39 protein-coding genes and 2 pseudogenes are annotated in these 50,643 nt (G+C 70.0%); 22 read left to right on the top strand and 19 right to left on the bottom strand.

Going from position 1 to position 50,643, the window contains the following annotated elements; translation table 11 throughout:
* The 3 genes from FL311_RS07130 to FL311_RS07120 all read left to right on the top strand — a co-directional run.
* The coding region (locus FL311_RS07130; RefSeq protein WP_368668544.1) for a prolyl oligopeptidase family serine peptidase at window positions 1–1,949 on the top strand (1,949 nt) is incomplete at its 5' end.
* A gap of 105 nt (window positions 1,950–2,054) precedes the next feature.
* Complete coding sequence (locus FL311_RS07125; protein ID WP_141324181.1) at window positions 2,055–2,600, top strand: hypothetical protein; 546 nt, start codon at window positions 2,055–2,057, stop codon at window positions 2,598–2,600.
* Between the two features lie 168 nt (window positions 2,601–2,768).
* The gene (locus tag FL311_RS07120) at window positions 2,769–3,314 is read left to right on the top strand and encodes a hypothetical protein (RefSeq protein WP_141324180.1); all 546 of its coding nucleotides are present in this window, start codon (window positions 2,769–2,771) and stop codon (window positions 3,312–3,314) included.
* 9 nt (window positions 3,315–3,323) lie between these two features.
* Here FL311_RS07120 and FL311_RS07115 read toward each other — a convergent pair whose 3' ends face one another.
* Window positions 3,324–6,032 (bottom strand): GAF domain-containing protein, encoded by a 2,709-nt coding sequence (locus FL311_RS07115; protein WP_228556719.1) that lies wholly within the window; start codon window positions 6,030–6,032, stop codon window positions 3,324–3,326.
* A gap of 265 nt (window positions 6,033–6,297) precedes the next feature.
* Between FL311_RS07115 and FL311_RS07110 the strand changes: the two genes are divergently transcribed.
* Both FL311_RS07110 and FL311_RS07105 read left to right on the top strand, forming a co-directional pair.
* Window positions 6,298–8,220: a potassium transporter Kup gene (locus FL311_RS07110; protein WP_141324178.1), complete on the top strand. Its 1,923-nt coding sequence runs from the start codon at window positions 6,298–6,300 to the stop codon at window positions 8,218–8,220.
* Between the two features lie 600 nt (window positions 8,221–8,820).
* Window positions 8,821–9,843, top strand: coding sequence for a hypothetical protein (locus FL311_RS07105; RefSeq protein ID WP_141324177.1), 1,023 nt, complete (start codon window positions 8,821–8,823; stop codon window positions 9,841–9,843).
* Here FL311_RS07105 and FL311_RS07100 read toward each other — a convergent pair whose 3' ends face one another.
* Window positions 9,844–10,425, bottom strand: a complete 582-nt coding sequence (locus FL311_RS07100; RefSeq protein ID WP_141324176.1) for a TIGR02265 family protein — start codon at window positions 10,423–10,425, stop codon at window positions 9,844–9,846.
* Window positions 10,426–10,488: 63 nt separating this feature from the next.
* Window positions 10,489–11,226, bottom strand: a complete 738-nt coding sequence (locus FL311_RS07095) for a metallophosphoesterase (RefSeq protein ID WP_141324175.1) — start codon at window positions 11,224–11,226, stop codon at window positions 10,489–10,491.
* 440 nt (window positions 11,227–11,666) lie between these two features.
* On the opposite strand from FL311_RS07095, the gene FL311_RS07090 reads away from it, so the two are divergent.
* Together FL311_RS07090 and FL311_RS44940 are read left to right on the top strand one after the other, a co-directional pair.
* Entirely contained in the window at window positions 11,667–13,295 is a 1,629-nt protein-coding gene (locus FL311_RS07090) for an N-acetylmuramoyl-L-alanine amidase (RefSeq protein ID WP_194869095.1), read from the top strand.
* A 25-nt stretch (window positions 13,296–13,320) separates the two neighbouring features.
* Entirely contained in the window at window positions 13,321–14,292 is a 972-nt protein-coding gene (locus tag FL311_RS44940; RefSeq protein ID WP_228556718.1) for an LpqB family beta-propeller domain-containing protein, read from the top strand.
* On the opposite strand, the pseudogene FL311_RS44935 reads toward FL311_RS44940, so the two are convergent.
* From FL311_RS44935 to FL311_RS07070, 3 genes and pseudogenes are all read right to left on the bottom strand, one after another.
* Window positions 14,253–15,683: pseudogene (locus FL311_RS44935) on the bottom strand (PAS domain S-box protein); the annotation flags it as partial. The gene FL311_RS44940 and the pseudogene FL311_RS44935 sit on opposite strands and share 40 nt — an antisense overlap.
* Before the next feature lie 1,036 nt (window positions 15,684–16,719).
* Window positions 16,720–17,475 carry a carboxypeptidase regulatory-like domain-containing protein gene (locus FL311_RS07075; RefSeq protein WP_228556717.1) on the bottom strand — a complete coding sequence of 252 codons (756 nt, stop codon included), beginning with the start codon at window positions 17,473–17,475 and terminating at the stop codon, window positions 16,720–16,722.
* A 796-nt stretch (window positions 17,476–18,271) separates the two neighbouring features.
* The gene (locus tag FL311_RS07070) at window positions 18,272–19,516 is read right to left on the bottom strand and encodes a hypothetical protein (RefSeq protein WP_141324171.1); all 1,245 of its coding nucleotides are present in this window, start codon (window positions 19,514–19,516) and stop codon (window positions 18,272–18,274) included.
* Window positions 19,517–19,757: 241 nt separating this feature from the next.
* On the opposite strand from FL311_RS07070, the gene FL311_RS07065 reads away from it, so the two are divergent.
* On the top strand, window positions 19,758–20,750 hold the full coding sequence (locus tag FL311_RS07065; RefSeq protein WP_141324170.1) for a hypothetical protein: 993 nt from the start codon (window positions 19,758–19,760) through the stop codon (window positions 20,748–20,750).
* Window positions 20,751–20,815: 65 nt separating this feature from the next.
* Here the strand turns inward: FL311_RS07065 and FL311_RS07060 are convergent, their stop codons facing one another.
* Together FL311_RS07060 and FL311_RS07055 are read right to left on the bottom strand one after the other, a co-directional pair.
* Window positions 20,816–21,487, bottom strand: coding sequence for a DsbA family protein (locus FL311_RS07060; protein WP_141324169.1), 672 nt, complete (start codon window positions 21,485–21,487; stop codon window positions 20,816–20,818).
* A gap of 161 nt (window positions 21,488–21,648) precedes the next feature.
* Window positions 21,649–22,650, bottom strand: a complete 1,002-nt coding sequence (locus FL311_RS07055) for a RimK family alpha-L-glutamate ligase (protein ID WP_141324168.1) — start codon at window positions 22,648–22,650, stop codon at window positions 21,649–21,651.
* 79 nt (window positions 22,651–22,729) lie between these two features.
* Here FL311_RS07055 and FL311_RS07050 point away from each other — a divergent pair, with 79 nt between their 5' ends.
* From FL311_RS07050 to ileS, 7 genes are all read left to right on the top strand, one after another.
* Window positions 22,730–24,163, top strand: a complete 1,434-nt coding sequence (locus tag FL311_RS07050) for a sigma 54-interacting transcriptional regulator (protein WP_194869094.1) — start codon at window positions 22,730–22,732, stop codon at window positions 24,161–24,163.
* 153 nt (window positions 24,164–24,316) lie between these two features.
* Entirely contained in the window at window positions 24,317–25,099 is a 783-nt protein-coding gene (locus FL311_RS07045; RefSeq protein WP_141324167.1) for a TadE/TadG family type IV pilus assembly protein, read from the top strand.
* Window positions 25,096–26,751 (top strand): TadE/TadG family type IV pilus assembly protein, encoded by a 1,656-nt coding sequence (locus tag FL311_RS07040; protein ID WP_141324166.1) that lies wholly within the window; start codon window positions 25,096–25,098, stop codon window positions 26,749–26,751. The genes FL311_RS07045 and FL311_RS07040 overlap by 4 nt, the downstream gene beginning before the upstream one ends.
* A complete protein-coding gene (locus FL311_RS07035; RefSeq protein WP_141324165.1) occupies window positions 26,748–27,779 on the top strand; it encodes a pilus assembly protein in 1,032 nt (343 codons plus the stop codon). Before FL311_RS07040 ends, FL311_RS07035 begins: the two co-directional genes overlap by 4 nt.
* Window position 27,780: 1 nt before the next feature.
* Window positions 27,781–28,092, top strand: coding sequence for a hypothetical protein (locus FL311_RS07030; RefSeq protein WP_141324164.1), 312 nt, complete (start codon window positions 27,781–27,783; stop codon window positions 28,090–28,092).
* Between the two features lie 11 nt (window positions 28,093–28,103).
* Window positions 28,104–28,799: a hypothetical protein gene (locus FL311_RS07025; RefSeq protein ID WP_141324163.1), complete on the top strand. Its 696-nt coding sequence runs from the start codon at window positions 28,104–28,106 to the stop codon at window positions 28,797–28,799.
* Window positions 28,800–28,835: 36 nt separating this feature from the next.
* Window positions 28,836–31,736, top strand: coding sequence for an isoleucine--tRNA ligase (gene ileS / locus FL311_RS07020; RefSeq protein WP_141324162.1), 2,901 nt, complete (start codon window positions 28,836–28,838; stop codon window positions 31,734–31,736).
* 132 nt (window positions 31,737–31,868) lie between these two features.
* Here the strand turns inward: ileS and FL311_RS07015 are convergent, their stop codons facing one another.
* The 7 genes and pseudogenes from FL311_RS07015 to FL311_RS06985 all read right to left on the bottom strand — a co-directional run bounded on the left by FL311_RS07015 (window position 31,869) and on the right by FL311_RS06985 (window position 40,652).
* On the bottom strand, window positions 31,869–32,531 hold the full coding sequence (locus FL311_RS07015) for a Tfp pilus assembly protein FimT/FimU (RefSeq protein WP_141324161.1): 663 nt from the start codon (window positions 32,529–32,531) through the stop codon (window positions 31,869–31,871).
* A gap of 2 nt (window positions 32,532–32,533) precedes the next feature.
* Window positions 32,534–33,745, bottom strand: a complete 1,212-nt coding sequence (locus FL311_RS07010) for a prepilin-type N-terminal cleavage/methylation domain-containing protein (protein ID WP_141324160.1) — start codon at window positions 33,743–33,745, stop codon at window positions 32,534–32,536.
* Window positions 33,742–34,269, bottom strand: a complete 528-nt coding sequence (locus tag FL311_RS07005) for a prepilin-type N-terminal cleavage/methylation domain-containing protein (protein ID WP_141324159.1) — start codon at window positions 34,267–34,269, stop codon at window positions 33,742–33,744. The genes FL311_RS07010 and FL311_RS07005 overlap by 4 nt, the downstream gene beginning before the upstream one ends.
* A gap of 93 nt (window positions 34,270–34,362) precedes the next feature.
* Window positions 34,363–38,517: a DUF4114 domain-containing protein gene (locus FL311_RS07000; protein ID WP_228556716.1), complete on the bottom strand. Its 4,155-nt coding sequence runs from the start codon at window positions 38,515–38,517 to the stop codon at window positions 34,363–34,365.
* Window positions 38,514–38,990, bottom strand: coding sequence for a cytochrome c family protein (locus FL311_RS06995; RefSeq protein ID WP_141324158.1), 477 nt, complete (start codon window positions 38,988–38,990; stop codon window positions 38,514–38,516). The genes FL311_RS07000 and FL311_RS06995 overlap by 4 nt, the downstream gene beginning before the upstream one ends.
* 29 nt (window positions 38,991–39,019) lie before the next feature.
* Window positions 39,020–39,751: a hypothetical protein gene (locus FL311_RS06990; RefSeq protein ID WP_141324157.1), complete on the bottom strand. Its 732-nt coding sequence runs from the start codon at window positions 39,749–39,751 to the stop codon at window positions 39,020–39,022.
* A gap of 191 nt (window positions 39,752–39,942) precedes the next feature.
* Window positions 39,943–40,652 (bottom strand): annotated as a pseudogene (locus FL311_RS06985) (Mut7-C RNAse domain-containing protein).
* A 211-nt stretch (window positions 40,653–40,863) separates the two neighbouring features.
* Between FL311_RS06985 and FL311_RS06980 the strand changes: the two are divergent.
* On the top strand, window positions 40,864–42,486 hold the full coding sequence (locus FL311_RS06980; RefSeq protein WP_141324156.1) for an endonuclease/exonuclease/phosphatase family protein: 1,623 nt from the start codon (window positions 40,864–40,866) through the stop codon (window positions 42,484–42,486).
* Window positions 42,487–42,538: 52 nt separating this feature from the next.
* On the opposite strand, the gene FL311_RS06975 is transcribed toward FL311_RS06980, so the two are convergent.
* Complete coding sequence (locus FL311_RS06975; protein WP_141324155.1) at window positions 42,539–42,895, bottom strand: hypothetical protein; 357 nt, start codon at window positions 42,893–42,895, stop codon at window positions 42,539–42,541.
* A 141-nt stretch (window positions 42,896–43,036) separates the two neighbouring features.
* Here FL311_RS06975 and lspA (FL311_RS06970) point away from each other — a divergent pair, with 141 nt between their 5' ends.
* From lspA (FL311_RS06970) to FL311_RS06945, 6 genes are all read left to right on the top strand, one after another.
* The gene (gene lspA / locus FL311_RS06970) at window positions 43,037–43,663 is read left to right on the top strand and encodes a signal peptidase II (protein WP_141324154.1); all 627 of its coding nucleotides are present in this window, start codon (window positions 43,037–43,039) and stop codon (window positions 43,661–43,663) included.
* Between the two features lie 33 nt (window positions 43,664–43,696).
* Window positions 43,697–44,308 carry a signal peptidase II gene (lspA, locus tag FL311_RS06965; RefSeq protein WP_074948473.1) on the top strand — a complete coding sequence of 204 codons (612 nt, stop codon included), beginning with the start codon at window positions 43,697–43,699 and terminating at the stop codon, window positions 44,306–44,308.
* A 120-nt stretch (window positions 44,309–44,428) separates the two neighbouring features.
* Entirely contained in the window at window positions 44,429–45,736 is a 1,308-nt protein-coding gene (locus FL311_RS06960; protein WP_141324153.1) for a prolipoprotein diacylglyceryl transferase, read from the top strand.
* A 41-nt stretch (window positions 45,737–45,777) separates the two neighbouring features.
* On the top strand, window positions 45,778–46,893 hold the full coding sequence (locus tag FL311_RS06955) for an MXAN_5187 C-terminal domain-containing protein (RefSeq protein ID WP_141324152.1): 1,116 nt from the start codon (window positions 45,778–45,780) through the stop codon (window positions 46,891–46,893).
* Window positions 46,894–46,904: 11 nt separating this feature from the next.
* Window positions 46,905–47,408, top strand: a complete 504-nt coding sequence (locus tag FL311_RS06950; RefSeq protein ID WP_141324151.1) for an HAD family hydrolase — start codon at window positions 46,905–46,907, stop codon at window positions 47,406–47,408.
* A gap of 178 nt (window positions 47,409–47,586) precedes the next feature.
* Window positions 47,587–47,967, top strand: a complete 381-nt coding sequence (locus FL311_RS06945; RefSeq protein ID WP_046710570.1) for a lipoprotein — start codon at window positions 47,587–47,589, stop codon at window positions 47,965–47,967.
* 7 nt (window positions 47,968–47,974) lie between these two features.
* On the opposite strand, the gene FL311_RS06940 is transcribed toward FL311_RS06945, so the two are convergent.
* The 3 genes from FL311_RS06940 to FL311_RS06930 form a co-directional block, all read right to left on the bottom strand.
* Entirely contained in the window at window positions 47,975–48,697 is a 723-nt protein-coding gene (locus tag FL311_RS06940; RefSeq protein WP_141324150.1) for a LytTR family DNA-binding domain-containing protein, read from the bottom strand.
* Complete coding sequence (locus tag FL311_RS06935; protein WP_141324149.1) at window positions 48,694–49,764, bottom strand: sensor histidine kinase; 1,071 nt, start codon at window positions 49,762–49,764, stop codon at window positions 48,694–48,696. Before FL311_RS06935 ends, FL311_RS06940 begins: the two co-directional genes overlap by 4 nt.
* A 64-nt stretch (window positions 49,765–49,828) precedes the next feature.
* The coding region (locus FL311_RS06930) for an alpha/beta fold hydrolase (protein WP_228556715.1) at window positions 49,829–50,643 on the bottom strand (815 nt) is incomplete at its 5' end.

Genomic DNA, 50,643 nt, shown 5'->3' with positions numbered 1-50,643 from the left:
CCGCCGCCCAGGGCGCCGCCGCGAAACCCTCACAGGTGCCCGGAATCGCGCCGCTGCCCGGTCAGCCGAACGTGTGGGTGAGCAACGTGCCCCCGGTGCCGGACGCGCTGCGTCGCCGGATGGAGCAGTACCTGGAGTCCCGCACCGCGGCGCTCGCGGACGCCAGTGATGACGGCAAGCAGTTGCTCATCACCACGCGCTTCGCGGACACCAACCAGCTCCACGTGGTGGAGCTGCCCATGGGCGCCCGCACGCAAATCACCTTCGCGAAGGAGCCCATCAACCGCGCTGTCTTCCAGCCGGGCGACGCGAACGTCGTCTATTACCTGCAGGACAAGGGCGGCGGTGAGTTCTTCCAGGTGTTCAAGCTGGACCGGCGCACGGGCCGCTCGGAGCTCCTGACGGATGGCAAGAGCCGCCACGAGGCGCTGCGCGTCTCCGCGGATGGCCGCTGGCTGGCGTACGCGGGCACGGGCCGCAACGGCAAGGACACAGACGTGTACGTGGCCCCCACGTCGGAGCCCACGAAGGCGCGCCGCCTCACGGAGCTGGAGGGCACGTACTCGCCGCAGGAGTTCTCCGCGGATGGCTCGAAGCTGCTGGTGCAGCGCTTCCGGGCCGCGGATGACTCGGACCTGTTCGTGGTGGACGTGGCGTCCGGGGAGCGCCGTCAGCTCACGCCCTCCGAGGGCAAGGGCAGCGTCGACGGCGCCACCTTCACCAAGGACGGCCAGGGTGTGTTTCTGGTGACGGACCGCTACAGCGACTTCTCCGAGCTGTACCTGCTCGACACGCGCACCGCGCCCACGGCCGCGCCGCCGACCTCGCTGACGAAGTCGGTGAAGTGGAGCGTGACGGACCTGGCGCTGTCCCCGGACGGGCGCAAGCTGGCGGTGGCCTTCAACGAAGACGGCTACACCACGGTGTCGCTGCTCGACACGCGCACGCGTGCGTTGTCCGCGCTGACGACCCTGCCCAGGGGCGTGGGCGGCGGGCTGAAGTTCCCGCGCAAGCGCTCGGACGTGCTGGCGCTCTCACTGGGCAGCGCGCGCAGCCCCATGGACGTGTGGACGGTGGACCTGAAGTCGCGCAAGCCGACGCGCTGGACGCGCTCGGAGGTGGGCGGTCTGGACACGGAAGCGTTCGTGGAGCCCACGCTCGTGCGCTACCCGTCCACCGACGGCGTGCAGGTGCCCGCGCTCCTCTACGTGCCCCGGAACACGGGCGGCAAGAAGGTGCCCGTGGTCGTCAGCTTCCACGGCGGACCGGAGGGACAGAGCCGGCCGACGTTCAGCAACTTCACCCAGTTCATCGCCAGCGAGCTGGGCATGGCGGTGCTGGTGCCCAACGTGCGCGGCTCGGACGGGTACGGCAAGGCGTACCGCGCGATGGATGACGGCGTGAAGCGCGAGCAGAGCCTGAAGGACATCGGCGCGACGCTGGACTTCATCGCCTCGCGGCCGGAGCTGGACGCCACGCGCGTGGGTGTCTCGGGCGGCTCGTACGGTGGCTACATGACGCTGGCGTCGGTGACCTTCTATCCCGACCGCTTCAAGGCCGCGGTGGACGTGGTGGGCATCTCCTCGCTGCCCAGCTTCCTGGAGAACACGCAGGCGTACCGTCGGGACTTGCGGCGCGCGGAGTACGGCGACGAGCGCATCCCCGAGGTGCGCCGCGTGCAGGAGCGCATCTCCCCGCTGGGCTCGGTGGGCAAGATTCGCGCGGCGCTCTTCGTGCAGCAGGGGGCCAATGACCCGCGCGTGCCGCAGTCGGAGGCGGAGCAGATCGTCCAGGCCGTGCGTCAGCGCGCGCCGGACGTCTGGTACATGCTGGCCACCGACGAGGGCCACGGCTTCCAGAAGAAGCCCACCCGCGACTACGCGCAGATGACGACGATGATGTTCTTCGAGAAGCACCTGGGCCCACCCCAGGCGCCCGCGCCGAAGTAGTCGCCCCGGACACAGCGTGCGCCCCCGGGACATCCCGGTATGTCCCGGGCAGCCGCGCGTTCCAGGGAGGTCGTTCCACGACGTTCCACGACGAGGAGCATCCCGATGATGCGATTTCCGAGCCCGCTCCGGCGGGGTGTCCTGGCGCTGGCGGTGGTCCTGGGCGGTGGGGTGGCGGTGTCCGCGCCCAAGCAGGACGCCATCAACCTCAAGATTGGCCGGCAGCAGGTCAACCTCACCATGCGCGCCGAGGACGTGACGGGCCAGCACTTCCAGGTGAGTCGCAAGGGCGAGGGCCTGCGGGGGAGGACCGCCGTGGGGCTGGTGGACGTGAAGTTCGAGGCCGGCGCGGTGAAGGGCTCGCTGGGCCCCGCACTGGTGAACCTGAAGGTGAAGCGCGACGGCGACACGGTGGAGGCCGAGGGCGGCTTCGGCGGCCGGCCCGCCACCGTGAAGTTCACCAAGGACTCGTTGGAAATCTACATCCGGGACTGCACGCATCGGCTGAGCGCGCGCGAGGCGGGGCGCTCCTACGCGGGTCCGAGCAGTTGCAACGCGGGCTCCGTGGCGGAGTCGGAGCTCTGGTTGCCGGACGCGTTCCTGGAGGCCAGCCCCGAGGAGAAGGTGACCCTGCTGCTGCTGGCGATTTGAAGGGTTCGCCCCCGGGCATCACGGACCGCCCCGGGGGTGGAGCGAGCAGGCGGCCGACCTGGGAGAGTGTCAGGCCCCGGATGCGAATCCGGGGAGTTGGGGGCATCGCGGTATGCGATGGGAAGAAGGACGTTTCAAGGAAGGTATTCCACGACGAGGAGCATTCCGATGAAGCGCTTTCTGAGCCCGCTACGGCGGGGGGTATTGGCTCTGGCGGTGGTCCTGGGGGCGGGTGTGGCGGTGTCCGCGCCGAAGCAGGACGCCATCAACCTGCGAATCGCCCGGCAGCAGTACAACCTGGTGATGACGTCCGATGAAGTCACCGGCCAGGACTTCCAGGTGACCCGCACCAAGGATGGGCTCCGGGGCCGGACGTACCTGGGCGTGGTGGACGTGAAGTTCAAGGACGGCGAGGTGAAGGGCTCGCTGGGCCCCGCCGCGGTGAACCTGAAGGTGAAGCGCGACGGCGACACGGTGGAGGCCGAGGGCGGCTTCGGCGGCCGGCCCGCCACCGTGAAGTTCACCAAGGACGAGCTGAAGATCTACATCCGGGACTGCACGTACCGGCTGAAGGCGCGCGAGCCGGGGCGCTCCTACGCGGGCCGCCGCAGCTGCGACTCCGTCACGGTGCCGGAGTCGGAGGTCTGGCTGCCGGATGAGTTCCTCGCGGCCAGCCCCGAGGAGAAGGCGGCCCTGCTGCTGCTGGCGCTGTGAGCCGCTGCCTCAGGGGCGGGTGCGTGGCAGCTCCACGGTGAAGGTGGAGCCCACGCCCAGCTCGCTCTTCACGGTGATGAGGCCTCCCATGGCCTCCACGATCTGGCGCGAAATCCACAGCCCCAGGCCGAAGCCGCCGTAGTTCCGCTCGGACACGGCGCGCTGGAAGCGGTGGAACAGCCGCGCCAGGTTCTCCTCGCTGATGCCGATGCCGCCGTCCCGCACCTCCACGCGCACCGACGCCGGGCCCACCGTCATCACCACGTGCACCGGGTTGCCGCGCCCGTACTTCACCGCGTTGCTCACCAGGTTCGTCAGCACCTGGTCGATTCTCAGCTTGTCCCAGAGCCCGAACGACTCCGGCGCGAGCGTCAGCTCCAGGCGCGTGCCCGTGCGCTCCAGCTCCGGCTCGAAGCGCTCCACCACCTCGCGCACCAGCGCCGACAAATCGAACGGCTCCGGGCTGAGCTCCAGCCGCCCCGCGCTGATGCGCGACACGTCCAGCAGGTCGTGGATGAGCTGCGTCTGGCGCTTCACCTGCCGGTCCACCACCTCCAGCGCCCGCCCCAGCCGCTCCGGCGTGAGGGCTGACGGCCCGCGCTTGAGCCCCGCCAGCAGGCTCTGCACCTGGAGCTGCAGCGCGCTGATGGGCGTCTTCAGCTCGTGGCTGGCGATGGAGAGGAACTCCTCGCGCAGGCGGATGGCGTGCCGGGCCTCGCGGTACAGCCGCGCGTTGTCGATGGCCAGGGCCGAGCGCCGCGCCAGCTCCTGCGCCAGCGCCAGGTCCTGCGCGTCGTAGTCGCGCCGCGAGGTGACGAAGGACAGCGCCCCCAGCGTCTGCCCGCGCACCTGGAGCGGCACGCACAGCCACGCCCAGCAGCCCTCCCCGCCGGGCGGGCGCACGCACTCGGGCGCGTCCGCGCTCAGCCCGGTGCGCAGCTCCGCCTCGCCGGAGGCCACCACCCGCGCGACGACGGCGAGCCCCGGTGAGGGCTGCCCATCCGACGCGCGGAAGCCCGCGTCCACGTGCGCCGAGGCCACGCACCGCACCTGTCCGTCCTCGTCCGCCAGGAAGACGCCGCAGCAGTCCGCGTACGACGGCACCGCCAGGTGCGCCACGCGCTCCAGCGTCTCCTCCTGCTCCAGACTGGTGGCCAGCACGCCGCCCGCCTCCGCCAGGAAGCGCTGCGCGCTCTCGCTGCGCTGCCGCTCGGTGACGTCCACCGCCATGCTCAGCACCTGCTCGGTGCCGCCGCTCGCCGGCTGCACCACCGCCGTCCACAGCGCCACCTGCAGGGGCGTGCCGTCCTTGCGCATGCGCTGCATCACCGCGCCGCCCAGCGACTCACCCCGGCCCGCGCGGGCCAGGTTGCGGCGGAACTCCTCCTGCTTGCCGGGCGGCACCACCGGCAGCACCTGCCCCATCGCCTCCTGGGCCGTCCACCCGAAGATGCGCTCCGCGGCCGGGTTCCACATCCGCACCGTGCCATCCGCGTCCACCAGGATGATGGAGGCCGGCGAGGCCTGGATGATGGCCGCCAGCCGCTCGTTGACCTCGGCCAGCTGCGCGCGCGCCCGCTCCTCCTGCTCCAAGAGCCGCGCCCGCGCCAGCGCCTGTCCCGCGTGGTGGGCCAACAGCTCCAGGAACGCGCGCTCGTCCGCGTCGAACACGCGCGGCGCGGAGAAGGCGAACAGGAGCGTGCCCAGCGCCCGACCCTCCACCGTCAATGGCAGACACGCCGACGCGGGGGAGGGCGCGCGGATGGCGTGGTGGCGCTTCTGGTCCACCTCCGGGTAGCGCGCCGTCAGCGCCTCGGGGGACTCCAGCCACACGGGCCGCCCCTCGCGCAGCGCCTCCGTCACCGGCCCCCGGCTCTCCAGCGGGAGCAGGCCGAACGCCTCCTGCACCGAGTCGGCGTCGTCATAGCCCGAGCACCTCAAGAGCCTGGCGTGCCCGTCCTCCTCCACCCACAGCCCGCCGCGCGTCGCGCCCACCGCCTCCACGCCCTGCTCGACGATGACCTCCGCCACGCGCGACGCCGACAGCACCTGGGACAGCTCCGCCGTCACCCGCTGCAGCCGCGCAAGCCGCCCCGCCGCCACCTCCGCCGCCTGCCTCGCCTGCTTCTCCGCCGCGTACGCGCGCGCCACGTCCAGCGCCATCGCGGCCCGGTCCGCCAGCTCCTGCAGGAGCAGCTGCTCCGCGGCCTCGACGGTGCGCTCGGGCGTGGGGGCCTTCCACACGGTGAGCGTGCCCAGCGCCTTCCCCCGGGCGCGCAGCGGCAGCACCATCCACCGCGTGAAGGGGAAGTCCTCCAGCAGCCCATGCTGCTGCGGCGGCACCAGCTGACGCAGCTCCTCCGGGCTCGCGTCCGGCGCCCACTGCGCCTCGCCCGTGCGCAGCACCTCGCGCGAGGGGCCCTCGTCCGCGCGCAGCGCCGGAGGACTGAGCGTCTGGAACAGGAGCCGGGCCTCGGGCGAGGCGGCGGCCGAGGCCATGGTGCGCAGCCACAGGCCGTCCTCGGACAACAGGCGCAGCGTGCACGCTGCGCCCAGCAAGGGCACCACCAGGGCGCACAGCCGCTCCATCACGGCGGGCGGCTCCAGGCTGGCGTCGGCCAGCACCCGCGACGCCTCCGCCAGCAGCGCCAGGCGCTCCTCCACCTCCGGGGCATGCGCCCCGAACTGTCGTGCGTCCGCGTACCGGGATACCGCCATCGTCATCGCGCCCCCGCGAGGTGGCATGGGAGCACGTGAAAGCAGGCAGGGGCATGTCCCCCGTGGCCCCCCGGCCTTCCTTCATGGCCAATCAACATACGCCCCCCTCTGACTGTTCGTTCCAGACGCCTGCTCCGTCGCGGACCGACGGAAGGAGCCGGCCCGGAGCTACCTGCTCGCACCTGGGCGCACCTGGGCGTTGGAATCCACGGGGCCCGTCTCCGGGTGGGTTGCTACTGATGTGGGTTCGGCTAAAGGGGGGCGCGTGAAAGCCACCACCACCGGGGTACCGGGCGGCGAGGAGATTCGGGAAGGCCCCGATACCTTCAAGCGCACGGCGCTCCTGGCCCTCGGGGCCCTGGGCATCGTCTATGGCGACATCGGGACGAGCCCGCTCTACGCGCTGCGCGAGTGCTTCACCGGCCCGCACGGCATCCACCCCACGCCGGAGAACGTCCTCGGGGTGCTGTCGCTCATCTTCTGGTCCCTGCTCATCATCGTCTCGGTGAAGTACCTCATCTTCGTGATGCGGGCGGACAACCGGGGCGAGGGCGGCATCCTGGCGCTGATGGCGCTGGTGATGCAGCGGCAGAAGGGACAGACCCACCTGAACCGCCCGGTGCTCATCACCCTGGGCATCTTCGGCGCGGCGCTCCTCTACGGCGACGGCCTCATCACCCCGGCCATCACGGTGCTCAGCGCGGTGGAGGGCCTGAGCGTGGCCACCCCCGTGTTCGAGCCCTTCGTCGTGCCCATCACCCTGGCCATCCTCTTCGTCGTCTTCATGGTCCAGCGCCACGGCACGGCGGGCATCGGCGCGGTGTTCGGCCCGGTGATGTGCGTGTGGTTCTTCACGCTCGCGGCGCTGGGCGTGAAGGAGCTGGTGCACAACCCCGCGGTGCTGGGCGCGCTGTCCCCCGTGCACGGGGTGATGCTCTTCGTGCACAACGGCTGGCACGGCTTCCTCGTCATGGGCGGCGTGTTCCTCGTCGTGACGGGCTGCGAGGCGCTCTACGCGGACATGGGCCACTTCGGCTGGAAGCCCATCCGCTGGGCGTGGTTCGGCGCGGTGCTGCCGGCCCTGATGCTCAACTACCTGGGCCAGGGCGCGCTGCTCTTGCGCGACGCGAGCGCGGCGCGCAATCCGTTCTACCTGCTGGCCCCCTCGTGGATGCTCTATCCGCTGGTGCTCCTGTCGGCGGTGGCGGGTGTCATCGCCTCCCAGGCGCTCATCTCCGGCGCCTTCTCGCTGACACGCCAGGCGATGCAGCTGGGCTACAGCCCCCGCATGGAGGTGGTGCACACCTCCGCCGAGGAGATGGGCCAGATTTATCTGCCGGGCATCAACTGGGCGCTGATGGTGGGCGTCTTCACGCTGGTGCTGACGTTCCGCTCCTCGAGCGCGCTGGCGTCCGCGTACGGCATCGCCGTGTCCACGACGATGCTCATCACCTCCGTCATGGCCTACGTCGTCGCCCGCGAGCGCTGGGGCGTCAGCCGCGCGCTGGCCCTGCCCGTGGCGGGCCTGTTCCTCACGGTGGAGCTGGCCTTCTTCAGCGCCAACGCGATGAAGGTGGCGGACGGCGGCTGGTTCCCGCTGCTGCTGGCCGTCGTCATCTTCACCCTGATGACCACGTGGAAGCGCGGCCGCGACATCCTCGCCGCCAAGCTGCGCGCCGCGAGCATCCCCCTGAAGGAGCTGCTCGGCAGCTTCGGCGACCACCCGCCCGTGCGCGTGCCGGGCACCGCCATCTTCATGACGGGCAACGCCGAGGGCACTCCCCCCGCGCTGCTGCACAACCTCAAGCACAACAAGGTGCTGCACGAGCAGGTGGTGCTCCTGACGATGCAGACCCAGGACGTGCCCCACGTCCCCGCCGGGGAGCGCGTGGAGGTGGAGCCCCTGGAGCAGGGCTTCGTCCGCGTGGTGGCCACCTACGGCTTCACCGAGAACCCCAGCATCCCCGACGTGCTCAAGCGCTGCCGGGAGAAGGGGCTCCAGTTCCAGCTCATGGGCACCAGCTTCTTCCTGGGCCGCGAGACGCTGATTCCCTCCAAGAAGCCCGGCATGGCCGTGTGGCGCGAGGCGCTCTTCTCCTGGATGAGCCGCAACGCCCGCAGCGCCACCGCCTACTTCCGGATTCCGCCCAACCGCGTGGTGGAGCTGGGAAGCCAGGTCGAGCTGTAGCCGTCGTGCCGTAGCCCCCGGCCCGAGGCTGGCCCCGGGGCGCGCCCTCCACCCGCGCGCCCCGGTGTGGCCCCTCCCGTCCGGTGGAAAACCCCCGATTAAATCCCCCGAAATTCCGCCCCCGATGCGGGAGCACCCCGTCCGGTTGCGTCCGGCCACGTGAAACCCGCGTGGCACCGTCCCTGGAATCCGCGTCTGTGCTCCAGGAATCACCGCCAGGGCTGTAATCCTCCGTCATTGGCATCACTTCCGCTTGGGGGTCAGAAAAGACGCGCTGCGTCTGGGCACCCAGTGACGGTGTAACTCTCCGGAAACACGGGCCGACTCGTCCCGATAATGGGGTGCTGCTCACCCCAGTCAGCGCGTTGACGCTACGCGTTGGGTGTGGGTGTGGGAGGCTCTTCGGCGCACTCCTGGTGCAGTGAAACGGTGATTTCTTCCTTCCATGGTAGAAAATTACCGCTCACCAGCAACATTCGGCACGCTGTGGCGAGAATATTTTCATCAGGCAGAAATAATCCTGTACTGACGGAAGGCAGCTCGTTTACAGTGCTTTCAGGTGTCGCGCAGAACCCCGTGTCCGAACTGAGGTCATCCCCCATGCTCGACGTCGCCCCCGCCTCGCTCCTCTCCTCCGCTCTCTCCTCCGGCGCCCCCTCCGCGACGCCCTGGAACGACGTCCCGCAGCGCGACTGGTCGAACCTGGCCCCGCACACGGTGCTGAGCGCGCAGGAGCTGTACCCGCGCATCTGCGTGCGTGATCCGTACTTCGCGCTGAAGGACGTGACGGTGATGGGCAAGGGCGAGGTGGTGGCGCGCATCCCGGTGCAGCAGGACCCGGACGCGGAAGCGGGCCTCATCGGCATCGCGGAGGCGGGCCGTCACCTGGCCATCCTGGGCTCGTGCGCTTCGGCGCTGGTGGCGCCCAAGGACGGGCAGCACTTCTACCTGGCGTGCGGCGCGCGCGGTGAGTGGCTGCGCCGCGAGCCGATGGCGCGCTCCACGGACCTGCTCTGGGGCCTGGCGCAGGCCAGCCTCACCGGCAAGCGCACCGCCACCGCGCGCACGCTGTTGTCCGCGCCGGACGGCACCCCGGTGTTCCGCCTGGAGGTGGACTACAACGTGCTGTCCGCCGCCGCCTTCACCCGCCTGTTCGGCGAGGCGCGCCAGGACATGCGCCGCGAGCCGCGCCGCGACGACGGCATCCAGCGCACGCCCGAGGAGTGGGCCCGCCTGCGCTCCAACCCGTACGGCAAGGCGCTGGCCCTGCGCGACTGGCGCCCGGACGGTGAGAGCCTCACCGCGTCGCTGGGCCCCGTCACCCCGGAGATGTGCAAGGGCCACTTCGCCCTGCACCCCGTGATGCCGGTGGCCATCGTCGCGAGCGGCATGACGCGCGTGGCGACCACGCTCCTGCGCAAGCTCGAGGGCGCGCCGTGGGCGCGGGTGCTGGCCAAGGACGTGCGCCTGAAGGCGGACAGCCTGGCGTACGCGGGCCAGACGGTGGTGTTCGGTGCGCACCGCCGCTCGCGCGACGGCGCCAACCACGTCTTCTCCTGCCAGGCCTCGGTGGGTGAGCGCGTGGTGGCGGAGCTGGACGTCACCTACGAGCGCGTGGAGTAGTCACTCCCAGGTGATGTCGTAGTCGACGCGGTCGATGCCCTGCGGATGGGCCTTCGCCGTGCCCTTCAAGCCCAACACTTTCAATGCGCCGGTGAGGATGCCCTCGTGGTACGCGGGGGGCAGCATGTCCCGACGCACGCGCAGGGTGCCGGACTTGGGCCCCGTGGTGACGTACTCGCGGGTGCCGTACGTGACGGCCGCGCTGTAGCCCATCTGCGCCCCGGAGAAGAGCTTCTGCGGGTCCCCTCGGGAGATGATGCCGAAGATGAGCATCCCCGGGCCCGTGGAGTAGCGCGTGACGTTGGACTCGCCACACGCGTGGTACACGGCCTCCTCGGAGCCCATCGGCTCCTCGAGCGCGTCCGCCGCCAGGTACAGCAGGTTCAGGAACTCCTGCACGGGGTAGGTGCGCAGGTCCGAGTAGTCCTTGGCCAGCGCCCCCACGCGCACCTGCTCCATCGCGGCCAGTCCGGCACGCTGTTGGACCAGGCTGAACACCGCCTTGAAGAACAGCCCTCGCACCGCGTCGCCGGGCTGCGTGGCCGCCAGTCGCGCGGCGAGCTCCGACTTGTTGGACGGCATCTCTCCACTCCTGCCTCGGTGACCGGCCCTGGGTGTATGGACGATGAGCGGTGGAGCTTATCCTCACGCCTCGTCGAGCAGCACGGGCGAGAAGCCCGCCGCGTCGCACGACGCCAGCACGTAGCGCACGCCGGCCCGCTCGCCGGTGAAGCCCGCGGGGATGCCCGTCGAGTGCAGGTGGCCGTACACGCACACCTTCGGCTTGAACGCCTCGATGGGGTCGCTGAACGCGGTGGCCTTCTCGTTGGCGTACAGCGGCGGGAAGTGCACGGCGGCCACGCGCACCAGCGGCGTGGGACTGGCCGCCTCCTTCTTCTTCGCGTCCTCGATGGACGTCGCGAGCCTGCGCGTCTCGCGCTCCACGTAGCCCTGGTCGATGGGCTCGTCGCCCATCTCTCCGCCCGGCATCGGCGGGGCCTCGGGCGCCGTCCACAGCCGCGTGCCGGCAATCACCCACGGCCCCATCACCGCCGCGCTGTTGTGGAGGAACGCCTCCAGCGTCTTGAACGGCTCGAGCAGCTTGCGCAGCTTCGACGCCGAGTCGCCCCACCAGTAGTCGTGGTTGCCGCGCACCAGGAGCTTGCGCCCCGGCCGCTCGTCCAGCCACTTCAGGTCGTCCATCACCTCGTGGGGCCGCGTCGCCCAGGAGATGTCCCCCGCGACGATGACGATGTCCTCCGGCCGCACCTTCTCGTCCCACGCGCGCTGCAGGGGCCGCGGGTGCTCCATCCACCCGAAGCGCTCCATGTCCTTGTTCCGCGTGGAGGGCAGGTGCGTGTCGCCGATACCGAAAAGCCGCATGGCCCCCTCATAGCGGATGATTGGGTCTCCCGCGCCTGGAACCCGGCCCGCCCCCCAGGACGCCTCCCACCCCTTGGGCCAGGCCCCATCCGACCTGGTGGGAAAAGACGAGGGACACCAGAAAAATAGTAAAACGTGTTTACGTGGCCCCTGTCCCGAAACACGCCACTGCGACACCGGCGGCCATTCCGGACGCGCCAGATGGGTAGCCCTCTGTGGGCGACCTCGTGAATTCATGGGCTTGAAATGTTGACTCAGCTTCCGGGGCCCGCGTGAGGGGAGGTAGGGTCTGGAGCATCGGTGCTCCAGTTCTCGGGGGTTGGGAGGCTGAAAGCGGGGAAGTCGGGGTTGGCACGCATGGTGCTCAGGGCACGCCGCACCGCCGCTCCCGAGAACGGGTGCGGAGCGCAGAGCTGCTGATCCCCTCTCAAGGAGCTCCCATGCACGTGTTGAGTAAGACGTTCGCGGCCACCGCCGCAGCCCTGGCCCTTTCTGCGTGTGGTCCGCAGCAGGAGGCGCCGCCGCCGGAGGCCCCGCCTTCCACGGAGGTGCCCTCGGGCGCGGCGGACGACGCGGCCCGCGCCATCGCGGACCAGGCGCGCCGCACCCCCAGCGAGCTGGACGCGCTGTTCGCCCAGGCGGCGAAGGAGTTCGACGTCCCGGTGAGCCTGCTCAAGGCCATCTCCTATACGGAGACGCGCTGGGAGCACGTGAAGGGCGAGGAGGAGTTCGAGGGCCGTCCCGCGGCGTTCGGCCTGCTGGCCCTGCGCGGTGACAAAATCACCCAGGGCGCGGCGCTGGCCGGTGTGACCGAGGACCAGGTGCGCGGCGAGCCGCTGGCCAACCTGCGCGCGGGCGCGGCGCTGTTGTCCAGGCACGCGGCCGAGGCCGGCATCGACCGGAAGGACCTGGGCGCGTGGGCTCCGGTGGCGGTGGCGCTGACGGACATCACCGACCCGGACGTGCAGGCGTACTACGTCCACAACGAGGTCTACGCCACGCTGCGCGACGGCGCGGGCGCCTTCACGCCCGAGGGCAAGGTGGCCGTGTCGCTCGAGGGCGCGGCGGTGGAGGCGAAGTTCGCGCTGCCGAGGATGCAGGCGATGGCGGCGGGCCCGGACTACGCGGCCTCCATCTGGCGCGCGTCGCCCAACTACAACGCGCGTCCGTCCGGCACCAACGTGTCGATGATCATCATCCACACCTGTGAGGGTGGCTACTCCGGGTGCTGGGGCTGGCTGACGAACTCCGCGGCGGGCGTGTCCGCGCACTACGTGGTCAACGAGAGCGGCAGCGAGATTTCGCAGCTGGTGCGTGAGTCCAACCGCGCGTGGCACGTGGGCGCGTCCTACGACTGCAACCTCAACGGCAAGGTGGACTGCGGCCTCCAGGGCACGTCGGTGAACCACTTCTCGGTGGGCATCGAGCACGGCGGCTTCGCCAGCCAGTCGTCCTTCCCGGCCGGGCAGATCGACGCGTCCGCGAAGCTGTCCTGCGACATCACCAAGGGTCAGGGCATCGTCCGCGACAGCTACCACATCGTCGCGCACGGCCGGCTCCAGCCCGCGTCCCGCACGGACCCGGGTCCGAACTGGCCGTGGAGCAGCTACATCAGCAAGATCAAGAGCTACTGCGGTGACGGCGGCACGCCCACGGGCACCATCGTCGTGGACAGCCACAACGCCAACAACGACACGAGCAAGGCGCGCACGGACGTGCCCGCCTCGTGGGCGTCCGGCACCAGCGCCGGCTACTACGGCAGCGGCTACTACTACGCCTCCACGCAGCCCATCTCGGAGCCGGTGGTGTTCAACTTCTACCTGGCCTCGGCCGGCACGAAGACCATCGACGCGTGGTGGGTGGCGGGCACCAACCGCTCCCCCGCGGCGCCCTTCATCATCAACCACGCGGGCGGCAAGGCGACGGTGACGAAGAACCAGCAGGCCGGCGGCAGCGCGTGGAACACGCTGGGGACGTACTCCTTCAACGCGGGCTGGAACTCGGTGCAGTTGAGTCGCTGGGCCACCGAGGGCTACGTCGTCATGGCGGACGCCATCCGGGTGCGGTGACGTGAGGGTGCGAGGCCTCGAACGGATGCCGCGTTCCTGGCCGTGGTGGGCGCGGTGGAGTCTCACCGCGCTCGCCGTGCTCGGCGTCGGATGTTCCGGCCGGTGTGGCGGGACGTCGGGCGCCGGGCCGCTGTCGAAGGAGGAGGCGCGCGCCATCCCCGGCGCGGTGGTCTTCCTGTCGGAGCGGGCGGGTCAGAAGGACGTGTGGCAGGTGAGCCCTGACGGGACGGAGACGCAAATCACCAAGGGCCCCGAGGACGAGTACCCAGGTCCCGTGGCGCCGGATGGGAAGTCCCTGCTCGTGGTGGCGGTGCGGGAGCAGGGCGGGATGCAGTTCCAGCAGCTGCGCGTCCAGCCGCTCGCCGGTGGTGACGCGCTGGCGCTGCATGCGCCCCGGGCGCGCGCGCGCAACGCGAGCTGGGCGCCGGACGGCTCGTGGCTGGTGGCCGAGTCGGACGCGCAGGGCTTCAGCGACCTGGTGCGACTGGAGCCGCGCGAGGGTGTGCAAGAGGTGCGGCTGACGCAGGTGAAGGAAGGGTGCTTCGAGCCCGCCATCTCCCCGGACGGTCAGGAGGTGGCCTTCGTGTGCAGCCGCGAGGGCGACCCGGAAATCTACGTGACGAAGGCGGACGGGACGGCCGAGCGGCGCCTCACCGCGTTCCATCGCGAGGACCGCTCCCCGGGCTGGAGTCCGGACGGCAAGTGGCTCGTCTTCGTCAGCGACCGGGAGAACCGCGAGCGGCTGTACCTCGTTCGTCCGGATGGCTCGGAGCTGCGCGCGGTGTCGGGCGAGCACTTCTCCGGCGACGAGCGCGAGCCGGCGTTCAGCCCGGACGGCCAGACGCTGGTGTACGTGAGCCGGGCGTCGGATGGCAGAAGCCGCATGTGGCGCGTGCCCGTGGCGGGCAGGCTGAAGCAGAAGGTGGAGCCCTGGCCCGGCTCGCTCTCCACCCAGATGCGTCCGCCGTGCGCCTGGATGATGAGCCGGCTGATGTAGAGCCCCAGCCCCAGGCCCTGCGTGTCGGACGCGCTGCCCTGACGGGTGCGGAAGTACTTGTCGAAGACGTGCTCCGCGTCCTCGCGCGCCAGGCCCGGGCCCTCGTCGCGCACCGCGACCACGACGTGGCCCTCCGGCGAGGTGGACACGCGCACGTGGATGGGGCGCCCGGCGGGGCTGTACTTGGTCGCGTTGCCCAGCAGGTTGGTGAGCACCCGCTCCAGTCGCGCGGTGTCCACCCACGCGAGGGGCACCGGTGTGGCGACCTCCAGCAGGAAGCGCTCGCGCAGGTCCGGCGGGACGTCGCGTTCGAGCACGCCTTCCAGGAAGCGCACCACGTCCGTCGGCTCGCGGCGCAGCTCCACGCGGCGGGACTCCAGGCGCGAGCCCTCGAGCAGCTCTTCAATCATGGACTTCATCCACTCGACGTTGCGGAGGATGGCCTCGGTGAGGGCCTCCTCGCGCGCCATGCCGCGCTCCTTCAGGGCGTGGGTGAGCAGGCTGGCGCGCAGGGTGATGCCCTGCAGGGGATTGCGCAGGTCATGCGAGATGAGGCTCACGTACTCCTCGCGCAGGCGCTCCAATTCGTGGCGGGTCGTCAGGTCCTGGCCGGTGACGACCACGCCGCGCGGCTCTCCCTGGGGACCGAACACCGGCGCCGCGGTGATGAGCACGGGCGTCGTCCCGCCATCGGGCCGCGTGATGAGCAGCTCCTCGGGCCCCACGACCTCGCCGGTCCGCACCGCTCGGGTGGAAGGCAGGTCCTCCATCGTCAACGGACGTCCGTCGGGGTGTCTCAGCCGGTCCAGGTAGGCGCCGCGCCTGGGATGCTCCGGCATCGGGCCGAGCATCGTCTGCGCGAAGGGATTGGCTATCAGCAGCGAGTCCCGCGTCGGGTCCGTGAAGAGCACGCCCACGGGGGCGTGGTTGAGCACCGCCTGCACGAGCCCGCGTTGCACCTCGGCCTCTTCGTGCGCCGCCTGGAGCCGGGCGGTGGCCTGCTCGCGCTCGGTGACGTCGCGCAGGACGACGAGCAGGCTGGGGCCCTCGGGGCCATGCACGTTTCGCAACCGGGCTTCCAAGGCAACCGGAGTGCCGTCCGCGCGTCGTCCGCGCAGGGCGCGCGCGGTGGAGTCTCCGTCCAGGCGCTGGCCTCCGAAGAGCCCCTCGGGCACGAGCACCTCGACTCCGTGTCCGAGCAGGGCCTCGCGGGGGTGGCCGAACACGCGCTCCGCCTCCGCGTTGACGAAGCGCATCCGTCCGCTCGCGTCGACCATGAGCAGGGGCTCGGGGGTGGTCTCCAGCAGGCCCCGGTAGCGGGCCTCGGAGGCGGCGAGCGCGGCGGTGGCGCGGCGCTGTCCCGCCTCGAGCAGCTCCAGCGCGCGTGCCATCAGCAGCACGAGCACCGCGCCGCCCGCGCTGAGGAGGGTGGCGAAGAGGGGCAGCTTCGCCTCGTGTCCGAGCAGTCCCGCCAGATGGAGCAGGGCCAGGCACGCGCCCAGCAGGGTGGGTCCCAGCAGGGCGAGGGGCACCATCCTCCGCGCGAGGAAGCCGCCCAGCGAGTCCCGGGTGAGCCGCTCCGCGAGCCCCCGCTCGGGCCGCGAGCAGGGCACGCCCACGCCCAGCAGCAGCACGGCGATGGCGGTGTAGAGGCCCATGCTGCGCCGGGATGGGAAGGTCTCTCCCGCCGCGCCGACGAGCGGGCCGAGCAGCAGGCCATTGAAGCCCAGGAGCGCCACCAGCACGGCCGTCATCACGAGCGCGTCGCTCCACGACAGTCGAGGCCCCTTGCGCTCGGGGAGGAGCATCGCGGTGCCGAGCAGGAGCAGGCACAGGGCGGTGAGCGGAGAGGGACGGATGCGCAGATCGAGCACGCCGGACGCCTGGGTGAAGAGTACGTCCAGGGTGCCCATGGGAGGCATGACGTCCTGTGCGGTGCTGACGAAGCCGATGAGCCACATGCCGGCGGCACAGAGGGCGGACAGTCTCCGGCGCGCGAGGGAGGGGCGGGGAGACGACCTCAGGGCCAGGGCCAGGCCGCCGAGCACGAGGGCCAGGCTGGTGCGAGGCGAGGTGGCGGGTCTGCTATCGCCCTCGGGGAAGAGGGGGCGCGCCGAGAGCAACCAGCCGGTGAGGGTGGCCAGTCCCAGCAGGAGGACGACCAGCGCGGCGACCCAGGCGAGTGCGCGGGCCACGCTCTGGTTGCGGGTCTGGCCCCCGCCATTCGGCTGCATCGGCGCCCCCCCGGGCCGCGCGGATTGGCGGTCGTGCGCGGACGATTGCGTCACACGCGTCGGTTCGCCGGCTCGTTCCTCACGCACCTGTCCGGGAGATGGATGCTCATCGCGGCCGGGCCCCGCGTCGCACGGCGGGGCAGGGTGGATGCTCGGCTGCCCAGGCCGCCGTGCACGGGGCGCGTGCGCTCAGTCAGGGCGCGGCGGGCGCGTAGATGCCGGGGTAGACGGTGAGCACGAAGCCCCACCCGGGCGCGACGGAGGCGTTGCGAGCCACGTACGTGTCGTCACCCTCGACGCCGAGTCGGAAGGTCTCCGCGTCCAGGCCGGTGTGGACGTAGATGAACAATCCATCCGAGGACGTGCCGACCTGGTCGACGCCGTTGAAGTCCGCGGACGGGTAGAAGATGCGCTCTGCCAGCTCGCTCCGGTCCGGCACCACGCGCACGCCCGCGCGAGGCTGTCCGCTCGCGTCGACGACGCGTCCCAGCACGAAGCCCGCGTCGCGCAGCGTGCGGGCGCGGTCACTCGTCAGCCCGCGCAGGAGGGGCTCACCGAAGGCCGTGCCCAGCGCGTCATGGAATGGCTCGGGCAGGGCCCACACGCTCGCCTCGATGACGTCGGTGCGGGGGCGTGCTCCGGTGAAGACGCTGTCGTAGACGGGCGTGAGCGTGCGCACCAGGCCCGAGCCTTCCAGGCTCGTGGCCAGGCCCTGGTGGACCTCTCGGACGGGGACGTCCTCCACGGCGAAGGCGCCATCGGCTTCCACGGTGCCGGTGCCGAACGTGGGGTTGTTGTCATTCACCGCCACCCGGAGCGGCTCCTGGATGGCGATGGGGACTCCACCCAACGTGGGCGTGGGTTGTCCCTGGGCGGCGAGCCATCGCTCGGCCTCGGGGAGCACGCGCGCGCGTCCGCTGACGCGGATGCGGAGGTTGTCCAGGTCCACCGACTCGGCATCCTCGGTCTGGAAGCCTGGGTCGGGAGCGGGGCCCCCGGAGCCACAAGCGGACGACGCGAGCCCGAGCAGTACACAAGAAGTCAGAAGAAAAGGGCGCTTCATCGCTCGCCAACATTTCCATGCCCTCTTCGCACGGCAATCCACCGCCGGGCTCTCCGTCCCCTGTTCGACGACTCGCCCCCACCCCGGAAAGCAGACACCGGGCCGCCCACCCGTCCGAGAGGGACGTGGGACGTGGCCCGGTGTCTTGAATCCATCAACTTCGAGGCGCGCTCGCGCCGTGTGTTTCAGGGTCAGCCCTGCCTCGGAAGTAAATCCGACAACCTCTGAGGTGCCCCTGGTGAGTCAGCCCCCGCCGCCAGGTCCATCGACTCCGAGGCGCTCGCGGCCGGCGTGTTCCGCCGCCAGGACCAGCGACTCCGGGGCGCTCGCGGTTGGTGAGTCAGCGCCCGCCGCCAGGTCCATCGACGCCGAGGTGCTCGCGGCCGGCGTGTTCCGCCGCCAGGACCATCGACTCCGGGGCGCCTGTGCCCGATGAGTCAGCCCCCGCCGCCAGGTTCATCGACTCCGAGGTGCTCGCGGCCGGCGTGTCCCGCCGCCAGGTCCCTTGGCTCCGGGGCGCTCGCGGTTGGTGAGTCAGCCCCCGCCGCCAGTCCCCTCGACTCCGAGGCGCTCGCGGCCGGTGTGTCCCGCCGCCAGGACCATCGACTCCGGGGCGCCTGTGCCCGATGAATCAGCGCCAGCCGCCAGATTCATCGACTCCGAGGCGCCTGTGCCCGATGAATCAGCGCCAGCCGCCGCCGCTGCTCTTGGACCCGGAGGAACCGGAGCGGCCACTCGGCGCCGAGGATCCACCGCCAGAGCTCCGACCGCCACCGCTGCTCGAGCCGCTGCTGCCGCGTCCGCCACCAGTGTTCCAGCCGCCGCCATTGCTCCCGCCGCTGCTGCTGCCGCTGCTCGAGCCGCTGCTTCCGCGCCCACCACCGGTGCTCCAGCCACCACCACCGCTGCTGCCGCTGCTCGAGCCACTGCTGCTGCCGCTGCTGCCGCGTCCGCCACCGGTGTTCCAACCGCCGCCGCTGCTCCCACGCCCGCCGCTGTTCCCACGGTCATTGCCACGGCCGTTATCGCGGTCATCGTCCCGGTCGTTGTCGCGGTTGCCGCGGCCGTAGCCACCGCCACCGCTCGGAGGCGTCCCGCCACCGCTGTTGCCGTACCCACCGCCGGAGCTACCACCGCCGCTCGGAGGCGTGCCGCCGCCGTTGTTCCCATAACCACCGCCGGAGTTGCCACCGCCACTCGGAGGCGTGCCGCCGCCGTTGTTGCCGTAGCCGCCGCCGCTGTTGCCCCAGCCGCCGCCGTTGTTGCCGCGGTCGTCATCGTCGCGGTCGCGACCGTGGCCGCGTCCCGGACGCGAGCCACCGTTGTTGTCCCGCCCGTAGCCACCGCCGTTGTTGTTGCCCCCGCTGCTGCCCCAGCCACCACCGTTGTCGTTGTAGCGCGAGCCGCCGCGAGGAGGCTGCGTGCCCCAGCCCGTGCCACCCGGAGGCGGACGGTCATTGTCGCGAGGCGTGTAGTTGCGCGTCGTCGCCGGCCGCGAGCCGGGCCGCGTGTAGCTGTAGACCGCGGAGGCCGCGTGGGTCCGGTCATACACGTAGCCGCGGTTGCGCTCCCAGCGGTACGCCCGACCCGAGGAGGGGTAGTAGTCGTGCGAGTGCCGCCCGTGGTGGTGGCACGCGACGCCCAGCGGATCCAGGTGGAAGTCCCAGTACCAGACCACCGCCGGACCCCGGTAGTAGTACACGTCGTCGGTGTATGTGTAATACGTCGTCGACGGGCGGTAGCCGTGCGAGTGCACGTGGTCGTACGGGCACCAGCCACCGCCGTCGTCATCCGGAATGGGGTGGTAGCCCGAGTAGCTGTACTCCACCACCACGGCGCGGCGAGCGGCGGGGCCATGATAGTGGGCGTAGCAACCCGTTCCCATCATCAGGGCCAGGGGGATGGCGAGTGCGAGCAATCGGCGCATGTGACGAGTCTCCCGCGCGAAGGGCCTCTGCAGCCAGTCCCCCTTCGCGACCACGGAATTCCAGACGGGCAGGCGCCGAGAAAATTCACGCCCCCTCGCTTCCCGCCCGCCCGCCTCCTGCTTAAGCGCCCCTGTGCCCTGGTGAACACAGGGCTGGCTGGTGTAGGTCCTTCACGGAAGGACAGCGCGAGTCGAGGCAGCCGGGGTGTTCCGGACCCGTCGCGCGAGGAGCAGGGCACTCATGTCGGATTCGGATTTCGGAAGGGCGAGGGGCGCGACGTGCCCGCTGCACCCGGATGACCTCGCGCAGCGCACCTGTACGCGCTGCGGCAACTTCATGTGTGACACGTGCAGCGAGCGCGGCACGCAGTCGCACTGTCCTCCCTGTCGCGCCCGCGAGGGCCTGGGCCGGGACTTCCCGTTGGACCGGGACAACTGGTCCTTCAGCCGCCTGTTCGACGTGTGCCTGGACGCGTTCAAGCGCGAGTGGGTGATGCTCAGCGTCGGCGCGCTGCTCGTCTTCGCCGCGTCCATGGGCGGCAATCTGCTGTCCCAGATGTTCTCGTTCATCGGCGCCGCCACCGAGAGCGTGGTCGCCATGGTGATGACGACGCTGGTGGGCATCGCGCTCACGTGGGTGATTCAGGGCGCGGTGACGCTGGGCTTCCTGCGCATGGCCATGGACGTGCTCCAGGGCCAGCGCGCGGACCTGGCGCGCGTGTTCTCCCAGTTCTCCAAGCTGGGCACCTACCTGCTCACGATGCTGCTGACGTTCGCGCTGGTGCTGCCGCTCGTGCTCGTCGGCATGGGCATCCTGGTGGCCATCTTCGTCGCCGGCGCGGGCATCTCCCTGGCCGAACTGAACTCCCTCTCCGAGTTCGACGGCGCGATGCGGGGCGTGTCGCCCGGCCTCATCGGCTTGATGGTGCTCGTGTCCGCGGTGCTCTACCTGGGCCCGGGCCTGTGGCTGATGCTCCCGCTGGTCCTCGTCCAGCCCGCGCTGGCGGACCAGGAGAACCCCACCGCGCTGGAGACGCTGCGCCTGGCCTACGTCCACGCGAAGGGCTTCCGGCTCTCCATCTTCGGCGTGCTGGCGCTGGGCGGCTTCATCGTGCTGCTGGGCTTCATCCTGTGCTGCCTGCCCGCGCTGCCCGCCATGGGCCTCTTCCAGCTGCTGCTCGCGGGCCTCTACCTGGCCATCAGCCGCGGCGGCCGCCAGGAGCGCTTCGGCTGAGTCGGAGGGCGTGAAGCCCACGGGGCCCGCGCGGCATGGCGGGCCCCGGTGACGGCTTCGGTGCTTCAGTGCACCAGCCGCTCGGAGGAGCCCGAGCGCGGCACGGCCACCCGGCCCATGCAGGCCAGGATGTGCTCGCGGTACTCGGACAGCTCGCGCAGGCCGCACAACATCCAGCGCCCACCGATGACCAGCGTGGGCACGCCGCGCACGCCGCGCCCGGCCGCGTCGCGGTGCTCATCCAGGATGAGCCGGCGCGTCTCCTCGGAGCGGAAGGCGGCGGAGAACTCGTTCATCGCCAGGCCCACGCGCGACGCCAGCTCGAACACCACGTCCGGCCGCGACACGTTGACGCCCTGCTCCAGCGCCGCGCGCTGCATCGCCCGCGCGAGGAACATCCGCGCATTGGGGCCCTGCAGCCGCGCGGCCTCCAGCGCCGCCAGCGCCGGCACGCTGCTGCGCGGCGGGTCTCCGCCCAGCCACAGGTCCGTGGAGAGCAGTGGCGCGGTCAGGTCCGCCTCGCGCTGCGCACGCTGCACTTCTTCCACGAGCCCGCGCTTCTCGCGCTCCGTGGGAAGCACGTCGTGAACGCGCAGAGGGTAGGGCCTCACGCTCCAGCGGACGGCGTCGCCGAACTCCTGGCGCAGTACGTCCAGGCGCAGGTCGGCGAGATAGCACCAGGCACAGAGCACGTCCTGGTAGACGGTAACCTGCAGCGGCTTGTGCAGCGTTTTCATGGGGGGCCGCCAGATTAGAGGCCACGCCGCGCCGCTGCCAACTCCCCATGACAACCGGCCCGTGAAGGCATTCCTGTGTTCCTGTGGAGCATCCAAGGTACCTGCGGCCCTGGCTGCTCGCCTGCTTGAGGGCATGCGAGCAGTCTCGGACACCGCGGCGGCTACTCGCCGGACACCCGCGTGCCACCGGACTTCGCCGCCGCGTAAGCCAGCGCGTGCTCGACGATTTCTCCCGCGATGTCGCGCCCCGTCGCCTTCTCCAACCCCTCGAAGCCGGGGCTGGAGTTGATCTCCATCAGCCGGGGACCCGCGTGGCCCTCCAGCATGTCCACGCCCGCCACCTCCAGGCCGATGATGCCCGCGGCCCGCACGGCCGCCTCCGTGTATGCCGCCGGAAGCTCGATTGCCTGCCCTTCACCGCCGCGGTGGATGTTGGAGCGGAACTCGCCCTTCTTCGCGCGCCGCCGCATCGCCCCCACCACGCGCTGGCCCACCACCAGCGCCCGCACGTCCCGGCCCTCGCTCTCCGCGACGAACTCCTGGAGCACGATTTCCTGACCCAGGTCCCAGAACGTATCCAGGATGGTCTGCACCTCCGGCAGCGTGTGCGCAATCATCACCCCCACGCCCTGGGTGCCCTTGATGAGCTTGATGATGACGGGCAGCCCGCCCACCTCCTGCACCAGCTTCTTCACGTTGCTGCGGTCGTGCGCCATCACCGTGCGCGGGATGTCCAGTCCGGAACGCGACAGGAACTGCAGCGCGCGCAGCTTGTCCCGGCTGCGCGCGATGGAGGTCTGCGGGTTGAGCACCGGCACCCCCATCATCTCGAAGTGGTTCACCACCGCCAGCCCGTACGCGGTGATGGACGCGCCGATGCGCGGCACCACCACGTCCACGCCGCGCATCTCCACACCGCGGTAAGTCATGCGCGGCGTGCCCTGCGCGAGCAGCAGGCAGCAACGCAGCGTGTCCAGCACCAGCGGGCGGTGTCCCCGCTCCCGGATGGCCGCCACCAGGCGTCGGGTGGAGTACAACGAGCGCTTCCGGGACAGGATGGCCACCGTCTTCTTCACGCGGCCACGACGCGGCGCGGGATGCTCGGGTGCCTTGGACCCAGGCATGGCCGGGGCCTTCTTCTGCTGGATTTTTCGGGGAGACATGGGCGGAGCAATCGAGCGTAGCACGTACCCGCGGACACAGGCGGCTGCGGGGGGCGCGTTTGCTATCCTCCCGTGACAGATGAGCGCGACAGATCCGCATCCCGACGACATCCACACCAGCCCCGGAGATGCCGCCGGGTTAGACCTCGCCCACTCCCCGTTGTTGGGAGAGACGCTCGTGGTGGACCCGCGCACCACGGTGAAGCTCCACAAGTGCCGGCTGGCCGTGACGTCCGGGCCGGATACGGGCCGCTCCGTGGTGAGCGACAAGGAGCGCCTGCGCTGCGGCGCGCACCCGGGCAACGACCTGATTCTGGTGGAGGACCGCACCGCCAGCCGTCACCACTTCGAAATCCAGTTCACCGAGCGCGGCTACCTGCTCGTGGACCTGGGCTCCACCAACGGCACGTTCCTGGACGGGCGCAGGATTGAGCGCGCCTACCTGTCACCGGGCTCGCAGATTCGCGCGGGCTCGTCGGTGCTCACCTTCGCGCCGCTCGACGAGGAGGTCACCGTCGAGCCGGACCGCGACGGCGAGCTGTGCGGCATGGTCGGCCAGAGCATGAAGATGCGCCAGATATTCGGGCTCATCAAGAAGATCGCCCCGCTCGACGTGTCCGTCATCATCCAGGGCGAGACGGGCACCGGCAAGGAGCTCGTCGCCCGCGCCATCCACGAGCTGTCGGGCCGCAACAAGTCCCCCATGGAGGTGCTCGACTGCGGCGCCATTCCGCCCAACCTCATCGAGAGCGAGCTGTTCGGCCACGAGAAGGGCGCCTTCACCGGCGCGGTGAGCGGACGGCCCGGCGCCTTCGAGCGCGCGCACGGCGGCACCATCTTCCTGGACGAACTGGGCGAATTGCGCCTGGACCTGCAGCCCAAGCTGTTGCGCGTGCTGGAGAACCACGAGGTGCGCCGCGTGGGCGGCAACGACGTCATCGAGGTCAGCTGCCGCGTCATCGCCGCCACCAACCGCGACCTCATGAAGGAGATACAGGCCGGCAACTTCCGCGAGGACCTCTACTTCCGCCTCTCCGTCATCACCATCCAGCTGCCCCCGCTGCGCCAGCGCCGCGACGACATCCCCCTCATCCTCAAGGGGGCCCTCGCCGCCCCCGACGTCGTCCAGAAGCACGGCAAGAAGCGCTTCTCCGCCGAGGCCATGGGCCTGCTCATGGCCTACCCCTGGCCCGGCAACGTCCGCGAGCTCATGAACGTCCTGTCGCATGTCTTGACGTTCAGCGAGGGTGAAGAAATACAGCCCTCGAGCCTTCCTCCACGCGTGCGGGGTCAGGCGCGGGAGGGCCCGCTGCCGTTCAACGAGCACCTCTCCTTCAAGGACGCCAAGGAGCAGCTGCTGGAGAACTTCGAGCGCGAGTACGTCACCAGCGTGCTCACCCGCTGCGAGGGGAACCTCTCCCGGGCCGCGCGCGAGAGCGGCCTGCACCGGAAGTCCATCGAGCGGCTGGTGAAGAAGTATCAGCTCGACACCAAGGGCATGAAGCCGCGCTGACCCTGGGGGTGTTTCCACCCCGCCCCCGATGCATGTGACAGACATGAGACATGACGCGCTCGGTCTGTAGCGCCCACTGACAGACATCCCGCCCCCACGGGCAAGTTGACGTATGTCCTCCCGGGGAGAACTCCCGGGAAACTGCGTGCTGCCATGAATTCCTACCCCCGAGGGAATGGTGGCCAGTCAGGACAGGCGATGGTGGAGGCGGCCCTCACGCTTCCATTGGTCGTGTTCTTGTTGCTGGGCACGCTGCAGTTGTTCCTGATGCTGCAGGCGCGCGTGTTGGCGCACTACGCGGCGTTCCAGGCCACCCGTGCGGGCAGCATCGCGCATGGCGAATGCGAGCGGATGACGCATGCGGCCATCCTCGCGTTGATACCTTCGTTCCATTCGTTCCTGGGTCTGTCGAGCGCGACGGACGAGGTGCGGCATGGCGGAGGAGGCGGCGCGCCGGCGAAGCTCGCGGCGGCGTTCGCGGCGCGGCGGGACAACCGCTACCGCGGCGGCCTGGACGGCGTGCACACGGGCAGCATCGTGTGGATCAACCGCGCGCTGGTGGGCGGCGGCATCGACGGGCCGCAGGACCGCGCGTTCGATGATCCAGGCCACTTGAGGCGCCTGGAGGTCCAGCTGGTCTACTGGTACCCGATGCGCATCCCGTTCGCGAACTGGGTGATGTCGCGCATGTTCATGGCGCAGGCGGGCATCGAGGACTACACGGCGGCCAACCCGCTGATGCCCGCGGAGGCGAACGCGAACTGGAACCAGGGAGAGTTCACCTCGCCCATCCAGCTGGCCTCGGACGTCCGCTCGGAGCTCGCCGCGCGCGTGGCCCGCCAGCAGTACGTGTTCCCCATCGAGACCAGCTTCACCATGCGGATGCTGACGCCCGCCAAGCGGCGCCACTTCGCCACCATGGATTGCCCCCGATGACACGCGCCCATTCCCGTGGTCAGACGATGGTGCTGTTCGTGCTGGGCACGCTGCTCATGGTGCTGATGGTGAGCCTGACGCTCTCCTTCTCCATGAAGGTGCGCGAGCGCATCGAATTGCAGACGGTGACGGACGCGGCCGCGTACTCCAACGCCGTGGCCACCGCGCGCACCTTCAACAACATCGCGGTCATCAACCGCGCGCAGATTGGCCACGCGGTGGCGCAGGCGGGCGCCACCAGCCTGGTGAGCTGGGCCAGCCTCTACCGCGCGCAGCTCAACGCCGCGAACACGGGCTTCGGCATCGGCAAGAAGCCGTATCAGGCGGCCATCGCCAGCGGCTGTCCCTGCGCGCCCAAGAAGTCCTGGTGTCGCCAGCGGTGCCGCTGCGGCAAGAAGGGCGTGGCGGACCTGAACATGCTGCAGACGCAGCTGCGCATCGAGCAGGCCCGCGTGGAGGCCGTGTTCCAGTCCATGGAGCCCATGGTCAACCTGCAGATGCTCTCGCACCAGATTGCCCAGGGCGTCTTCTACGCGGCCCAGCAGCAGAACTACCAGGAGCTGCGCGACGCGGTGGACGACCAGGCCTTCGCCAACCGCATCCTCGGCAACGTGGTGGGGCGCGGACGCAACCCCCAGGACGCCGCCTGGCGCGTGCCGGACGTGGGCAACGTCAACGAGGACGAGCTCACCGGCGGCATCGCCTGCGCGGGTGATGGCGCCGTCTGTGACTTGCCGCTCACCGTCGCGCACGCCGTCAACGCGGCCATGGGCAGCCGTGGCTTCCACTTCGTCACCCACCGGCAGTGGCGGCTGGGTGACTACAGCGCGCACCAGGCCAACCTGGACTTCGTCATCTGGTTCCCCGACGAGGTGGTGGTGCTGCCGGACACCAACGGCACCACGTACTTCGGCAAGCCGGGCCGGAAGATGCCGATGCTCCCTCCGTACGCGCCTGCGCTCACGGGCGACGACACGGGCCGCATCGGCTGGATGTACGACCACCTGCTGCACGGCGGAGACCCGGTGGCCTGTCCGGCGAGCGTCGCGGGGGTGCAGTCCACCAAGGCCTCGCTGGTGACGTCCGGCGGTATCATGCCCCGCCCCGAGCACACCTGGACGGGAGGCAGGGACCCCGGCGGTCCGTTCAACCACATGCTGGTACCGTGTCTGGGCGGGCCCTCGTCGTGCCCGGGCATCTGGCCGCCGTTCCTCGACTACAACGTCGTGCGCATCAACAATGACGACAACAACTACGGGCAGCCGAAGAACTTCGCCGTCGTGCAGCGCGACCTGATGGCACGCAGGCTGGACCCGTGGGACCTGTCCTTCCGCTACCGCTTCGAGTCGGGCGGTGGGGGCAACGTGTATGACGCCCGCAGCTTCAACCTGGCGGACGGCACGCCCAACAACACGCAGACGGCGCTGTCCACGGGCATCGCCTACTACCACCGCGGGCAGAGCCTGGGCTTCCACCACTGGAGCGAGCCGCCCAACCTGCTCAACCCCTACTGGCGCGCCACGCTGGTGGGCGTGGACGTGGATGAGGACGGGGTGGGGGACGCCATCGACACGCTGGGGCTGAGCGCTCCCGTCGCGGCACAGACCTTCCGCGAGCTGCGCAACGCGGGCTTCAAGGGGCTCCAGAGATGAACGCTCGTCACGCACGTCGCTCGAAGTCCCGCGTGGCCCGTGGACAGGCCTTGCTGGAGGCCGCCATCGGCGTCACGCTCTTCGTCACCATCGTCGCCTTCGGCATCCACTTCGCGGAGGTGGGCTTCCTGTCGCTGAAGGTGCAGGAGGCCGCGGTCTCCGCGCTGTGGGACGGCACGCACGGGCAGATGCACCACATCCCCGTCACGTACACGCAGGCGGGCAGCTCCATGCGGGACGCCGCCGCGAGCGCGCAGGAGCGCTACGCGGACTTCAAGGGCCTGTCCTCTACGCCGGGCGGGGGCCGCGTCACCATGGCCTTCACCCGCGGCACCGGCATGCAGGTGAGCTGCGGCATGGACGCGGGCGTGGGCTGGGCGGGCGCCATCGCCACGCGCCTAGTCTACCGGGACAACGGCGGCACCGCGTGTGGTGCCTCGGCCACGTTGAGCGCGTGGCGCTTCCCCCGCTCGTTCCTGGACGGGCCCGATGACGGCGCGCTCTACCAGAAGCAGAACCTGGACGACTCGCTCGCCAACCTGCAGGTGTGCGCGGTGGGCCGCGCGGTGGGCGGCGCATGCCAGGGCCGCTTCTCCATGCTCGTGGACGACTGGGGGCTCGCGGGCGCGCTGGAGTCCGCCACGTGCAACATCCTCATGCAGGACCAGCTCATCCCCTGCACCAACGTGCCCTTCCACGCGGCGGCGTGGTCCACGTACGCGCCCACGACGCTGCCCATCCAGGCGTCCGCGAGCAACCTGGCGGAGGCCACGCTGTTCTGGAACCCGCTGCCGCCGACGGCGCTCGCCATGGTGGGCCTGGGCATGAAGGAGCACACCTTCTGGATGAGCGCCGCGGGTGAGGACGTCGTCAACTTCGTCCAGACGCCCCCGCTGATGGACCCCATCTCCCGCTTCTACCCCACCACGCCCGGCTCCTACATCGGGCTCACCACGTTCCCGTACAGCCTGGCGCACGCGCAGCGCTTCGGCAACGGCGCCTGCTTCCTCGGAAGGGATTGTGATTGAGATGACGCGAGGACTCCTCTCGTGGACCCGGGGTGCCTTCCTCCTCGTCGCCGTGCTGTCGGCCGGCCTGGCGCGGGCGGATGGCAGTCAGTGCAGCGCCGATTGCATCACCAAGTCGGACGCGATGATGCGCTCGTGCATCGACAAGTGTCCTCCGCCCCCGGATGACCCGACCCGGCCCGGGCCCTTCCAGTCCTGCATGGCGCGCTGCCAGGAAAAGCAGGAGAAGAAGTTCGCGGAGTGCTCGGAGCGCTGCGTGGACCCGGAGGGAATCGAGACACCGCGCAAGGGCAAGAGCGGGCGCGTGCGCTAGCGGAGCGAGTGATGACCCACGCGAAGAGCTGGCTGCGATGCGCGGTGATGGCAGGGGTGCTCGTGTCCGGTGTCGCGGCCGCGCAGCGCGCGCCGTTCAAGTGGGAGGTGCCCGGCGTGGTGGGCGTGGTGGACGTCTCCGCGCCGGTCATCGCCAGCGGCATCCCGGTGAAGATGACGGCGGTGCGCAGCAAGGAGCGGCCGGAGGTCATCCTGCGCTCGCTCGTGGACCGCTTCCTCGTCTGGGGGCTGCACGTGCCCGCGGCCTCGCTTCAGCCGCAGCTCCTGCGTGAGCCGATGGTCACCGCGCTCGATACGCGCGAGTTCATCTCGTACACGGCCATCGTCCAGCCCAACCCGGACGGCACGACGACGGTGTTCCTGGGACAGGCGGACCTGTCCAAGGCGCCGCGCGTCCAGTCCAGCGTGGCCCCGGTGTACCCGGGCGGCTCGGGGCTGTTGCAGTCGGAGATGGAGGGCGCGCGCACGCTCGTGTACTCGGCGAGCGCCAGGGCGTTGGACGTGGAGGTCTACTACCGCAACGAGCTTTCGCAGGCGGGCTTCGAGGAGGTGGAGCCGATGCTCTTCCGCTCCTCGCAGGACGAGCTTCATGTCCGGGTGACGCCGGCCAAGGAGGGCAAGGTGTCCGTCGTCGTCGTGCGACGGGGCGTCGCGCCCGAGGAGGCGCCGAAGCCGGCCGGTGATTGAAAGCGCCGCACCGAGCGTGTTACGGGCGCTGTCGACATGAGCGACGCGCCCTCCCAGGACAAGGACTTCAAGGACACCGTCAACCTGCCGCGCACGGACTTCCCGATGAAGGGGAACCTGGCGCAGCTCGAGCCGAGGATGCTCGGCTGGTGGGCGGAGCGGGGCATCTGGGGGAAGCTCCTGGAGAAGAACGCGGCCGGTGAGCCCTTCGTGCTTCCTGACGGTCCGCCGTACGCCAACGGCCACCTGCACGCGGGCCACGCGCTCAACAAAGTCCTCAAGGACATTGTCGTGAAGTACCGCAACCTGGTGGGTCGCCACTGCGACTTCATCCCGGGTTGGGACACGCACGGTCTGCCGATTGAGCAGGCGGTGGAGAAGCGGCTGAAGGACAAGAAGGTGGACAAGCGCACCCTGTCGCGCGACGCCTTCCTGGAGCTGTGCCGCGCGTACGCGCTGGAGTTCATCGACATCCAGAAGACGGAGTTCCAGCGGCTTGGCGTGTTCGGCTCGTGGGAGGCGCCGTACAAGACGCTCGACTTCTCTTACGAGGCGCAGGAAATCAGGGAGCTGGCCGGCTTCGCGCGCCGGGGCATGCTCTACCGCCGCAAGAAGCCGGTGTACTGGTGCCTCCAGGACCAGACGGCGCTGGCCGAGGCGGAGGTGGAGTACGAGGAGCACGAGTCCCCGTCCGTCTACGTGGCCTTCCCCGCGGGCCCCGAGCTGTCGGACCGGGTGCCTTCGTTGAAGGGCAAGGCCGTCGGCTTCGCCATCTGGACGACGACGCCGTGGACGCTGCCGGCCAACCTGGCCATCGCCGTCAACCCGGAGCTGGAGTACGTGTTCTACCAGCTGGGCGCGCGCGTCATCTGCGTGGCCAAGGACCTGCTGCCCAAGGTGCTGGCGGAGGTGAAGTCGGACGAGCTGGCGGTGAAGCACGTGGAGCTGCCGGGCGGTGAGGTCTCCGCGGCGGCGCTGGTGGACCCCGCGCGCATCCTCGCGTACGCGCGCGGCGAGGAGCTGGAGCACCTGACGTACCAGCACCCGTTCTACGAGCGGCGCGGGCGCATCCTGCTGGGCGAGCACGTCACGCTGGACGCGGGCACGGGCCTGGTGCACACGGCGCCGGGGCATGGCCAGGAGGACTACGAGGTCGGCCTGCGCTACGGCCTGGACATCTACAACCCGGTGCGTCCGGACGGCCGCTACGACGATACGGTGGGCCCGGCGCTCGCGGGCAAGCGCGTGTTCGAGGCGAACCCGCTGGTCATCGCGGTGCTGGTGGAGAAGGGCGCGCTGCTCAACGACGCGAAGGACACGGTGGCGCACAGCTATCCGCACTGCTGGCGCTGCCACAACCCCATCATCCTGAGCGCGACGTATCAGTGGTTCATCCCGATGGACGCGCCCTTCCACGGGGAGAAGACGTTCCGCCAGGAGGTGCTGGCGGAGGTGGACAAGGTGAGGTGGGTGCCCTCGTGGGGGCACAGCCGCATCCGGGGCATGCTGGAGACGCGGCCGGACTGGACCATCAGCCGTCAGCGCACGTGGGGCGTGCCCATCTGCATCGCGTACTGCGAGGGCTGTGACGAGGCGCTCGTGTCGCCGGAGCTGATGGAGAAGGTGGCCCAGGCGGTGGAGAAGGAGGGCGCGGGCGTGTGGTACCGCACGCCGGTGAAGGACTTCCTGCCGGAGGGCTTCGCGTGTCCGCGCTGCGGCAAGGGTGAGTTCCGTCGCGAGACGGACATCCTCGACGTGTGGTTCGACTCGGCGTGCATGTTCTCCGCGGTGCTGGAGCGCAGGCAACGGCTGCCCGCGGACCTGTTCCTCGAGGGGAGTGACCAGCACCGCGGCTGGTTCCACTCGTCCATGCTGGTGTCGGTGGGGACGCGCGACCGCTCGCCCTACAAGGCCTGCCTCACGCACGGCTTCGTGGTGGACGGCAAGGGCGAGAAGATGTCGAAGAGCCTGGGCAACGTGGTGGCCCCGGAGAAGATCATCAACCAGTACGGCGCGGAGGTGCTGCGCCTGTGGGTGGCGGCGAGCGACTACCGCAACGACGTGCGCCTGTCGGACCAGATTCTCAAGGGCCTGTCGGAGGGCTACCGGAAGATTCGCAACACGGTCCGCTACGCGCTGAGCAACCTGTACGACTTCGACCCGGCGAACGATGCGGTGCCGTACGCGCAGCTGTCGCCCTTGGACCAGTGGGCGCTGGGGCGGCTGGCCGAGGTCGTGGCCCGGGTGAAGCAGGCGTACGAGGACTACGAGTTCCACCTCGTCTACGCGACGGTGGTGGACTTCTGCGCCGGTGACTTGTCGGCGGTGTACTTCGACATCCTGAAGGACCGGCTCTACACGTGGCGCAAGGACGGGGCGCCCCGGCGGGGCGCGCAGACGGTGTTGCATGAGGTGGCGTCCGTGCTGCTGCGGCTGCTCGCGCCGGTGATGAGCTTCACGGCCGAGGAGGCCTGGGGCTTCCTGCCGGGCAAGTCGACGGAGAGCGTGTTCCTGGCGGGCTTCCCGGAGCCGGGGACGAAGCTGTCGCCGGAGCTGGCGGAGCGCTACGCGAAGCTGTTCGCGGTGCGCGAGGCGGTGCAGGGCGTGCTGGAGGCGGCACGGCGCGAGAAGCGCATCGGCGCGTCGCTGGAGGCGCGCGTGTTGCTGATGGCGTCCGCGTCCGTGCGTGACTTCCTGATGCAGCACCTGGACGAGCTGCCCGGGCTCTTCATCACCAGCCAGGTGGAGGTGGTGGACGCGGAGGGCATCGATGCGGCGGTGCTGGACGTGACGCGGGTGTTCGGCGACGGCGCGAAGCTCCTGGCCGAGGTGAAGCCCGCCGCGGGCCACAAGTGCCCGCGCTGCTGGACGTACTCGGAGGCGGTGGGGCAGGGCGGCGACGTGTGCCTCAAGTGCCGCGAGGCGCTGGCGGCGTGAGCGCCGGATGCCCGGTGGGCTCGCGCCAGTCCCAAGCGGACGGCGCGGGCTCTGGGGCGCGCTGAGATGAAACGGGCCCGCGCTTCCGTGAGGAGACGCGGGCCCGGATGTTTCAGGTGGTGTGTCGAACGCCTACGGAGGCGGAGGCGTGGTCGTGCACTCGGCGACGGGAGCCTGGGTTGCCCGGACCGAGTCACAGTCCAGCAGGGAGGCGAGGCCCGTGAGCGGCTCCACCATCAGCAGGCTGCGCGGGCGGCCCGACTTCGCCGAGAAGTTGAGCTGGAGGTTGCCCGGCGCCGCCGCGGTGAGCGCCGCGGTGTTGTCGAGCTGACCGCGCATACAGGTCAGGTTGCTGACGGCCCGGCCCGAGCCCGGCAGGTAGCAGAGCCCATGGACTGGCGTGGCGTTCATGGAGTCCGGGATGACGACGTCCGGGCCCGTCTCGGAACAGCACTCCGGGCTGGCGCGGCACGTGGTGCCGGTGCAGGCATCCCTGGGGCAGGTGTTGTTGTCGAAGTCGTTGTCACACGTCAGCCGCTCCCAACGGGCCACCCGCTTGCGGGTTCCATCGGGCAGCAGCACGTTGTTCTCCACCACGATGCGGACCGGCTGGTTGGTGGCGATGGCCCGCTGACGCGCGCGCAGCGCCGACGACCACAGCTCGCGGGTCGCCGTCGCCTCTCGCTGGCCATCCAGCGGCTTGCTGATGCCCACCACCGCCAGGGTCACCATCATCCCGACGACGGCGATGGCGATCATCAACTCCAACAGCGTCATTCCTCGCGTGCGCATCATCCTCAAGGCCCCGGAGCGGGCTGCAGGCCCGCCGACACGAAGTTCCGGGGAGACACCCGGAGGGTATAGGTCCGGCGCCTGAAGCCGTCCTGGGGGAAGCCGTCCTCATCCGGGATGTTGATCTTCGCCGGGTCCACCACCGTGCGGTCCGAGCGCGGCGTCCGGATGACCAGGTCGATCTCCACCTCGCGAATCCGTCGGCGAAGCAGGTTGCGAAGGTCGGCTTCGTTGGTGGGCGCAGCCTCGATGGGCGCCACCACGTTCACCGCGCATTCCGCATTGCCAGTCGTGCACTGGTCGATGGGCGGGCGAACCCCTTCCTCGGGGTACCACCGGTAGGCGAGGGCCGGCTGGGTCAGGTCGATGACCGCGAATCGAACCTGCATCCGCTCCACGTCCCGGCTCACCACGGCCCAGTTGGCCGCGCCCGGAGCCAGGTACTCCAGCGCCGGGTGGCCGCCCCTCCAGTTCACGCGATACGCCGCGCTGACGGTGCGCATGACGTTCCACCCGGAATCGGTGAACATGCCCACATCACTCGTGCAGGGCCCACTGGTGGTCGCGGCGGCGCCATGGCCTGGAGAGGCCTCGATGACGGAGTCACCGGTGCGGACGTTGGTCACCCGGAAGTGGCATGCGAGCGCACCAGCCGTCGGGTTCGCGACGAGCGCGGGGGTCGGCTGGCCCGAGGTGGGCTGCAGGCGCGTGTGGGGGGCCGGGGCGGTGCACAGGATGTTCCCCGACTTGACGGATGTAATGTTGGGTCTGCCGGGGGCCGCGAATGCGTCACATCGCTCCATCGTCACCATCGTCCGCGGGTCACCCCAGTAGAGCTGCAACACATCGGACGTCATGTCGGCGTAGGGCGTGCCCGCGGGAGGCAGCGCGAAGGTCGCGTCCGCGGCGAACGGCGGGGTGGCCGTCGCCATGTCCAGTGCGGTCCAGCTCTGGATGGCATAGCGCTGGTCGCCTTCCGAGAACTGGATGGGGGAGTTGCCCATGCCGATTCCCGCGCGCTGCACGTCCAGGGTGAGCAGGTCCTTCACCGCCCGCCCCGTCACCTGCGCCACCATCGTCTGTTCCTCGGTGAGGGCGCGCCGCTGCACCTGCATGCCCGCGACCAACCCGATGCCGAGCACGATGACGCCCAGCGCGCTGGCGATCATCACCTCCAGCAGCGTGAAGCCGCCCATGCGACGAAGGGTCTTCCTCATGGCGCCATCCGGGTCTGCATCACCACCACCTGGCGGCCCTGCCGGCCCCGCTCCAACCAGCTCACCGAGACGCGGACGTTGGCCACGTTCCCGGCAAGCCCCCCGCCCAACTGCCGGGTGACGGCCGGCAGCCCCGCCGCGCCGTTCTCGATGGAGCCCGGCAGGCCCACACTGGGGCTGTCGATGTCCACCGCCACCTCGTACTCCCGCGCGACCACGCCCGCGGCGGGGGCGACGGTCCGCAGCTCTCCGGCCGCCGTCTGCCACACCGTGGTGCGCCGATTGTCCCACGGTGCCAGGTTGGCGCAGGGCGGGGTGGCCGTGCAGCCCTCGGACATGATGCTCTCGAGCGTGCGCTCGGCGATGAGCTGGGCCTGCGTGGCGGTGAGGGTGCGCCGGTTGGACGCGCTGATCTGCGTCACCAGCATCATCACCGCCGCGATGCCCACGAGCATCACGGCCATGGTGGCCAACACCTCCAGGAGCGTGACGCCCCTGGAGGCCTGCAACCGCGACGACTTCATCGAGGCAGTCTCCCGTCCGGAATCGGGTCGTAGATGAGCACTCGCGAGCGGGTCTCTCCCGAGTTCGCCGCCCCATTGTTCCACTTGTTCTTCTCACCCACCAGCAGGGGCTGTCCCGTGGCGGGCAGGATGAAGACGTGCTCGTCGTGCACCACCGGCGCGCTGGTGCCGTGGCCCACCAGGATGGAGCTCGTCATCGTCGTCTTGCCCGCCCCATCCGGCGCCTGGTTCGCGGTGTAGAACCGGCCGCTCGTGGTCTCGCTCAGGTTGCAGACGTCCGCGGCCGCGCCCACGGCGGTGGTCGTGAACACCTTGTCTCCGCTGAGCGACACGCCGCCCCACACCGCCTGGCCCGGGTCGAGCGGCTGCACCCACAAGGGGTCGAGCAGCGCGCAGGGCTTGGAGCCGTCCGGGTTCGGGTCCTCGAAGGCCATCAGGTGGTAGCGGTAGTCCTCCTTGTTCGGGGGGGCCATCGCCAATCTCGTCCGGGTTGTCACCCGTGCCGAAATAGATGCGCACCACGGGCTTGGCCGTGTCGCGCAGCACCTTCACCGCGAGGTTGGAGTGGATCTGCTGGAAGTGGGCCGTCCCCGCCGGGTTCGAGGCCGCGTCCGTGTGGGTCGAGGCCGCGACCGGCGCGCTCGCCACGCGGCAGGTCCGCACCTGCCGGCCATACGTCCGGGTGGAGTCCACCGAGTCCAGGTTGATGCGGTAGACGCTGCCGGCCGTGGTGGGCACGTACATGACGTCGTAGTGACCATCGCGGTTGAGGTCCAGCATGGCGGTCGCACCCGCGATGCCGGAGCCCTCGTCGAGCGTGATGACGCCCGCGTGGGCGCCCTTGCCGGTGCCCCGCTGCAGCGGCTTGCCCGTCTTCATGTCCAGAAGGTAGAGCGTGCCGGCGCGCCCGGCCGTGGGCTTGAAGTCCGTGCCGATGATGGCCGCCCAGGTGCCGGTCGTGTCGCCGGAGCCCCACTGGATGCGCGTGACGGACGCCGGGTGACGTGAGCCGGTCTGGTCCGGCAGCAGCACGTCATCGTCGTCGTCGGCCTCGTCCGTGAACGCGTCCAGCAGGGCGTCGTTCTTCAGGTTGTACTCCCACAGCGGCATCGGGTAGTCGGCGCGCGTCGCGGCCGGGTCCGTGCTGGGGTGGGTGACGTCGAGCGCGAAGATGATGGGGCTGCCCTTGCCCGTGGCCGACACGAGCGTCGTGCGGGCGCCCTTCAGCGGCCGCTGCAGGGCGGTGGTGGCCGTGGCGGGCGTCCACGCCTCGCCGAGCCCGCCGAAGTCCACATTGGCCAGCGTGGGCGAGGCATCCATCGTCGGCTTGGGCTTGGTCCCCGAGCCCGCGTACTTCACGTAGTGGTAGACGTAGTCCTTCAGCAGCCCGCCGGGCATGTACGCGAACAGCTCCTTGCCCGTGCCGTACTGCCGCGGTGCGATGGGCTTGGCGCAGGTGGAGCCCGAGTGCAGGAAGTAGCCGCGCAGCATGATGTCGTCGGAGCACTCGTCCTTCCCGTTGAGCCGGAAGGCGCCCGAGTCGAAGGCGTGCAGCACGCCCGTCATCGTGCCCACGTAGGCCACCGTCGGACGCTCGGAGAGCTTGGACATGAAGTTGCGGCGGTAGACGTCGCGCTCGGCCGGCAGGGCGTTCATCGCCCAGTTGTCGAGGTAGGGAGGCACGGCCACTGCCACGGTGGACAGGTTGATGCCGCCCATGGCCCACGGGCGCTTCACGTTCGTCGCCCCGGGCAGCTGATGGTCCTCCCAGCCGTAGAGCCACTCGCGGAAGACGTTCCGGTCGTTGAAGCCCTCGGTGATTCGCGCGGCGGGGGCCATGGTGGGCGTGCCGCACTTACCGTCGCTGTTCATGTCGAAGATCTTCTTGCCGGCATCGAGCTGGTTGCAGAGCGAGTCGGGGAACGCGACGCTGTTCGCGTTGTCCATGTCATCTTTGAGCGTGATGCGGCTCTGGTCCGGCTTCATCGTGTAGATGGTGCGGTTGAGCGGATCCTCGTTGCGCAGGGTCATGGCCATCACCCGGCCACCGTCCCAGCGCTCGACGACATTGGTCAGGTTCGTGTTCTCGGGGTCATAGAGCGAGCGGAAGTACAGCCGGCCTCGCAGCGAGTAGTCCTTGCGCCCGTCGTACAGCCGGGTGGAGGCCTCGGGCATGCCCACGCCGGGCCAGTTCTTGCCCCAGGCGCTGCCGGGCGTCTCGTTCACACCCCAGAGGATGGCGTTGCCCACCGTGGAGGGCGACGAGCGGGAGTAGCTGCCCGAGCGCACGGCCTGGTAGCCCACGTTGACGTTGTCGACCACGGGGACGCAGCGGTCGTCCGGGCTGGTGATGTCCACCTTCCAGCACAGCTGCGAGCCGGTGAAGCCCATCTCCAGCAGGTCCAGCTCCTTCACGTTCGGGTTGCCCGTGTCGAACTGCACCGGAATCCAGGTGCGGTTGGGGTTGGGCTTCTTCACGTAAACGCCACCCTGGAACTCGAAGGTGTGGCAGTCCACCGCCACCGAGTAGGTGATGGTCGGCGGCGCGCGACCCGGAACCGAGCAGGCCCCCGGCGTCTCCTCGGTCCAGCAGGGCGGGGACGAGCACATGTGGGCGGCGGCGGGCGCGACGTCGTCGTAGCGCGTGAAGCGCACCTTGGTGATGACGAAGTCCTCCGCGTCGCTCAGGTCGATGTCGTTCGACAGGCTCGCGGAGCGGAAGGTGCCGCCGTTCACCTTGTTGATGACGAACACCACGTCGTTGAAGTCGCGGTCACCGCCACCCGGGAGGTCCTCGAAGCCGAGAATCCAGCGGAAGGGGTCCGTGGACGGTGCGCCCACGATGACGTGGGGCATGGCGTTGCGTGTGCCGCCGGGTCGGTCGATCTTCGCGCGCTCCTTGGGCATGACCAGGTTGCCGTACGTCGCCTCGTTCTTCAGGCGGTAGAGCGTGTCGTCGTCCAGCCAGCCGCACAGCTTCGTGTTGCTGGTGCCGGCCACCACGCACTGGTTGGAGGCCGTCCCCTGGGGGTCGTCGGCGGTGCAGTTGTCCTGGTACGGGCAGCCGATGTTGCGCTCCGCCACGACCGCGGCGGAGCTCGAGTTCTGGTCCAGGTTCCAGGCGGACTTGGAGAAGAACACGTTGATGGGGGTCTGCAGGTGCAGCAGGCACTTGCCCGCGCTGTCCTGCTTCAAGCACGGATAGACGGTGCCCTCGTTCGGGCCGTGGTTGGAGCTGTAGTAGACGATGAGGAAGAACACGATCTCCCGGTTACCCTGGATGGTGCCCAGGTCCACCGTGCGGTCGCCGAGGTCGATCTTGTCCGCGGAGTCCGGCGCGGGCAGCGGAACGCCCCGGTTGTCATACGTGCTGACGTTGTAGTCGGGGACCGCGTCGTAGTCGTCCGACATGTCCTTGACGGGGGTCATGCTGAGGAAGGTCGTCTTGTCGCTGTCGTCGTCCGCGAGCAGGAACACCATCTGCCCGATGCCCTTGCCGCCGTTCTTGTCGTCCGCGGGCTCGAGCAGGTTGGGGATGCGCGGGAAAAGACCCTTGTCGGAATAGTCATCGGTGGCGGCCGTGCCACTGCTCTGGGACGTGCCGACGATGTCCGTGTCGATGTGCGTGGAGCCGCCGCCTGGGCGGGCATCCGCGAGGCCAGCGCCGCCGGTGACGCGGCGCCAGGTGTTCGCGCAGCTCGCCTTCATCGCGATGGCAGGCTGAGAGTACGACTCCCCGTCGGAGGTGAAGACAGAGCTCGCGCAGCGGCGGTCGGCCGGGTCTCCGATGAAGTCCCGCTTCTTGGGGCCCGACTGGGGCGCGATGTTGAAGAGGTCCTCGTGCAGGTCGAGGACTCCGTTGCCGTTCGAGTCGATCAGGTCTCCGTCCGCGTTCAGGTACTTCGCGGCCTGGTCCAGGTACATGTAGCCCAGCGCGTGCGAGGCGCCTGCGGACTCGAACACGTAGCTGATGGTGACGCGCTGGTCGTACGGGAAGACGATCTTCTCGGGGTTGAGCTTCTCGGGCGGCAGCAACTGGATGTCGGCGTCGCCGCTGCGTCCGGTGGGGACGAGCTTCAGCTCCTTGGGGAAGGTCATCTGGCCCAGGTCGTTCTCGGCGTTGCCGAAGCCGGGCTGCTTGTCCTGCGCCAGGTTGTCCTTGCAGAGCTGGGCCAGACCGTCATCGGCGAGCGCGGCGGGCGTGGCCAGCAGGAGGAGCGTCGAGAGTGCTCGGTGGAGGGCTTTCATCGGGACTTCCCCTGGGCCGGCTTGTAGGTCTGGATGCCGTCGGTCCGCTGCTGCGCGCGGCGGGTCTCGAGGTCTTTCTGGAGCTGCTCACGCAGCCGTACGTCCTGAGGCGGCGACGGCGGGCGGGAGCTGGTCTTGAGGTAGGCCAGCAGCGCGTCCATCTCCGTCGGGGACATCCCCCGCGTGTCGCAGCGGGTGTCGTCCTTGACGCGATGGGGGTTGGCAATCCAGGTGCGCAGCTCCGCGCTGGGCGTCTGGCGCACCTTGCTGGTGAGCTCCACCCGCTTCTCACCCGCGGGACGTTGCTGCTGCTTCATGTGCGCGCCCCCCGACTTCTTGAGGGTCGCGGCCGAGGGCTGGGGCGTGAGGGTGTGGCAGCCGACACAGGCCTTCTGGAAGATGCGCTCTCCTTCAGGAGTCGCCGTGGCGAATCCTGGCAGGAGCAACAACGCGAGAAGCAAAGGGCGTTTCATGGATGACTCGCGGGACGGCGAGGAGTTCGTCAGGGAGGCGTGTTGTTGGGGAGCGTTTCGATCTGCGTGGTGTCGGGCGCGTTCTGCTCCCGCGAATTGTTGTAGTTGTTGTCAGAGCCGCAGCCGGCCATGTTGCAGCCGGGGCCGTAGGCCACCGCGCCGCTCTGGTTGGCGATGAGGGCCTGGACGACGGAGCGCGTGGGGCGGCCGTCGCGGCTCAGCACCTCGCCCACCGCGGCCACCCAGATGAGGCCGTTGCCGTCGGACGTGGGGTTCGAGTCGATGTCGTCGCGAACGAACACGCGGTAGCGCACGTTGTTCTGCTCCGGGTAGTCCGCGTAGGCGACGTTGTCCGCCCCCTGCTTCTCATGGGCGGGCATGTCGTTCGGCGTCAGCCGCAGGTAGTTCCACGGGTCGCCGGGGCTGGCGGGCAGCAGCTCGTACCAGGGGGGATTGGCGCCCGCGAGCCCCAGCTCCGTCACCTCGGCGCCCGAGTTGATGATCGTCGTCAGCGTGTTCTCGTAGGTGGTGGCGTCGAGCGCCGTGCGCAGCCGGATGGCCTCGCGACCCTCGGCCAGCCCCGCCTCCGCGGCGAAGAACGCCTCCTTCTGCCGGCGCGCGTCCGCCTGGGTGTCCGCCTCGCGGCCCACCACCCGGTAGCTCAGCATCACCGCCATCGTCACCACGAGCACGACGCCCAGCGCGACGAGCAGCGTGAAGCCTCCATTCGCTCGGGTTCGGGCCAGGTCTCGGTGCGTCATCGTCGCGGCTCCTCTGCGCTCCCCCCGTGCGGGGAAGGCTGGAAGTGTCGCGAACTCAGCAACTCACGTGCCCGCTGGGGCATCCCCGCAACCCTCTGAAATCGTTTCGGTGCGGGCTTTCACCCTGGCGTCGCGGGTCATTGGTGACCTCGCAAAAAGTGCGAGGTGCGACTCTTTGCGAGGTGCGGGCTTCAGCTCTCGAGCTCCAGAGCGCGCAGCCGGTCGATCAACGCCTGCATGCGCTCCTGGTGTGTGCCGGGCCAGAACACGCGGCGACAGTCGTTGCACTGCTGGAAGTGGGTGTACCTGCGCGCCACGTCCGGGGGACGCGATGGGTCACCTCGTGGGGTTGGGCGGGACTCAGGAGCGCGTTGCAGGCGATGCACCGGGAAAACGGCTTCATCCGGGAGCTGAGCCCATAGCGCCGCACCACCTCGACCAGCTGCTCGGCGGGGTCCGTGGCGCGAGGGAAGTAGCCGAGGACGACCTCGCCCCGCTTGAGCACGCCGAGGTCCCGGGTCAGCAGGACGCGCTCTTCGGTGCTCGAGATTCGGGCCAGCTCGGGGTCGTCGAAGTCGTTGCGCCACAGGGTGTCGAAGCCGAGCATCCGCAGGAAACCCGACAGCCGCCCCAGTCCCACGTCGAGCACGAAGCGCGGCATGCCCTCGACGTGCCCGAGCGCCGGGAAGGCCTCGATGTGGGCTCCGGGCGTCACCCGATGCGCGAGCGCCACCGGGGCGCCGTCGACGAGCACCTTGTCCAGCTCGGGATGCGGCGGGCCGAGTGACTCGATGAGGTCTTTGAGCGACGGCGAGCCCTGGGGCGCCACCTGCAGCTGCGTGCCCCGCTTCTCCGGCGCGACGAAGTCGTTCAGCCTTCCATGAAGTCGGACGGTCACCACGGTGGGTTGCTCCCGGTTGCGTGACGAGGAGGACTCGGACCCTGGCCCGTGGGACGCCCCCGCTCGCGATTTTCACCGCTGTAAATGTACGATTTGGCGGTACGTAGCGGGACTGCGGGCTTGGCGCACTTCTATACTCCGCGCCCCGTCGGGCCGTCGTCGTCGGCCCGGACCATCTCTCGAATCGTCTCCACGGAAGCAGGCAGAGCGAATGAAGAAGACCCTTTCCTATCTGGCGTGCGCGGTGGTCTCGCTCACGGTTTTCGCTCTGGCGTGTGGGGATTCTTCGGATCCGAAGACACCGCTTCCGTTGCCGGATGGCGGCGTGATGTGGGCCGAGTGCAATCCCCAGCAGGATGGCGGCGGCTGTGGTGCGGGTGAGGAGTGCCGCTTCGTCCCGTTCTACGACCGGTCCATCTGTGTCCGGCCGTGTGATGAGCAGGGTGCCTGTGGTCAGGCCGAGGCGGCGTGCTGTCCCACCGGCGAGGCGCGTGACGGAGGCGACGCCACCTTCTGTCTGCCGACCGAGGTGTGCGAGGCCACTCCGGACGCGGGTGCGGGCGATGCGGGCGCGGACGCGGATGGCGGCTCGCTGACGGACGACGGCGGGACGCTCGAGGACGCGGGACCGGGCACCGAGACCGACGCGGGCACGACGGACGCGGGCGGCCCCGTCATCGTGGACGACGCGGGCACGACGACGGACGCGGGTGGGCCGGTCATCGTGGACGACGCGGGCACGACGACCGATGCGGGCACGCCGACGGACGCCGGTGGCCCCGTCATCGTGGACGACGCGGGGACGACGATTGACGCGGGTCCCGGCACGACGGACGACGCGGGCTCTCCGGTCGACGCGGGTCCCGGCACGCCGGACGACGCGGGGACGACGATTGACGCGGGTTCCCCCGCCGACGCGGGCACGGACGCCGGCACGCCCATCGATGCGGGCACGGACGCGGGCTCCCCCGTGGACGCGGGCACGCCGGACGCGGGCTCGTCGACGGACGCCGGGACGCCGACGGACGGTGGGCCCGGGCCGGGCAGCTACACGAACATCCGCATCATGGCGTCGAACCTGTCGAGCGGGAACGGCCAGGACTACGACCCGGGCCACGGCATCCGCCTGATGCAGGGCGTGGACCCCGACGTCGTGCTCATCCAGGAGTTCAACTACAAGAGTGACTCCGTGGCGGATATCACCTCGCTGGTGAACCAGGTGGGCCCGGGCTTCTACTACTACCGCGAGGGCGGCGCGCAGATCCCCAACGGGGTCATCAGTCGCTGGCCCATCATCGAGTCCGGCGAGTGGAAGGACCCCGAGGTCGACAACCGCGACTTCGCCTGGGCTCGCATCGACATCCCCGGGCCCAAGGACTTGTGGGTCGTCAGCGTGCACCTTCTGACCCGCAGTTCGGGGGCACGCAACGCCGAGGCCACCGAAATCGTCAGCAAGGTCAGGGGGAAGGTCCCGGAGAGCGACTACCTGGTCATCGGGGGTGACCTCAACACGGACAGCTTCAACGAGAGCTGCTTCACCACCTTCAAGAACGTGGTCGTCACCAGCGCCCCGTACCCCGCGGACAAGAACGGCAAGACGGGCACCAACGCCAGCCGCGAGAAGCCCTATGACCACGTCCTGGTTGACGCGGACCTGAACCAGTACCGCACGCCCACGGTCATCGGCTCCAACTCGTTCCCCAACGGCCTCGTGCTCGACAGCCGCGTCTACACCCCGCTGTCGGACATCGCACCGGTGCTGTCCAACGACAGCGGCGCCCCCAGCATGCAGCACATGGGCGTCATCAAGGACTTCCGCGTCCCCGCCTTCTAGCGGAGCGCGGTGGGCGCGCGGCGGCTCCGAGACAGGCCGCCGCGTGCTCCGCTCAGAAGTTCCACTTGTGCTTGTTGCGCTCGATGAAGCGCGCCACCGGCGGGATTCGCGCGATGAGCGGCGTGAGCACGAACACCGCCGCCAGCCGCAGGGGCTTCACCACCTGTGACGCCGCGTAGGCCGCCGCCCACGTGCCCGCCTGCTCGCCCGCGCCGGACGGCTGGAAGCCCAGCCGGATGGCCGCGTAGAAGCCCACCAGCACCAGGCCGAAGATGACGTAGTTCATCACCAACGCCAGCGGGCCGTACTCCAGCATCAGCGTCTTGAAGCGGGCCATCAACGACGGCTTCCCGGCCTTCGCCTCGGGAGTCGCTGTGGGTGGGGGCGTGTCGGAGACTGAAGGATTCACGTCGGGCTCAACAGGCGGCATGTCCACACCATGCCCCAAACGAGCGATGTCCGGGAAACAGAGCAGGCTGCCCGCCGGGGGCCGGTCGGCCCTCCGGGTTGTCAGGGCTTGGGGGGACGGGTTAAGGGATTGGGACGCGTCATGAAAGCCTCCCTCCGCCTCCTCATTCTCGTGGCCACCACGGTCCTCGTCGCGGACCAGGTGACCAAGTATCTGGCTGTGTCCCGGTTGACGGATGCCCTGGACGGGCGTGAAGGGCTGGCCCGGGTGACGGGCTACTTCACCCTCCACAACCTCGACAACGACCCGCCTCGCGAGGACGGCGAGCGCAACGTGCTGCGGCCCCACCGCTTCGTGGAGGACTACTGGCACTTCCGCTACGTGGAGAACCCGGGCGCGGCGTGGGGCATGTTCGCCGACCTGCCCGACAGCGTGCGGCGCACGTTCTTCCACGTGGTGAGCGTGGCGGCGCTGGCCTTCATCTTCCTGATGTACCGCCGCACCCCGCTGGACCAGCAGCTGGCGCGCCTGGCGCTGGCGCTCATCACCGGCGGCGCGCTGGGCAACTTCCTGGACCGGCTGATTCGCGGCTACGTCATCGACTTCGTCGACTGGCATTGGCGCAACCAGCCGGGCATGCGCTGGCCCACCTTCAACGTCGCGGACGCGGCCATCTGCGTGGGCGTGGCCTTCATGCTGCTGGACTCGCTGAAGGTGCGCCGCCCGGAGACCGTTCCGGCGCCGCTCGCCCAGAGCCCCAATCCGTGACGGGTGGGGGCCGGGTGGTGTAAGCCCAGGCCCGTGCCTCGCAAATACGTCATCCTCCTCGCCGTCACCCTGGGCGTCATCGCCCTGGACCAGTGGACGAAGTATCTCGTCGTCCGTGAGCTGACCTCCCAGATGCAGGGGCAGGAGACGCTCGGGGGACGCCTGGGCGCCATGTTCAGCGCGCCGCCCGAGCGCGGCTTCGACGGGCTGCACTACCGCTCCCGCCGCAGCATCGAGGTGTCGGAGTCCTTCTTCCGCCTGCGCTACGCGGAGAACCCGGGCGCGGCGTGGGGCCTGTTCAGGAACCTCCCGCCCGAGCAGCGCGGCCCGCTCTTCCACGTGGTGAGCCTGGGCGCGGTGGTCCTCATCGTCTTCTACTTCCGCAAGCTGTCCGGCTCGGACCCGGAGGAGAAGTGGGCGCTGTGGGGCCTGCCGCTCGTGTTGGGGGGCGCGCTGGGCAACTACATCGACCGGCTGGCCCGGGGCTTCGTCATCGACTTCCTGGAGGCCCACTGGTTCGACAAGGCGGCGTGGCCGTCCTTCAACGTCGCGGACGCGGCCATCTGCGTGGGCGTGGGCCTGCTGCTGGTGGACGCCTTCGTGCGCAAGGAGAAGCCCGCACCGGCGCCCACCAAGGCCGCCTGAGCGTCACCTCGCCGGAGGGCCGCCCGAGCGGACCGGCGTGCTCCCCGCCTTGCTCCGACGCGTGGCGCGGGTAGCCTCCCGAGCGCTCACGCCGCCCCTCTCGTCCGCCGGCAGGTCTCCATGCTCCCCGTCCTCTTCCGCCTCACCTTCACCAGCCTGTGGGCGCAGCTGCTCTTGTACGCCCTCGCCGTGGGCACGGTGGGCTACATCGCCTTCAACGGGTGGCGCGGCGCGGTGGGGGAGGTGGACCCGAAGACGGGCACGCGCAAGGCGGTGGTGCTCGCGGACCGGCTGCTGCGCGCGGCGGGCTTCGGCCTCGCGGGTGCGGGGCTGGCGTGGTTCGGCCTCAAGTACGCGCTGCCGGAGAGCGCCTTCCCCGGTGGAAAGGGCGAGGGCATCCCCCTGCACACCTACGGCGTGCTGCTCGCCACGGGCTTCATGACGGCGGTGACGGTGGCCGGGCGGCTGGCGCGGGACGAGTGGCGCAGGGTCGAGCTCGTCGATGGCCAGTGGGTGGACGTGGAGGGGCCCAAAAAGCGCGAGCAGGTGATGGACCTGGCCTTCTGGGTGCTCATCGGCGGCATCGGCGGCAGCCGGCTGCTCTTCGTGCTGGTCAACTGGAAGGACTACTCACGCGACTGGACGCAGGCGCTGTCGCTGGGCGGCGGGCTCGTCTTCTACGGGGGGCTCATCGGCGCGGCGGTGGCGGCGTGGTTCTTCGCGCGCGCCCACGGCATGGACTTCCTGCGGCTGGCGGACGTGTGCATCCCCACCGTGTCGCTGGGGCAGTGCCTGGGGCGGCTGGGCTGCTTCAGCGCGGGCTGCTGCTGGGGCGACGTGGCGCCGGCCCACTCCGCGACGGCGGTGCACTTCCCGGGCTCGGGGCTGGCGCAGGACCTGTTCGGACAGGTGGGCAATGCCTCCAGCCTCGCGTACACCTCCCAGCTCGACGACACGCGCTTCGTCGTGGAGGCGACAGGCCAGATTCTGCACCAGGCCGCGCCGGACGCGGTGCGCATCTCCGACTGGGTGGCCCAGCACGGACACACCCTGGGCGTCTACCCCACCCAGCTCTTCGAGTCCCTGGGGCAGCTCGTCCTCTTCGTGGCGCTGCTGTACGCCCGGCGCTTGCGCCGCTTCCACGGGCACATCTTCGCGCTGTGGCTGATGGCCTACGCGGTGCTGCGCACCACCGTGGAGCTGTTCCGCGGGGACGTGGAGCGCGGGACGCTGCACGGCCTGCTCGAGTCCCTGGGGGCCCAGGGGCTGGCGGACGCGGTGCCGTTGGAGGCCTGGTTCAACATTTCGACCAGCCAGTCCATCTCCCTGTGCATGTTCGCCCTCGGGGCGACGCTGCTCTACCAGAAGGGGCGACGAGGGGCGGGCGAGGCGGCGGGCGAGGCCGGACCGACACCGTCGGCGGCGTGAGGTTGATCCCCGGACGCCGGTTGGGGACACTCTGAGACGTCATGCCGCCCCCCGACGCCCGACAGTCCGCCGCGAAGTCCCCCGCCACGAAGGCCCCGGCGGACACCAGCTCCAGCGAGGCCGTCCTTCATGAGTGCGAGGCGCTGGAGGCGGAGCTGGCCGCGCTGCGCAACCTCTTCGAGCAGTACTTCCTGGGCAACGAGCGCAACCCGCCCACGCGCGCCCACGAGGACTTCAAGAAGCGGGTGAACAAGCTGAAGACGTCGTTCATCCGCAGCACCGCGGCCAAGTTCCGCGTGGGCAGCATCCACAGCAAGTTCCTCACGTACGAGCGGCTGTGGATGCGCACGCTGCAGGAAATCGAAGCGGGCACGTACAAGCGCGACCTGTTCAAGGCCCGGCGTCGCGCGGAGGTGCGCGGAGGCTCGGCGAACAAGGACGCGAAGAAGGGCGTCGTCGAGCTGCCGGAGGACATCTCCGACATGGACTTCGAGGAGGTGGAGGAGGTGCTCCGCCCCCGCCCCGTCAACGAGCCACCCCTGGCCGCGGCCATCGCCGCCGCGGCGGCCGCCGCCTCCACGCCTTCCGCCGGGGGCACGCCCTTCCGTGGCACGCCCGCGGTGGCCAGCGCCTCGGCGGCGCCGAGCGTGGCGCCGGTGGCCGCCCCCGCCGTGTCGCGCGGAGGCATCCCGGGAATCGCCCCGCTGACGCCCGCCGTGGCGCCGGTGACGGGGACGCCCGCGCGCGGACTGCCCACGGTGACGTCGCCGCTCGGAGGCACGCCCGCGCGAGGCTCGGCCGCGGTCCCTCCGGGCATGGCCGCGAAGCCCGCGGGGACTCCCGCGCCCGTGGCGCGTCCCACGGCTGCGCCGGTCGCGGCGTCCAGGCCCGCGGCGCCCGTGGCCTCGGCGGCGCCCAAGCCTCCGTCGGCGGGGGGCGGAGGCATGTCGGACGACAAGCTGCGCGCCGTGTACGACGCGTATGTCACCGCGAAGCGGCGCTGCCAGGAGGACACCTCGAAGATGTCCTACGAGTCGGTGGCCGCCACGCTGCGCAAGCAGGTGCCGGAGCTGCTCAAGCAGCACAACGCCAAGGCGGTGGAGTTCAAGGTCGTCATCAAGGACGGCAAGGCCTCGCTCAAGGCCGTGCCGAAGTAGGGCGCCTTCCGATGAACCAGGACCTGGAATCGCTCAAGGCGCGCGTGTCGCGTCTGTCGGTGATGATTTTCGACATCGACGGGACGCTCACGGACGGGCGCATCTTCTGGGTGCCCAACTCCGGCTGGACGCAGATGTACAGCGTGCGCGACGGCATGGGCATCAAGCGCCTGCAGGAGGTGGGCATCGAGGTGGCCGCCATCTCCGGAGGAGACAGCCTGTCCGCGCAGATGCGGATGCAGTCGCTGGGCCTCAAGCACGTGCACTTCGGCAGCCAGGACAAGGTCGCGCACTTCGAGAAGCTGCTCGCGCTGCTGAACGTCTCCGCGGACCGGTGTGGCTACATGGGGGACGAGGTGGTGGACCTGCCGCTGCTCAAGGCGGTGGGCTTCTCCTCCGCGCCACCCGAGGCCCCTGACGAGGTCCGCGCCCAGGTGCACTACGTCGCACAGAAGCCCGCGGGCTTCGGCGCCGCGCGCGAGGTGTGCGAGTTCATCCTGCGGCACCGCTCGTAGCACCTGTCCGTCCCTCGAATTCCTCCAATCCACGCCTGGGTGCGGCGAATCGTCGGCTCCTGAAAAGTCGACGGGGTCGCTTGCCCGCACGGGTTGTCGCGTCATGGGGCCCTCCCTACCTTGGGCTTCGCACATGAGGCCGCTGGCCGGCGCGAGACACGTGGGAGGCGATGTGGGGATGCAGAGGTGGCTCGGGCTGTCGGTGGTGGTGGGCCTCGTGATGACGACGGGGTGCTCGACGCCGTCTGAAGAATCTCGGGAGCGGCTCGCGGTGCTGGAGGCGGAGGCCGAGGAGCTGGACGCGGTGCTGGACAATGTCGAGGAGCGACTGCTCGGCAACCAGGCCATGCTCCAGACGTGGCAGGAGCTGGGGCGTCGTCACCAGGAGGTGACGCAGCTGCACTGCCAGACGTCGGAGCCGCACATCCTGGCGCGCATGAAGCACTACGAGAAGATGGAGGAGCGCGGACGCCAGACGCGCCGTCGCAACAGCGTGGCGGCGGTGGACCCGGTGCTCACCTCCGGCAAGTCGTCCAAGTCGCAGCACGGCGCCAACTGACGCACGCTCACAGGCTCATGCGCTCGCGGAAGCGTTGGGACTGACGGCGTGACATCTCCACCTCCGGGCCTCCGCGAAGGCGCGCCACCAGCGTGCCGCCGGGGCCCGGCTCCAGGGTGTCGACGAAGTCCAGGTTGATGAGGTGCTGTCGACTCGCGCGGAAGAAGCGCGCGGGGTCCAGCTTCTCCTCCAGGTAGCTCAACGAGCGCAAGAGCAGCGGCTGATGTCCCGCCAGGTGCAGCCGTGAGTAGTTGCCCTCGGACGTGATGAGCGGGACCTGCGAGAGCTGCACGAGCCAGCAGCGCTCGCCCTCCTTCACGAACACGCGCTCCAGCGGCGCTCCCGGGGCCCGCGTCGGCTCGGACGCGCGCTCCGTCTGTCGGCTGCGCTGCCGGACCCGCTCCAGCGCCTCGGTGAGTCGCTCCGCTTCGATGGGCTTGAGCAGGTAGTCGAGCGCGTTGACGGAGAAGGCGCGCACGGCGTGCGCATCGAACGCGGTGGTGAAGATGACGTCGGGAGGTTCGTCGAGCCGGGCGAGCACGTCGAAGCCGCTGCCTCCCGGCATCTGGATGTCGAGCAGGAGCAGGTCTGGCTCCAGCGACTCCACCTGACGACAGGCGTCGTCCACGTGGGTGGCCTCGCCCACGACTTCGACGTCGGGGAATGCGGCGAGCAGTCGGCGCAGCTCCGCGCGGGCCAGGCGTTCATCGTCGACGATGAGGACTCTCATGAGGGCAGGGGGATGCGGACGCGCGCGGTGGTGAGGGCGGAGCCGGTCTGGTCGAGCTGGAGCGACGCGGTGGTGCCGCACAGCAGCCGCAGCCGCTCGCTCGCGTTGTGGAGTCCCACGCCGCCGGAGTGGGGCGCGGGAGGTGTGCCGACGGGCGCGGGGGTGTTGGCCACCTCGAGGAGGAGTGAGCCCTCGCGCACGTGGGCCTGCACCGTCACCGCGCCGCCCTCGGGCGAAGGGGCGATGCCGTGCTTGATGGCGTTCTCCACCAGCGTCTGCACCAGCATCGCGGGCACGGGCACGGCGAGCGCCTCGGGTGACACGTCCTCGCGCACGCGGAGCCGCTCCTCCAGGCGGATGGCCTCCAGGCTCAGGTAGTCACGCACCACCTGGAGCTCCCGCCCGAGCGGCACCGTCTCCGCGTCCTTCGAGGCGAGCGCGTAGCGCAAGAGCGAGGACAGGTGGGTCACCGCCTGCTGGGCTCGGGCGGGGTCCTCGACGATGAGGGCCCGGACGCTGTTGAGACAGTTGAAGAGGAAGTGCGGTTGGAGCTGGGCCTTGAGGAAGCGCAGCTCCGAGGTCTGCGAGGCGATTTGTTGCTGCAGGCGCTCGTGCTCGGCGGTACGCGCGCGCTCGATGAAGTGGACCGCGAAGTACGTCAGGAGCCACATCATCATGACCACGGACCAGAAGGCGCCGCCGAAGATGATGTTGGTGAGAGAGAAGTCCTCGAACCCCTGGATGCGGAGCACGAAGCGGGACAGGACGTGGGCCACCACGGACTGGGTGGCCCCCATCGCCAGACAGACGAGCAGCACGCGCGGCGCGAGGCGGGACAGGGACAGCCGGGCCCACTCCCGGAAGCCGAGTCGGACCCGGGCGACGTGGGTGATGAGCACGCCCGAGAGGCTCATCGCGACGAGCCAGAGCATCCTGCGCGCGAACTGCTCGTCGGGCCGCTGCATCATCACGACGGACAGCACGGACAGCACGGCATTGATGAGGGCGTACAGGCCCCAGCCGCCCGCCTGGCAGGCGGCGTAGACCCGGGCGCGTCGGGATGACATGCGTGCTCCTGCCGTCATGAAGACCTCGAGTCCATCATGCTTCAGCGGTGGGACTCCACGCGCGTCAGCGGGCGTGCTCGTTCAGGAAGCCGTCGAGCGTGGTGAAGAAGCCCTCGGGGTCATCCCACATGATGAAGTGCCGGGCCGTGTCGTGCATGACGACACGCGCGGTGGAGAGGCCCTGGTACTGGCCGCGATAGAGCGCCTCGATGTTCTCGCGAGGGACGCTGCCCTTGAGCGCGGCCCACGAGCCGAACACGAAGGTGGGCGCGGTGATGCGCGGCAGCTCCGGGCGAAGGTCGGTGGTGGACATCTCGTACATGGCCTGCGCGATGGTCTCCGCGTCGGAGTCGACGCCCCAGCGGACGCCGACCTCGCGCCGGGCCTCGTCGGTGGCGTAGATGCGCATCGCCTGTTGCGAGGCCTGGGTGCGCTGCTCCAGCGTCTGCTGGCGCACGTGGGCGCGGCCCTGCTCGGCGAACGGTCGTGCGGTCTCGACGGTGGCGCCGGGGTACATGAGGGCGGGCAGGAAGGGCACGCTGTCCACGATGAAGAGTCCGCCCACCAGGTCGGGCGCCTCGGCGGCCAGCGAGAGCGCCAGCACGCCGCCCAGGCTGTGTCCGACGATGATGGGCTTCTCGAGCTTGTGCTCACGGATGTACGCGATGAGCGCCGTGCGCATGGTGGCGAAGAAGGGCGCGGGGACGGCGGGCTGCCCCGCGAAGCCGGCGAGCGTGAAGACGTGGCTGTCGTAGCCACCCTTCAGGTGGGCCACCGTCTCGTCCCACACCGCGCCGGACGAGGCGAGGCCGGGGATGAACAGGACGGGGCGTCCCTTGCCGGAGCGCTTCACCTGGAAGGCGGCCGGGGCGGTGGGGG

The organism is Myxococcus sp. AB025B, assembly GCF_006518215.1.
Classification (GTDB): Bacteria; Myxococcota; Myxococcia; order Myxococcales; family Myxococcaceae; genus Myxococcus; species Myxococcus fulvus.
This window is presented reverse-complemented; position numbering and strand designations above follow the sequence as displayed.

What these genes read in the sequence shown, in the direction of transcription:
- FL311_RS07125 (WP_141324181.1), top strand. Translation starts at nt 2,055, where the DNA reads ATGATGCGATTTCCGAGCCCGCTCCGGCGGGGTGTCCTGGCGCTGGCG.
- FL311_RS07120 (WP_141324180.1), top strand. Translation starts at nt 2,769, where the DNA reads ATGAAGCGCTTTCTGAGCCCGCTACGGCGGGGGGTATTGGCTCTGGCG.
- FL311_RS07115 (WP_228556719.1), bottom strand. Translation starts at nt 6,032, where the DNA reads ATGGCGGTATCCCGGTACGCGGACGCACGACAGTTCGGGGCGCATGCC.
- FL311_RS07105 (WP_141324177.1), top strand. Translation starts at nt 8,821, where the DNA reads ATGCTCGACGTCGCCCCCGCCTCGCTCCTCTCCTCCGCTCTCTCCTCC.
- FL311_RS07100 (WP_141324176.1), bottom strand. Translation starts at nt 10,425, where the DNA reads ATGCCGTCCAACAAGTCGGAGCTCGCCGCGCGACTGGCGGCCACGCAG.
- FL311_RS07095 (WP_141324175.1), bottom strand. Translation starts at nt 11,226, where the DNA reads ATGCGGCTTTTCGGTATCGGCGACACGCACCTGCCCTCCACGCGGAAC.
- FL311_RS07090 (WP_194869095.1), top strand. Translation starts at nt 11,667, where the DNA reads ATGCACGTGTTGAGTAAGACGTTCGCGGCCACCGCCGCAGCCCTGGCC.
- FL311_RS44940 (WP_228556718.1), top strand. Translation starts at nt 13,321, where the DNA reads ATGCCGCGTTCCTGGCCGTGGTGGGCGCGGTGGAGTCTCACCGCGCTC.
- FL311_RS07070 (WP_141324171.1), bottom strand. Translation starts at nt 19,516, where the DNA reads ATGCGCCGATTGCTCGCACTCGCCATCCCCCTGGCCCTGATGATGGGA.
- FL311_RS07065 (WP_141324170.1), top strand. Translation starts at nt 19,758, where the DNA reads ATGTCGGATTCGGATTTCGGAAGGGCGAGGGGCGCGACGTGCCCGCTG.
- FL311_RS07060 (WP_141324169.1), bottom strand. Translation starts at nt 21,487, where the DNA reads ATGAAAACGCTGCACAAGCCGCTGCAGGTTACCGTCTACCAGGACGTG.
- FL311_RS07055 (WP_141324168.1), bottom strand. Translation starts at nt 22,650, where the DNA reads ATGTCTCCCCGAAAAATCCAGCAGAAGAAGGCCCCGGCCATGCCTGGG.
- FL311_RS07050 (WP_194869094.1), top strand. Translation starts at nt 22,730, where the DNA reads ATGAGCGCGACAGATCCGCATCCCGACGACATCCACACCAGCCCCGGA.
- FL311_RS07045 (WP_141324167.1), top strand. Translation starts at nt 24,317, where the DNA reads ATGAATTCCTACCCCCGAGGGAATGGTGGCCAGTCAGGACAGGCGATG.
- FL311_RS07040 (WP_141324166.1), top strand. Translation starts at nt 25,096, where the DNA reads ATGACACGCGCCCATTCCCGTGGTCAGACGATGGTGCTGTTCGTGCTG.
- FL311_RS07035 (WP_141324165.1), top strand. Translation starts at nt 26,748, where the DNA reads ATGAACGCTCGTCACGCACGTCGCTCGAAGTCCCGCGTGGCCCGTGGA.
- FL311_RS07030 (WP_141324164.1), top strand. Translation starts at nt 27,781, where the DNA reads ATGACGCGAGGACTCCTCTCGTGGACCCGGGGTGCCTTCCTCCTCGTC.
- FL311_RS07025 (WP_141324163.1), top strand. Translation starts at nt 28,104, where the DNA reads ATGACCCACGCGAAGAGCTGGCTGCGATGCGCGGTGATGGCAGGGGTG.
- ileS (WP_141324162.1), top strand. Translation starts at nt 28,836, where the DNA reads ATGAGCGACGCGCCCTCCCAGGACAAGGACTTCAAGGACACCGTCAAC.
- FL311_RS07015 (WP_141324161.1), bottom strand. Translation starts at nt 32,531, where the DNA reads ATGATGCGCACGCGAGGAATGACGCTGTTGGAGTTGATGATCGCCATC.
- FL311_RS07010 (WP_141324160.1), bottom strand. Translation starts at nt 33,745, where the DNA reads ATGAGGAAGACCCTTCGTCGCATGGGCGGCTTCACGCTGCTGGAGGTG.
- FL311_RS07005 (WP_141324159.1), bottom strand. Translation starts at nt 34,269, where the DNA reads ATGAAGTCGTCGCGGTTGCAGGCCTCCAGGGGCGTCACGCTCCTGGAG.
- FL311_RS07000 (WP_228556716.1), bottom strand. Translation starts at nt 38,517, where the DNA reads ATGAAAGCCCTCCACCGAGCACTCTCGACGCTCCTCCTGCTGGCCACG.
- FL311_RS06995 (WP_141324158.1), bottom strand. Translation starts at nt 38,990, where the DNA reads ATGAAACGCCCTTTGCTTCTCGCGTTGTTGCTCCTGCCAGGATTCGCC.
- FL311_RS06990 (WP_141324157.1), bottom strand. Translation starts at nt 39,751, where the DNA reads ATGACGCACCGAGACCTGGCCCGAACCCGAGCGAATGGAGGCTTCACG.
- FL311_RS06980 (WP_141324156.1), top strand. Translation starts at nt 40,864, where the DNA reads ATGAAGAAGACCCTTTCCTATCTGGCGTGCGCGGTGGTCTCGCTCACG.
- lspA (WP_141324154.1), top strand. Translation starts at nt 43,037, where the DNA reads ATGAAAGCCTCCCTCCGCCTCCTCATTCTCGTGGCCACCACGGTCCTC.
- FL311_RS06960 (WP_141324153.1), top strand. Translation starts at nt 44,429, where the DNA reads ATGCTCCCCGTCCTCTTCCGCCTCACCTTCACCAGCCTGTGGGCGCAG.
- FL311_RS06955 (WP_141324152.1), top strand. Translation starts at nt 45,778, where the DNA reads ATGCCGCCCCCCGACGCCCGACAGTCCGCCGCGAAGTCCCCCGCCACG.
- FL311_RS06950 (WP_141324151.1), top strand. Translation starts at nt 46,905, where the DNA reads ATGAACCAGGACCTGGAATCGCTCAAGGCGCGCGTGTCGCGTCTGTCG.
- FL311_RS06945 (WP_046710570.1), top strand. Translation starts at nt 47,587, where the DNA reads ATGCAGAGGTGGCTCGGGCTGTCGGTGGTGGTGGGCCTCGTGATGACG.
- FL311_RS06940 (WP_141324150.1), bottom strand. Translation starts at nt 48,697, where the DNA reads ATGAGAGTCCTCATCGTCGACGATGAACGCCTGGCCCGCGCGGAGCTG.
- FL311_RS06935 (WP_141324149.1), bottom strand. Translation starts at nt 49,764, where the DNA reads ATGTCATCCCGACGCGCCCGGGTCTACGCCGCCTGCCAGGCGGGCGGC.